This is a genomic window from Sporosarcina sp. P18a, from assembly GCF_002743135.1.
Lineage (GTDB): Bacteria > Bacillota > Bacilli > Bacillales_A > Planococcaceae > Sporosarcina.
Genome location: NZ_PDYQ01000004.1, coordinates 114640 through 171702 on the forward strand (window position 1 = coordinate 114640; position 57063 = coordinate 171702).

The 57063-nt window shown below is 43.0% G+C and carries 60 protein-coding genes, 2 pseudogenes and 1 riboswitch (2 of these 63 cut by a window edge); of the genes and pseudogenes, 31 read left to right on the top strand and 31 right to left on the bottom strand.

The window, feature by feature from the left end:
• A pseudogene (locus tag CSV75_RS12150) lies at positions 1 to 799 on the top strand (ABC transporter permease); it begins 273 nt to the left of the window's first position.
• A 3-nt stretch (positions 800 to 802) separates the two neighbouring features.
• Positions 803 to 1501: an ABC transporter ATP-binding protein gene (locus CSV75_RS12155; protein WP_099676038.1), complete on the top strand. Its 699-nt coding sequence runs from the start codon at positions 803 to 805 to the stop codon at positions 1499 to 1501.
• A gap of 127 nt (positions 1502 to 1628) precedes the next feature.
• On the opposite strand, the gene CSV75_RS12160 is transcribed toward CSV75_RS12155, so the two are convergent.
• The 7 genes from CSV75_RS12160 to CSV75_RS12190 form a co-directional block, all read right to left on the bottom strand.
• The gene (locus tag CSV75_RS12160) at positions 1629 to 2645 is read right to left on the bottom strand and encodes a ThiF family adenylyltransferase (protein ID WP_099676039.1); all 1017 of its coding nucleotides are present in this window, start codon (positions 2643 to 2645) and stop codon (positions 1629 to 1631) included.
• Positions 2642 to 3415 carry a thiazole synthase gene (locus tag CSV75_RS12165; RefSeq protein ID WP_099676040.1) on the bottom strand — a complete coding sequence of 258 codons (774 nt, stop codon included), beginning with the start codon at positions 3413 to 3415 and terminating at the stop codon, positions 2642 to 2644. The genes CSV75_RS12160 and CSV75_RS12165 overlap by 4 nt, the downstream gene beginning before the upstream one ends.
• Positions 3412 to 3609 (bottom strand): sulfur carrier protein ThiS, encoded by a 198-nt coding sequence (gene thiS / locus CSV75_RS12170; protein ID WP_199171360.1) that lies wholly within the window; start codon positions 3607 to 3609, stop codon positions 3412 to 3414. Before thiS ends, CSV75_RS12165 begins: the two co-directional genes overlap by 4 nt.
• Positions 3602 to 4201, bottom strand: coding sequence for a thiamine phosphate synthase (locus tag CSV75_RS12175; RefSeq protein WP_099676042.1), 600 nt, complete (start codon positions 4199 to 4201; stop codon positions 3602 to 3604). The genes thiS and CSV75_RS12175 overlap by 8 nt, the downstream gene beginning before the upstream one ends.
• 70 nt (positions 4202 to 4271) lie before the next feature.
• A riboswitch (TPP riboswitch) is annotated at positions 4272 to 4380 on the bottom strand.
• A 57-nt stretch (positions 4381 to 4437) separates the two neighbouring features.
• Positions 4438 to 5127 (bottom strand): Crp/Fnr family transcriptional regulator, encoded by a 690-nt coding sequence (locus CSV75_RS12180; RefSeq protein WP_099676043.1) that lies wholly within the window; start codon positions 5125 to 5127, stop codon positions 4438 to 4440.
• On the bottom strand, positions 5105 to 7006 hold the full coding sequence (locus tag CSV75_RS12185; protein ID WP_099676044.1) for a heavy metal translocating P-type ATPase: 1902 nt from the start codon (positions 7004 to 7006) through the stop codon (positions 5105 to 5107). Before CSV75_RS12185 ends, CSV75_RS12180 begins: the two co-directional genes overlap by 23 nt.
• A 15-nt stretch (positions 7007 to 7021) precedes the next feature.
• Complete coding sequence (locus CSV75_RS12190; RefSeq protein ID WP_099676045.1) at positions 7022 to 7243, bottom strand: heavy-metal-associated domain-containing protein; 222 nt, start codon at positions 7241 to 7243, stop codon at positions 7022 to 7024.
• A 165-nt stretch (positions 7244 to 7408) separates the two neighbouring features.
• Here CSV75_RS12190 and CSV75_RS12195 point away from each other — a divergent pair, with 165 nt between their 5' ends.
• From CSV75_RS12195 to CSV75_RS12215, 5 genes are all read left to right on the top strand, one after another.
• On the top strand, positions 7409 to 8089 hold the full coding sequence (locus tag CSV75_RS12195; RefSeq protein WP_099631950.1) for a phosphoribosylaminoimidazolesuccinocarboxamide synthase: 681 nt from the start codon (positions 7409 to 7411) through the stop codon (positions 8087 to 8089).
• Positions 8090 to 8704: 615 nt separating this feature from the next.
• Positions 8705 to 9229: a diaminobutyrate acetyltransferase gene (ectA, locus tag CSV75_RS12200; protein ID WP_233191662.1), complete on the top strand. Its 525-nt coding sequence runs from the start codon at positions 8705 to 8707 to the stop codon at positions 9227 to 9229.
• A gap of 61 nt (positions 9230 to 9290) precedes the next feature.
• Positions 9291 to 10577, top strand: coding sequence for a diaminobutyrate--2-oxoglutarate transaminase (gene ectB, locus CSV75_RS12205; protein ID WP_099676047.1), 1287 nt, complete (start codon positions 9291 to 9293; stop codon positions 10575 to 10577).
• A gap of 15 nt (positions 10578 to 10592) precedes the next feature.
• The gene (locus CSV75_RS12210; protein ID WP_099676048.1) at positions 10593 to 10982 is read left to right on the top strand and encodes an ectoine synthase; all 390 of its coding nucleotides are present in this window, start codon (positions 10593 to 10595) and stop codon (positions 10980 to 10982) included.
• A gap of 317 nt (positions 10983 to 11299) precedes the next feature.
• Complete coding sequence (locus CSV75_RS12215) at positions 11300 to 11902, top strand: superoxide dismutase family protein (protein ID WP_099676049.1); 603 nt, start codon at positions 11300 to 11302, stop codon at positions 11900 to 11902.
• Between the two features lie 208 nt (positions 11903 to 12110).
• Here CSV75_RS12215 and CSV75_RS12220 read toward each other — a convergent pair whose 3' ends face one another.
• The 3 genes from CSV75_RS12220 to CSV75_RS12230 form a co-directional block, all read right to left on the bottom strand.
• Positions 12111 to 12401: a DUF2653 family protein gene (locus CSV75_RS12220; RefSeq protein ID WP_099636146.1), complete on the bottom strand. Its 291-nt coding sequence runs from the start codon at positions 12399 to 12401 to the stop codon at positions 12111 to 12113.
• Positions 12386 to 12835: a hypothetical protein gene (locus CSV75_RS12225; protein ID WP_099631947.1), complete on the bottom strand. Its 450-nt coding sequence runs from the start codon at positions 12833 to 12835 to the stop codon at positions 12386 to 12388. The genes CSV75_RS12220 and CSV75_RS12225 overlap by 16 nt, the downstream gene beginning before the upstream one ends.
• Before the next feature lie 98 nt (positions 12836 to 12933).
• Entirely contained in the window at positions 12934 to 14061 is a 1128-nt protein-coding gene (locus CSV75_RS12230; protein ID WP_099676050.1) for a CAP domain-containing protein, read from the bottom strand.
• A 278-nt stretch (positions 14062 to 14339) separates the two neighbouring features.
• Between CSV75_RS12230 and CSV75_RS12235 the strand changes: the two genes are divergently transcribed.
• Positions 14340 to 14801, top strand: coding sequence for a hypothetical protein (locus CSV75_RS12235; protein ID WP_099676051.1), 462 nt, complete (start codon positions 14340 to 14342; stop codon positions 14799 to 14801).
• Between the two features lie 21 nt (positions 14802 to 14822).
• Entirely contained in the window at positions 14823 to 14990 is a 168-nt protein-coding gene (locus CSV75_RS16330; protein ID WP_158231657.1) for a hypothetical protein, read from the top strand.
• A 282-nt stretch (positions 14991 to 15272) separates the two neighbouring features.
• Here the strand turns inward: CSV75_RS16330 and CSV75_RS12240 are convergent, their stop codons facing one another.
• From CSV75_RS12240 to CSV75_RS12250, 3 genes are all read right to left on the bottom strand, one after another.
• Positions 15273 to 15473 carry a cold-shock protein gene (locus CSV75_RS12240; protein WP_009766462.1) on the bottom strand — a complete coding sequence of 67 codons (201 nt, stop codon included), beginning with the start codon at positions 15471 to 15473 and terminating at the stop codon, positions 15273 to 15275.
• 191 nt (positions 15474 to 15664) lie between these two features.
• Complete coding sequence (locus CSV75_RS12245; protein ID WP_099676052.1) at positions 15665 to 16663, bottom strand: inorganic phosphate transporter; 999 nt, start codon at positions 16661 to 16663, stop codon at positions 15665 to 15667.
• A 13-nt stretch (positions 16664 to 16676) separates the two neighbouring features.
• Entirely contained in the window at positions 16677 to 17297 is a 621-nt protein-coding gene (locus tag CSV75_RS12250) for a DUF47 domain-containing protein (protein WP_099676053.1), read from the bottom strand.
• Between the two features lie 256 nt (positions 17298 to 17553).
• On the opposite strand from CSV75_RS12250, the gene CSV75_RS12255 reads away from it, so the two are divergent.
• From CSV75_RS12255 to CSV75_RS12285, 7 genes are all read left to right on the top strand, one after another.
• Entirely contained in the window at positions 17554 to 18744 is a 1191-nt protein-coding gene (locus tag CSV75_RS12255) for a chromate transporter (protein WP_099676054.1), read from the top strand.
• Between the two features lie 71 nt (positions 18745 to 18815).
• Complete coding sequence (locus tag CSV75_RS12260; protein WP_099676055.1) at positions 18816 to 20033, top strand: multidrug effflux MFS transporter; 1218 nt, start codon at positions 18816 to 18818, stop codon at positions 20031 to 20033.
• Between the two features lie 616 nt (positions 20034 to 20649).
• Positions 20650 to 22035: a class II fumarate hydratase gene (fumC, locus tag CSV75_RS12265; RefSeq protein WP_099676056.1), complete on the top strand. Its 1386-nt coding sequence runs from the start codon at positions 20650 to 20652 to the stop codon at positions 22033 to 22035.
• A gap of 84 nt (positions 22036 to 22119) precedes the next feature.
• A complete protein-coding gene (locus CSV75_RS12270) occupies positions 22120 to 22644 on the top strand; it encodes a PCYCGC motif-containing (lipo)protein (protein WP_099676057.1) in 525 nt (174 codons plus the stop codon).
• Positions 22645 to 22811: 167 nt separating this feature from the next.
• Positions 22812 to 23804, top strand: a complete 993-nt coding sequence (locus tag CSV75_RS12275; RefSeq protein WP_233191663.1) for a GNAT family N-acetyltransferase — start codon at positions 22812 to 22814, stop codon at positions 23802 to 23804.
• Positions 23801 to 24475 (top strand): Dph6-related ATP pyrophosphatase, encoded by a 675-nt coding sequence (locus CSV75_RS12280; RefSeq protein WP_099676058.1) that lies wholly within the window; start codon positions 23801 to 23803, stop codon positions 24473 to 24475. The genes CSV75_RS12275 and CSV75_RS12280 overlap by 4 nt, the downstream gene beginning before the upstream one ends.
• 72 nt (positions 24476 to 24547) lie before the next feature.
• On the top strand, positions 24548 to 24985 hold the full coding sequence (locus CSV75_RS12285; RefSeq protein WP_099676059.1) for a GNAT family N-acetyltransferase: 438 nt from the start codon (positions 24548 to 24550) through the stop codon (positions 24983 to 24985).
• A gap of 106 nt (positions 24986 to 25091) precedes the next feature.
• Here CSV75_RS12285 and CSV75_RS12290 read toward each other — a convergent pair whose 3' ends face one another.
• The 5 genes from CSV75_RS12290 to CSV75_RS12310 all read right to left on the bottom strand — a co-directional run bounded on the left by CSV75_RS12290 (position 25092) and on the right by CSV75_RS12310 (position 29069).
• Positions 25092 to 25622, bottom strand: coding sequence for a YceI family protein (locus CSV75_RS12290; RefSeq protein WP_099676060.1), 531 nt, complete (start codon positions 25620 to 25622; stop codon positions 25092 to 25094).
• Positions 25623 to 25998: 376 nt separating this feature from the next.
• Positions 25999 to 26604, bottom strand: coding sequence for an alpha/beta hydrolase (locus tag CSV75_RS12295; protein ID WP_099676061.1), 606 nt, complete (start codon positions 26602 to 26604; stop codon positions 25999 to 26001).
• 58 nt (positions 26605 to 26662) lie between these two features.
• The gene (locus CSV75_RS12300) at positions 26663 to 27556 is read right to left on the bottom strand and encodes a VOC family protein (RefSeq protein WP_099676062.1); all 894 of its coding nucleotides are present in this window, start codon (positions 27554 to 27556) and stop codon (positions 26663 to 26665) included.
• Between the two features lie 23 nt (positions 27557 to 27579).
• Positions 27580 to 28533, bottom strand: a complete 954-nt coding sequence (locus CSV75_RS12305) for a ring-cleaving dioxygenase (RefSeq protein WP_099676063.1) — start codon at positions 28531 to 28533, stop codon at positions 27580 to 27582.
• A gap of 80 nt (positions 28534 to 28613) precedes the next feature.
• Positions 28614 to 29069: a MarR family winged helix-turn-helix transcriptional regulator gene (locus CSV75_RS12310; RefSeq protein WP_099632180.1), complete on the bottom strand. Its 456-nt coding sequence runs from the start codon at positions 29067 to 29069 to the stop codon at positions 28614 to 28616.
• A gap of 212 nt (positions 29070 to 29281) precedes the next feature.
• On the opposite strand from CSV75_RS12310, the gene CSV75_RS12315 reads away from it, so the two are divergent.
• Positions 29282 to 30535: an amidohydrolase family protein gene (locus tag CSV75_RS12315; RefSeq protein WP_099676064.1), complete on the top strand. Its 1254-nt coding sequence runs from the start codon at positions 29282 to 29284 to the stop codon at positions 30533 to 30535.
• 265 nt (positions 30536 to 30800) lie between these two features.
• Here the strand turns inward: CSV75_RS12315 and CSV75_RS12320 are convergent, their stop codons facing one another.
• Together CSV75_RS12320 and CSV75_RS12325 are read right to left on the bottom strand one after the other, a co-directional pair.
• On the bottom strand, positions 30801 to 31076 hold the full coding sequence (locus CSV75_RS12320) for a Fic family protein (RefSeq protein WP_099676065.1): 276 nt from the start codon (positions 31074 to 31076) through the stop codon (positions 30801 to 30803).
• Positions 31077 to 31132: 56 nt separating this feature from the next.
• Positions 31133 to 31330, bottom strand: a complete 198-nt coding sequence (locus CSV75_RS12325) for a DUF6440 family protein (protein WP_099676066.1) — start codon at positions 31328 to 31330, stop codon at positions 31133 to 31135.
• Positions 31331 to 31512: 182 nt separating this feature from the next.
• Between CSV75_RS12325 and CSV75_RS12330 the strand changes: the two genes are divergently transcribed.
• The 3 genes from CSV75_RS12330 to CSV75_RS12340 all read left to right on the top strand — a co-directional run bounded on the left by CSV75_RS12330 (position 31513) and on the right by CSV75_RS12340 (position 35613).
• Positions 31513 to 32994, top strand: coding sequence for an S-layer homology domain-containing protein (locus CSV75_RS12330; RefSeq protein ID WP_099676067.1), 1482 nt, complete (start codon positions 31513 to 31515; stop codon positions 32992 to 32994).
• 139 nt (positions 32995 to 33133) lie between these two features.
• Complete coding sequence (locus CSV75_RS12335) at positions 33134 to 34033, top strand: ABC transporter ATP-binding protein (RefSeq protein ID WP_099676068.1); 900 nt, start codon at positions 33134 to 33136, stop codon at positions 34031 to 34033.
• The gene (locus tag CSV75_RS12340; RefSeq protein ID WP_099676069.1) at positions 34033 to 35613 is read left to right on the top strand and encodes an ABC transporter permease; all 1581 of its coding nucleotides are present in this window, start codon (positions 34033 to 34035) and stop codon (positions 35611 to 35613) included. Before CSV75_RS12335 ends, CSV75_RS12340 begins: the two co-directional genes overlap by 1 nt.
• Positions 35614 to 35782: 169 nt before the next feature.
• On the opposite strand, the gene CSV75_RS12345 is transcribed toward CSV75_RS12340, so the two are convergent.
• From CSV75_RS12345 to tatA, 5 genes are all read right to left on the bottom strand, one after another.
• The gene (locus CSV75_RS12345) at positions 35783 to 37033 is read right to left on the bottom strand and encodes an Nramp family divalent metal transporter (protein ID WP_099676070.1); all 1251 of its coding nucleotides are present in this window, start codon (positions 37031 to 37033) and stop codon (positions 35783 to 35785) included.
• A gap of 51 nt (positions 37034 to 37084) precedes the next feature.
• Entirely contained in the window at positions 37085 to 37720 is a 636-nt protein-coding gene (locus CSV75_RS12350) for a helix-turn-helix transcriptional regulator (RefSeq protein ID WP_099676071.1), read from the bottom strand.
• Between the two features lie 107 nt (positions 37721 to 37827).
• Entirely contained in the window at positions 37828 to 38781 is a 954-nt protein-coding gene (locus tag CSV75_RS12355; RefSeq protein WP_099672443.1) for an agmatinase family protein, read from the bottom strand.
• A 344-nt stretch (positions 38782 to 39125) separates the two neighbouring features.
• Positions 39126 to 40034 (bottom strand): twin-arginine translocase subunit TatC, encoded by a 909-nt coding sequence (gene tatC, locus CSV75_RS12360; RefSeq protein ID WP_099676072.1) that lies wholly within the window; start codon positions 40032 to 40034, stop codon positions 39126 to 39128.
• Between the two features lie 8 nt (positions 40035 to 40042).
• Positions 40043 to 40264, bottom strand: coding sequence for a twin-arginine translocase TatA/TatE family subunit (gene tatA / locus CSV75_RS12365; RefSeq protein WP_199171356.1), 222 nt, complete (start codon positions 40262 to 40264; stop codon positions 40043 to 40045).
• A gap of 479 nt (positions 40265 to 40743) precedes the next feature.
• On the opposite strand from tatA, the gene CSV75_RS12370 reads away from it, so the two are divergent.
• The gene (locus tag CSV75_RS12370) at positions 40744 to 41997 is read left to right on the top strand and encodes an S-layer homology domain-containing protein (protein WP_099676073.1); all 1254 of its coding nucleotides are present in this window, start codon (positions 40744 to 40746) and stop codon (positions 41995 to 41997) included.
• Positions 41998 to 42263: 266 nt separating this feature from the next.
• Here the strand turns inward: CSV75_RS12370 and rpoN are convergent, their stop codons facing one another.
• Both rpoN and CSV75_RS12380 read right to left on the bottom strand, forming a co-directional pair.
• Complete coding sequence (rpoN, locus tag CSV75_RS12375; RefSeq protein ID WP_099676074.1) at positions 42264 to 43544, bottom strand: RNA polymerase factor sigma-54; 1281 nt, start codon at positions 43542 to 43544, stop codon at positions 42264 to 42266.
• A 101-nt stretch (positions 43545 to 43645) separates the two neighbouring features.
• Positions 43646 to 44071 carry a DUF1284 domain-containing protein gene (locus CSV75_RS12380; RefSeq protein WP_099676075.1) on the bottom strand — a complete coding sequence of 142 codons (426 nt, stop codon included), beginning with the start codon at positions 44069 to 44071 and terminating at the stop codon, positions 43646 to 43648.
• Between the two features lie 167 nt (positions 44072 to 44238).
• On the opposite strand from CSV75_RS12380, the gene CSV75_RS12385 reads away from it, so the two are divergent.
• Both CSV75_RS12385 and CSV75_RS12390 read left to right on the top strand, forming a co-directional pair.
• Positions 44239 to 45159 (top strand): DMT family transporter, encoded by a 921-nt coding sequence (locus CSV75_RS12385; RefSeq protein ID WP_099676076.1) that lies wholly within the window; start codon positions 44239 to 44241, stop codon positions 45157 to 45159.
• A gap of 156 nt (positions 45160 to 45315) precedes the next feature.
• On the top strand, positions 45316 to 46689 hold the full coding sequence (locus tag CSV75_RS12390) for an alkaline phosphatase (RefSeq protein WP_369825383.1): 1374 nt from the start codon (positions 45316 to 45318) through the stop codon (positions 46687 to 46689).
• 72 nt (positions 46690 to 46761) lie between these two features.
• Here the strand turns inward: CSV75_RS12390 and CSV75_RS12395 are convergent, their stop codons facing one another.
• Positions 46762 to 47871 (bottom strand): class II histone deacetylase, encoded by a 1110-nt coding sequence (locus CSV75_RS12395; RefSeq protein ID WP_099676077.1) that lies wholly within the window; start codon positions 47869 to 47871, stop codon positions 46762 to 46764.
• 161 nt (positions 47872 to 48032) lie between these two features.
• Between CSV75_RS12395 and CSV75_RS12400 the strand changes: the two genes are divergently transcribed.
• From CSV75_RS12400 to CSV75_RS12420, 6 genes are all read left to right on the top strand, one after another.
• Complete coding sequence (locus CSV75_RS12400) at positions 48033 to 48785, top strand: helix-turn-helix transcriptional regulator (protein ID WP_099676078.1); 753 nt, start codon at positions 48033 to 48035, stop codon at positions 48783 to 48785.
• 216 nt (positions 48786 to 49001) lie between these two features.
• Complete coding sequence (locus CSV75_RS12405; protein WP_158231658.1) at positions 49002 to 49808, top strand: conserved phage C-terminal domain-containing protein; 807 nt, start codon at positions 49002 to 49004, stop codon at positions 49806 to 49808.
• Complete coding sequence (locus tag CSV75_RS12410; RefSeq protein ID WP_158231659.1) at positions 49789 to 51069, top strand: replicative DNA helicase; 1281 nt, start codon at positions 49789 to 49791, stop codon at positions 51067 to 51069. Before CSV75_RS12405 ends, CSV75_RS12410 begins: the two co-directional genes overlap by 20 nt.
• Positions 51066 to 51536: a hypothetical protein gene (locus tag CSV75_RS12415; RefSeq protein WP_099676081.1), complete on the top strand. Its 471-nt coding sequence runs from the start codon at positions 51066 to 51068 to the stop codon at positions 51534 to 51536. Before CSV75_RS12410 ends, CSV75_RS12415 begins: the two co-directional genes overlap by 4 nt.
• Complete coding sequence (locus tag CSV75_RS16660) at positions 51533 to 51667, top strand: hypothetical protein (RefSeq protein ID WP_255406647.1); 135 nt, start codon at positions 51533 to 51535, stop codon at positions 51665 to 51667. Before CSV75_RS12415 ends, CSV75_RS16660 begins: the two co-directional genes overlap by 4 nt.
• A gap of 308 nt (positions 51668 to 51975) precedes the next feature.
• Positions 51976 to 52872, top strand: a complete 897-nt coding sequence (locus tag CSV75_RS12420) for an AEC family transporter (RefSeq protein ID WP_099676082.1) — start codon at positions 51976 to 51978, stop codon at positions 52870 to 52872.
• A gap of 92 nt (positions 52873 to 52964) precedes the next feature.
• Here CSV75_RS12420 and CSV75_RS12425 read toward each other — a convergent pair whose 3' ends face one another.
• Positions 52965 to 54248: an ATP-binding protein gene (locus CSV75_RS12425; protein WP_099676083.1), complete on the bottom strand. Its 1284-nt coding sequence runs from the start codon at positions 54246 to 54248 to the stop codon at positions 52965 to 52967.
• A 348-nt stretch (positions 54249 to 54596) separates the two neighbouring features.
• Between CSV75_RS12425 and sda the strand changes: the two genes are divergently transcribed.
• Complete coding sequence (sda, locus tag CSV75_RS12430) at positions 54597 to 54713, top strand: sporulation histidine kinase inhibitor Sda (protein WP_099632158.1); 117 nt, start codon at positions 54597 to 54599, stop codon at positions 54711 to 54713.
• A gap of 193 nt (positions 54714 to 54906) precedes the next feature.
• Here the strand turns inward: sda and CSV75_RS12435 are convergent, their stop codons facing one another.
• Both CSV75_RS12435 and CSV75_RS12440 read right to left on the bottom strand, forming a co-directional pair.
• A complete protein-coding gene (locus CSV75_RS12435) occupies positions 54907 to 55290 on the bottom strand; it encodes a VOC family protein (RefSeq protein ID WP_099636189.1) in 384 nt (127 codons plus the stop codon).
• Positions 55291 to 55456: 166 nt separating this feature from the next.
• A pseudogene (locus tag CSV75_RS12440) lies at positions 55457 to 56217 on the bottom strand (isocitrate/isopropylmalate family dehydrogenase).
• A gap of 173 nt (positions 56218 to 56390) precedes the next feature.
• Between CSV75_RS12440 and tnpB the strand changes: the two are divergent.
• A protein-coding gene (gene tnpB / locus CSV75_RS12445) for an IS200/IS605 family element RNA-guided endonuclease TnpB (protein WP_099676084.1) crosses the window boundary here: on the top strand, positions 56391 to 57063 show its 5' portion. Its footprint extends 485 nt past the window's final position; the window shows 673 of its 1158 coding nt (coding positions 1–673); the start codon lies at positions 56391 to 56393; its stop codon lies beyond the right edge, outside the window.

The following is a 57063-nucleotide window of genomic DNA, read 5'->3' on the forward strand; positions in this document are numbered from 1 at the left end:
ATCGCAAACAATGGTGACACCAAGCAAAATGTCATGCTCTTCGGTATAGATAGAGAAGAGTTCATCAAGCCTGAAGTTAGTGAAGGGGACCCGACATTTTACGTTCAAAACGGTGTCGTGGCATCGGATGTGCTGAAAGATGAAGGCTTTAAAATAGGGGATACGCTCGAGTTATCTTCATCTGACACGAAACTGACGATTGTCGGCTTCACGGAAAAAGCTCGTTTTAATGCATCGCCTATTCTCTATATGAAGTTAAATGATATGCAGAAAATTAAATATGGTGACGCCTATACAATGAATAAAGACTTGGTTAATGCAATTGTCATCAAAGACAAAGACTGGGATACACTTTCATTGCCAGACAATACGGAAATCATTGAAACGGAAACATTTATCGAGAGTCTGCCGGGTTATACGGAGCAGAATTTAACGTTAACGTATATGATTTACTTCCTGTTTGTCATTTCAGCGGCAATCGTTGCCATTTTCTTATACGTATTGACTGTACAGAAAATCAGCATGTTCGGTCTGATGAAAGCGCAGGGAATTTCCAGCGCCTATTTGGCAAGATCCGTTATCGCACAGACATTCATTCTCGCGTTGATCGGGGTAGTCCTAGCAATTTGGACTGACGTTGCTTGCGGGAAGCTTCCTGCCAAATGCAGTTCCTATCATGTTTGATATACCTACCATGATAATTTATGGGTTGGTCTTAATAGTAGTGGCAATTCTCGGAGCAGTCATTTCAGTTTGGACGATTATCCGAATTGACCCGCTCGAAGCGATAGGAGGGTAAACGATGGTACTGGAACTACGAAATGCGAAAAAGACGTTCGGTGAAGGCAATACGCTCGTTGAAGCGATGAAGGAAACCAATTTCTTAGTTGAACGTGGAGAATTGGTCGCGGTTATCGGTCCGTCAGGTTCAGGTAAAAGTACGTTCCTGACGGTGGCTGGCGCTCTGCAAACACCAAGCGAAGGCGAAGTCATCATTAACGGTAAAGAATTATCGCAGCTAAATGAAAAGCAACGTTCAAAAATCCGTTTGCAGGAAATCGGGTTTATATTGCAAGCTTCCAACCTTGTGCCGTTCCTAACTGTTGATCAGCAGCTTGAATTGCTAAATAAAGTGAAGAAAGACAATATGACCAAAGATGAGCAACGTAAGTTATATGAAGATTTAGGTATTACCAAGTTGCATAAGAATTATCCATCTGATTTATCGGGCGGTGAGCGACAACGTGTGGCGATTGCGAAAGCATTGTTCAGCAAGCCAGCGATTCTTTTGGCGGATGAGCCTACCGCTTCACTCGATTCGGATCGGGCATTTGAGGTGATGGAGTTGTTGCGTAATGAAACGAAGTCGAATCAAACGGCGACCATCGTTGTAACACATGATATACGGTTGATTCAATACGTGGATAAGGTGTACAAGATGACGGATGGTGTGTTGAAGTTGGAGAGTTCGGCTGAGATGGCATTGGATTCGACGGAATGAGCGAGGGTTGAATAAATAATGAAATAAACGCTTCGGAAAGCTGTTTTACGGCTTTCTGAAGCGTTTTTTATTGGAGGATTTATTGGTTATGCTCATAAAATTGCGCTAAGCGCTCTAAGCACAAGCATCATCCCAATAAACCGGCGACAATCTTCCGGGCTACCATGATATCCTTCGTTCCATGAACCAACATCCGCCCATCACGGAATAACACGAGTCGATGAGCGTTGTATTCACAGGAAACCAAATATGGGTTTTGTTTTAAATTAGAAACAATACCGCGAATGGATTCGGCAAATGGTAGTAGTTCCACTTGTCGGTGCTTCGGCCAGGTCAGTTGCACGGTGTCGCGCCCGCACAGTACGGCAGTCCGAATGACTTCATTGGCAGATAGGTAAGGATAGGTTGGAGTGTCTGAGCAACTCGGACAACTAGATTTCTTCATACTGTGCACGTCCATTGCAGCACGTTCGCCTGTCCATAGATCGACGGATTCCAGGCGCGGTTCCATCTGCGCACCCGTTATACACTTCAGCAATTCGGCGGTTTGACGGGCAGCCGTTGTAACGACGATTGGTGAGATGACGCCGACTGTATCGCATGTCAATGATTGTGGCGGTAACGCTTCGAGGAGACAATGCAGACAGGGGGACCCTTCTTTTACGCCAATAGGAAACGTCAGCCCGTAGCTACCGACGCAAGCACCCATGAAGAAAGGGATGCCGAGTTGTAACGCTGCGTCATTTGCTAGTAATCGTGTTTCGATATTATCTGTGCCGTCGAGAATGAATTGATGTCCCTCGAATAGGTCGAGAACATTTTCAGTTGTCACATCCGCTACTATTCCACGGATTTTCACATCGCTATTGATCGCGCGCAATCGGCTTTCCGCAGCGATCGCTTTCGGCAATTGATCGATGACATCTTGCTCTGTATATAATTGCTGTCTATGAAGATTGGTCCACTCCAAAATATCACGATCAACAATCGTTAGTTCGCCGACCCCTGCACGGACAAGCATTTCCGCTCCGGAAGAACCGAGTGCACCCGCTCCTAAGACGAAAACTTTTGCCTCGCGGATACGGTGTTGTCCAACTGGTCCGATAGGTGCAAATAGCTCTTGCCGAGAATATTTTCCGGTCAATTCGTCACAAGCCCTTCAGTTGGACTGCTTGCTACGCCGTAATCGCGGACTGGCATACGTCCTGCCTTATAACCGAGACGTCCTGCTTCAATCGCGAGTTTCATTGCTTCTGCCATCATGACAGGATTTGCTGCTTCCGATACTGCCGTATTGAGCAATACACCGTCTGCTCCGAGTTCCATCGCGAATGCCGCGTCTTTTGGAGAGCCGACGCCGGCGTCAATGATGACGGGGACATTAGATTGCTCAATGATCAATGACAGATTCAGCGGGTTCAGAATGCCTCTGCCTGAACCGATTGGCGAAGCGCCCGGCATGATGGCATGAACGCCTAATTCGCATAGTCTTCTTGCGAGCACTACATCGTCTGACGTATAAGGCAATACAATAAAGCCTTCCTCTAGCAGCATTTCAGTAGCGCGTAATGTCTCTACAGGATCTGGAAGCAATGAACGGCTGCATCCGATAATTTCCACTTTCACCATGTCACAAAGTCCTGATGCCTTTGCAAGACGTGCGATATGTACGGCTTCTTCTGCTGTACTTGCACCTGCAGTATTTGGAAGTAATGTATAGCGAGTTAAATCCAATTGCTCTAGAAAATTGGGCTGCGACGCTTCGAAAATATCCATGCGTCGTACTGCGAACGTGAGGATTTCTGCTTCTGATACTGCAACTGCCTGCTTTTGTATTTCAAATGAAGGATATTTCCCTGTGCCTAGTAATAACCGTGAAGAGAATTCTTTATCTGCAATTTTTAACATCTTCATCCGCCTCCTACAAAATGTATGATTTCAATTTGGTCTCGATCCATAATCGGTGCGTCATAGTGATCTTTTTGCAAAATCTCTTTATTTTTCTCCACAATCAAAATCCGATTACCCAGTCCCAAATGCTCAAGTAACTGTTGGATTGTTCCTACTTCCGGAACGACCGAATAGGTTTTTCCGTTCAAATCAATCATTTTCTTCATTAGATGCGCCTCCTATTCTATAACTTTGTAAGACTTTTAGTGAACGCATAGGGGATAATACAGCCACGCCTGCTACGCCGTTTCGTTGTAAATCAGGCAAGTGTTGCGGCTGAATTCCGCCGATTGCATACACGGGAATCGAACTACACGTTGCAATAGAAAACAATTCTTCCGTGCCGCGCGCTGGTAGGCCAGGCTTTGATTTCGTCTCGAAAACATGCCCGTACAAGAGCCAATCCGCGCCTTCCGTCGTAGCTTCCTTTGCTTCTTCCATTGAATGAATCGAGCAACCAAATTGTAGCTCGGGAAATTTCCGATGTGCATCCCGTAAAGACATGCCATAGCCAGTCAGCTGCACTTTCGTAAGGTTCAGCTCGATCGCTATGTTAGGTCTGGCATGTACAATGAGCTTGTCGAGTGGGAATCCACTATTCGCAAGACGCGTAATCAAGTCTGTCAGTTGTTCGTCTGTCTTGGACTTTTCACGCAAAATAATAGCATCTAGAAACGGCGCTGTCTGCTGCAAGTGTAGAGTCAGTTCATCAACCGAAAGACAGTCATCGGTCACGCCAAGTAACTTCATTCATTCCCCTCCAATAGAAAAAACCACTTCCCGAATCGGAAAGTGGTGGATGTGTCGACAGAAATATATACGGAACGACTCGCCACTTCCCTCCGCAGATACTAATCTGTTCAGGTAATAAGGGTTTCAGAGCCACACTCTTTTCTCAGTCCTTGTGAAGGATTCCCCTAATGGTCAAAATATTTGGTTTTCAGAACTAGCGTATCATGTACGTAGTGGAATGAAAAGAGTTTCTTTCATAATAGTAATAAAGCATCCAAATCGAGAATATCCACCGTTTTCATGCTGGACTGGCGAATCCAGCCCGACTCCTCGAATGCGCTAAGTTTTCGACTAATCGTTTCAGGTGTCGTCCCGAGGTGGGAGGCGAGATCTTTGCGACTCATCGGTAATTCGACTGTCAATTGTTGTTGTTCTTCTGATAAGTCGGCTAGATACAGTGCGATGCGCGTTTCTGCTGCTTCCATACCGATCCGCGCTGCCCGTTGTTCTGTTCGGGCGAGGCGAGAGGAGAACTCCTCTAACATCTTTAATGAGATCGCAGGATGTTTTTGTAGAAGTTGTTGCATTTGATCCCGTTGAATAATACATAATTCCACGGGTTCAAGTGTTTCTGCGTAGGCGTCATGAGGTTTGGCATTGAATAATGACAACTCACCTGTGAAATCTCCCGGTTCTAAAATTCGTACGAGTTGCTCTTTGCCGTTTTCTGAAAGGCGATATACTTTGATTCGTCCTTTATGCAAAATATATAAACCTTCGGAGCAGTCGCCTTCATTGTAAATAATTTTTCCACGTGGATGCGAAGTGTTTCGCGCGAGTCCTACTACGTGTTTCATCTGTTCAGTTTCCAAATGATTGAACAGCGGTACGAGCGATACACACATATTTTGATTCGTCGTATTATTGTGGGGCTGTTGACTCATTCACTTTCACCTCGCTTATAGTTCGATTGGCTGGTTTGTCACTAGTATAGCGTATTAATCGAATGGCGTTCAATATAACCAAAAGTACACTTACTTCATGAATGAGCATGCCGGATGCTAGGAACACTTTGCCTAACAGTACACCGGCCAACAGGAGGAAGACTGTGCCTACCGCAAAGAATGTGTTTTGTTTCATGTTATGGACAGTTGCTTTCGATAATGCATAGGCATGGGCGAATTGATCAAGCCGGTCCGCCATCAAGACGATATCAGCTGTTTCCATGGAAATGTCTGTTCCGCCTTTGCCCATGGCAAGTCCAATGTCCGCCGTGGCGATCGCAGGCGCATCGTTGATCCCGTCACCTGCCATGGCTACACGATGTCCTTGCTTTTTCAACTTTTGAACGGCGGCTACTTTGTCTTCAGGTAAAAGCTCCGCGTGGACACTGTCAAGACCGAGTTGTTCACCGACGAGTCGGGCAGTGTGGACATTGTCGCCAGTTAGCATAATCATTTGTTTGATCCCGCTTCTTCGTAATTTGACCAAAGCAGCCTGTGCTTCCGGACGGATCTGATCCGCTATGGAAATAATACCTGCGATGTTTCCGTGAATGCTGACGAACACAGCCGTATTACCTGCCTTTTCCCGCTTGGATGCATAAGCTTCCACGTCACTAGAAATAGGTATACCTTGCGATGCCATCAGTTTTCGGTTGCCGGCTACGAGTTGCTTGCCGTCTACTTTAGCAAGCATGCCGTTGCCTTTCATAACGTTTGCGTCACGCGCTTGATGTGTCAAGTCAATCAAGCGCTTCTTTGCTTCGCGGACGATCGTTTGACCGAGATGGTGTTCGGACAATAGTTCAACTTCTGCAGTTAGGCGCAGTAGCTCTTCTTTTTCGATACCCCAACTATGGATATCAGTTACCTCTGGACGTCCTTTGGTCAATGTGCCTGTTTTGTCAAAGACGACCGTGTCGATTTTCGCCAACTGTTCCATCACGTCGCCACCTTTAATTAGCACACCATGTCGAGCTCCGTTACCGATTCCCGCTACGATAGAGACGGGAGCGGAAATGACAAGAGCGCCAGGGCAAGCGATGACGAGGAAGGTTAATGTCATTTCGATGTTGCGTGTGAACAGATAGACGATCATCGATAAGACGACAATGGAAGGTGTATAGATGTTGGCGAATCGTTCAAGGAATTTTTGCGTTTTTGATTTGGCTTCCTGTGCTTCTTCGACTAGTTCGATAATACGAGCAAATGCTGTATCGTCACCAACGCGTTCTGCCATTATTTCGATATATCCGTTGTCTACTAATGTACCACTGAACACTTGGTCGTCTAGCGATTTGGCTGCCGGTACAGATTCTCCCGTGATGGCTGCTTCATTTATAGAAGCATTCCCTGTAACAATCGGTCCGTCAACTGGAACTTGTTCTCCCGAGCGAACGATTACCCGGTCACCGACTACTACCTCGTCAACAGCGATTGTCATTATTTTACCATCTCGAAGGATACTTGCTTCCAGTGGAGCCAGATCAATAAGTGCCTGGAGGGACGAGCGAGTTTTCTCCATTGTACGAATTTCAAGCAATGCTCCGAATACAAATAAGAAGGTAACTGCGGCGGATTCTACATACTCACCAATAAATAGCGCACCGATTACCGCGATGGTCACGAGAAGTTCAATACTAAAAGCTTTCATGCGGATAGCTTTCCAAGCTTTGATTGCAATCGGAGTACCTGCGATTAAAGTGGCAGCGATTAATGTAATCTGACGCGCATCATGAAAGCTTGCGAAATGCAAGATGATTGCTACCCCAAGCAAAATGGCAGATATAGAGGTGATGCGTACGGTTTGCTTTGCGTTCATTTGAATGCCTCCTCTCTATGAGACTTTTTTATTGAGAACTGGATAGCCGAGTTTACTAATCAATTCCTGTAATTCATCGGCTTCTACGATAGATTCATCGAACTCGACTCGAACTTTACTTGAATGGAATAATACTTTTACTTGCTGTACGCCTTTGGCTCGGGAAAGTGCCCCTTCGATTTTCTTAACACATGACGGGCAACTGAATGGTTCCATTAAAAATACGACTTTTTTCATTGATCTCATCCTCTTCTTGTGTATTTGTTAACTAAAGTATAAGAGTATTTTGTGAAAATGACCTTGACGTCCATCAACTTTTGTCAAACAATACTTTTTCTTCTCGTCAAAGTGCTTTATACTGAATAAGCAGTATACATTTATGAATAGAGGAGAATCGTACGGATGAAATTAACCTATTCTGGTAAAACGAAAGACGTCTACCGCTTGGAAGATGGCCACGTGCTATTGAAATTCAAGGATGATGTAACAGGGGAAGATGGTGTATTTGATCCAGGTGCCAACACAGTAGGCCTGACGATTGATGGTGCCGGGAAGTCTGGACTTCGCATGACGAAATACTTTTTCGAGAAATTGGAGGAGCAAAACGTACCGACGCATTACATCGATGCCGATCTGGATGAAGTGACGATGACGGTGAAGCCTGCTACGGTCTTTGGTAAAGGATTAGAAGTGATTTGTCGATACCGTGCGGTCGGAAGTTTCTTGCGCAGATTCGGTGCATATGCAGAAGAAGGACAAGTATTGGATGCATTCGTGGAAGTGACGCTAAAAGATGATGAACGTCAAGATCCACCCATTTCAGAAGATGCTTTGGCACAACTTCACATTTTGACGCATGAAGAATATGCGGTACTTAAAGAATTGACCCAGCAAATTTCTGAAGTAGTGCGATCAGAGATGGCGGAAAAAGGTTTAGAACTTTATGACATCAAATTGGAGTTCGGTCGCGATCCTGAACGAAACATCATGTTGATCGATGAAATTTCAGGAGGCAATATGCGCGTTTATCGAGGCGATACATATATTGAACCAATGGAATTAGAAAAGATATTATTTTCATAAAAGTCAACCGGAAACGAAAAATGTTTCCGGTTTTTTATATGTTCTCTCAAGCCATACGCTGACTGACTTAGCGGCACTTTACTTTTTAATCAAATAAATAAAATAATATATTTACTGTTGACAACGTTTTCATGGTTCCCTATAATAGCAACCAGTGTCAGAGGTGACACCTAGTTTGCTTCTTCACCAGTGTGTGAACGTTGGTTGGATGAATGCGTATGATAGTGAATTCTAGATAATGAAAGTGTCTTTCATATCAGCGAATCTTTAATATATCTGCTGTTTCCATGAACAAAAGCTCCCCGCTTTTGTAAAGGCGCTCTTTTTTGCTCTTCATACCGCAAGGCAGAAAGATAGCACCCAAAGTAGCCAGCACGAATCTCCATTTTGGCCTTTCTACGTAAGTACCCTTGCTAAGTCCGCTAGATTCATAAGTAGAATCTACCGAGTGTATTTGCTCGGTTCTCAAAAACTTCACATGGATGATTATTCGACGAACGTATTTTAAGTAGATCGTGTTCTCGGGTAAAGAAGTAACGAATTACACATCTTAGAAAATTTCAGATCCCAAATATGTATGCAACTACATGTAAAAGAACTTGGAGGAGAAATGGTTTGGATAGTAAACACAAAGTTTCGATTGCAGGGTTGGATCCGAACGACCCGTATGTATTTCGTATTCCGACTGTAGAAGATGGAAAGTTCATCTGGCAGCTTATTAAGGATACGAAAGTACTTGATTTGAATTCTTCTTACAGCTATTTGCTGTGGGCAGACCAATTCGATGATACGAGTATCATTGTGGAAGACCATGGAAAACTTGTAGGCTTCATTTCAGGCTTTATTAAACCAAAAGCGCAAGATACGTTGTTTGTCTGGCAAGTCGCAGTCGATGAATCGGTACGAGGAAAGCGTATAGCATCGCGTATGCTGCATACGATCTTACAAAGTGAGGCATGTCGGAATATTCGGTATGTGGAATCAACGGTCACACCGTCTAATATTCCATCCGCTAAGCTATTTAAAGGCTTGGCACGTGACTTGAAGACTGAATGCACGATTACGGACGGCTATACGGAAAAGCAATTCCCCGGCGGCGGGCACGAGTCAGAAGAACTGTTCCGCATTGGACCATTCTGAGAAATTGGCCGATTGCCGCAATTTGACACTGGAAAAATACAGAATCTAACGGAGGAATTAAATACACATGGTACTGACAAAAAGTCAGCAGGTAATGGAAGTATTCGACAATCGCGAGTCGCAAGTGAGAAGTTACAGCAGAAGTTTCCCAACAGTATTCAATAAAGCAAAAGGCTATAAGATGTGGGATACGGATGGTAAGGAGTATATCGATTTCTTTGCCGGTGCAGGTGCTTTAAACTACGGCCACAACAATGAGAAAATGAAAGAAAAACTGATTGAATATATCCAAGACGATGGAATTTCACATAGTTTAGATATGGGTACGACGGTCCGGAAAGAATTTCTTGAACGATTTAACGAAGTGATCTTGCAGCCAAGAAATATGGAGTACAAAGTCATGTTTCCCGGACCTACTGGGACGAATACAGTTGAAAGTGCACTGAAAATCGCCCGCAAAGTAACCGGACGTCAAAATATTGTCAGCTTTACGAATGGTTTTCACGGGATGACGCTTGGTGCGTTGTCTGTAACAGGCAATTCATACAACCGTGGTGGAGCCGGAGTCCCGCTAAATCATACGACATCTATGCCGTTTGATACGTTTTTAGAAGAAGGTCAATCATTGAACTTCCTAAAAAAGTATTTGGCTGATGCAAGCAGTGGCTTGGATTTGCCGGCAGCCATGATTCTCGAAACGGTACAAGGGGAAGGCGGTATTAATCCCGCAAGCTTTAAGTGGTTGCGGGAAGTGGAACGTCTCTGCAGAAATTACGATATCTTATTAATTGTGGATGATGTACAAGCAGGTTGCGGACGGACTGGTACATTCTTCAGTTTTGAACCTGCCGGCATTCAGCCTGATATTGTTTGCTTGTCAAAATCCATTGGTGGCTACGGTTTGCCATTAGCACTCACGCTGATCAAACCAGAATACGATACATTCGGGCCAGCTGAGCATAACGGAACATTTCGCGGTAACAACATGGCAATCTTGACAGCGACTGAAGCATTATCGTATTGGGAAACAGATGAATTCGCTAAATCGGTACAAGAAAAATCCAAACTCATTACGAAGCGCATGAAAACAATCGTCGAAGACTATCCACAGTTGAAAGCTACAACACGTGGTCGCGGCTTCATGCAAGGAATCGTCTGTGGTGAAGGCAAGGAAGACTATGCAGAAAAAATCTGTGCCAAAGCATTCGAAAAAGGCTTGATTATCGAAACATCTGGACCTGAAGGCGAAGTAGTTAAATTCCTCGGTTCATTGATCATGGATGAAAAAGGTATCGACCGAGGATTCGATATTTTAGAAGACGCGATCGAAGAAATTGTAAAAAACTAAGGGAGAGACAATTCATTGATAGTACGTACAGTAGATGAAATTATCGGTAGCGAAAATGAAACCAAAGCAGAAACATGGGCAAGTCGACGTTTCTTGCTGAAGAAAGATCATATGGGCTTCTCGTTCCACGAAACGATTATTTATGCTGGAACGGAAACGCATATCCATTACCAAAACCATCTAGAAGCTGTCTACTGCGTGGCAGGTGATGGGGAAATCGAAACAATCGCAGACGGCAAAGTCTACCCAATCAAGGATGGGACGATGTATGCGTTAAATGAACATGACGAACACTACTTACGCGGTGGAAAAGAAGACATGCGCTTAATCTGTGTCTTTAACCCGCCAGTCGTCGGGACGGAAACGCATGATGAGAATGGTGTGTACCCGCTGGTTGAAGATTGAGTAAAAGAGAGCGCTTTGAGGGTAATTCCTTGAAGTGTTTTTTATTGTGGAAAGTGGGGGGAGTGGTAGGCGTTCATTAAAGTGGCCGGAGCGCTCTATCGTGCGTATTCGCTCTTAAATGGTTGATAAGCGCTCTATAAGTCCTTGCAACCGCTCAATGTCACGAGTTAACCGATCTATCTAGCCTGCTAACCGCTCTTAGAACCTTAGCAGGATGTTAGAAAACTATAAAAGTGGGTACACTACATATTGTGGGGTCATTATCCAAGTGGTAATGAACATCAAAGTACATAACTTACACGAGGAGGAATGCATTTATGTGGAAATTACCTAGTATTGTATTGGGATCAGCGTTAATGATGGCGGCTTGTGGTGGCGCAGCGGATGAGGAAAAAGAAAAAGAACCGGTTAACGGCAGCAGTGATCCCGTCGTGGAAGAAGAGGCGACAGCGGAGCTTGAAGTGATGGCGCCAGTGATAAATGTGGATGGAGAAGAAATCGGTTCCGTAACGTTAACGCAAGGGCCGTCTGGCGTAGCAATGGATGTTGACGTATCGGGCCTTGAGCCAGGGGAACACGGCATGCACTTCCATGAAACCGGAGTCTGTACAGCACCGGACTTTAAAGCATCTGCTGGCGGTCATTTCAACCCAACAAATAAAAAGCACGGATTGGATAATCCAGAAGGACACCACGCAGGTGACTTGGAGAATCTTGTGGCGGATGAAGATGGAAACGCAAAAGTTACTGTGACGACAGATGAAGTTACACTTGAGTCTGGAAAAGACAATTCATTACTCGATGAAGACGGAACGGCGTTGGTGATTCACGAGGGTCCGGATGATAACATCACAGATCCAGCAGGTAATTCAGGCGCGCCATTTGCTTGTGCAGAGATTACATCTGAGAATATGAAGTAATAAGTAGAACAGGATGTCCCGAGGTGTGGGGCATCTTTTTTGTGTGTTGAAGTTTTAAGTCAAAGTATATTAGAAATGGATAGTTAGTTAATATCTACGAAAAAATTAAAGCAGAAGGACGCAAATCTCCTTACGTATCTCACTGCCAGCCTCTTCATTCCTATAGACGAAAAAAAGAACGCCCTCCCGGAAAGGGGCGTCCTGTTGATTACCGAACTATCGCGATAATCCCTTCTTCATCATCCAGCTTTAGCTGAATGCCTGCTGCCATCGGATCTTGATCGAGATACTGCTCAATCCAAAGGCGAAGTGCTTCAACAAGACGGGAGGTATCCAAATGATGCATCTTGCCATTAAGCTCGGCATCTGCTGAAAACCCAGTGTCCTCATCGTAAGCAAGTTCGACTTCCACGTCGTCTGGCATAGCACGTGACTCTTTTGCAATCAATACACAAACTGCATTTACTACGTCCTGTTCGTAGATTATCTGTTGTTCCATTGATTCATATCCTCATTGCGTTTACGCTCTTTCTCTTTGAAGATCGCGAAAATCTTCCGAACCATGTAAATGATGAAGACAATCGCTAACACGTTAATCAACAAGCCCATAATGGACCCAAGCATACCCATATTCGCAAACAAGCTGCCGAATAATAGACCCGCAAGTCCACCAACTAATAGACCTTTCATCAAGCCGCCGCCCATACCGCCTGGCTTCTTCGCTGTGTTACCTGCTGTTGCTCTATCATTACTTTGATTGGTATCTTGTTTCTTTTCGGCTTTATTCGGTTGCACACGATTAGGTGTACTGAAACTCTTCTTACCAGACTTATAACCACGTGCTTCAGCAGTAATTTCATCTTGGAAGATGATGTTCCCGATTGGCGACAAAATCAATGTCGCAGCGAGGAAAAATGCAGCAAATTTTTTCAATTGATAATCTCCTTTAATGCTGTAATGAAGGTCTTGGATTTACCAAAGCCCTTGTCTTTATTTTACTGGATATCTTACCGTAATGAAAGGAAATTCCCTTACTTGGCGAAGAAGTTTTCAGTATAAAATGGCTGTTCTTTGTCATTGAAGTCTACACCGATCCCAATGAACTGGTAGTCACGGATTAATATGTTTTCTCTGTGGCCTTTTGAATTCATTAGACCTTCATGTGCAAAAATACTGCTTGACTGACCGTAGGCTAGGTTTTCACCCGCACTGACGAACGCCACCCCTTGCTTTTTCATCCGGTCGAAAGGGGACTCGCCTTGCAAGTTTTTATGACTGAAGTAATCTTGTACTGCCATATCCGTACTGTGCAGACGTGCTGTTTCAGCCGCCACTTCATCCCATGTTAAAATGGAGCGACCGTGTCGAACTCTTGCTGCGTTCGTCAAGTCAAATAGTTGCATCTCAAAGCCTTTACGCATCGCATCGTTTTTGGGGGCATAGAGGGCGGACTTTTTTTGCTCTAGTGAATCCGAGATTAATTGGACTGCGGTTACGGTATTGTCAGTATGCAGATCATAAAAGACATAGATATACAGACCATCCGAATGAAAGATGTCCATGCCTTCATCGTTTTGCAGCTTATAAATGTTTGTCCCTTTACGTATTTCAGAAATCGGTTCGCCAAGACCTTCACGTATTTCCGCTTTCGGCACACCGTACTCGATGCCGATCGATGAAGCGATGAGGCGATCATTTGTATAGAGCGCATTGACGCGACGTTTGATATCGTATGACAACATGACGAAGTTCTGATAATTGTCATGGAATGTCAGCCATTCCGTTCCATATTCATTGACGGATTTCCGCATAGGTTCACCGAGCTTTTCCTTCACTTGCGCTTCGGTTGTACCAATTTCGATATTGTGGATAGAAATAATGCCTGTTGCCGGTGCATCGAGCACGGGTTGGGCGACTTCCTCAGGGGGACTGCTTCCGGCAGCTTTATCGGAAACGAATGTAATTAAATCGATGATCGATTCTTTTGTATAGTCAAGCGCAGATCCAACGACTTCCTCGTTCAGCACGGTTTCTACTTTGGCATCAAGCGGGTCGAGAAACGATAAGTCCATGTATTTTGATACTGGACCTTCCCAGAAGGGCTTGAAAGCGTAGATGAGTACTGCGAGAAAGAGTAACTGAAACAGGCGTTTTATCATAAGAAACCCACTCCTCATTCACATTATACTCTGATTCACCCTCAGCAATACAGTGGGAACTATGAATTGTTGAAAATATTCCTCCAGAGTAGTGGGAAAAAGGGTATACTAAAAAAAGAATGGAAGTTTGGAAGGAGTGGATGGCATGTTCGGTGGCGTGAGCAGTGTACCTTCCTGGTTTTATATCATCGCATTTATAGTCGTCATATTGCTTGTCCTGATTACGGAATGGCGAACAAGATGAAGTCTGAATTTCATTAGAAAGAAGGAAAAAAAACATGTTAACATTTGAAGAAAAACAACAGATTATAGAAGAGTTCCCAGAGTTAGTGAAGAAAGAAGTGTCTATGAAGCGCTTGAACTATCATTATGAAGAGTCTTTGTATGATAAAACGGTTGTCGTGCAACATTTGCACCCGAACGGCAATGCATTTGTCTACGTGGCAGATGTTAAAGGCTATGAAGCAGACGAACGCGGTCTAGTCAATGTACGCGAATACTCTGCAGATGAACTCCGTACAGTCATCCGCGCGGCAATTGAAGGATTGGCGACAGAGGTCCAAGAACCTGAAACTATTGCGGAAACTTGGCAGAATTCTAATGGTCAGATGCTGACACTTCTTGAAGAAGATGGCTTCTTTAATATTTATCATGAAGTCAACTTGGAAGAGGGCTTCGGAGATTACCAAGAGGCGGCAAGTTATTTGAAAGAAGAAGGCTTTTCCGTCAAAACGAAATAACAGCTACAGAGGTGATATCAAATGAAGGGCAAAACAGTTGCGATTTGGCTTATCGTGGTGTTGATTGTGGCGGTAGTGGGCGTCGTGTTAATGGTTCAGACTACTTTCAAAAATAATCCTACACAAAAAAATCATCAATCAATGGACAACCAGTCGTACACCGAAATCGGTACGTTTGGCTGGCAATAATCGTAAGAATAACTGTCGGGTATTTACTATTCCCGGCAGTTTTTTATAGTTTGGCGTTGGTGGTTGTGTAGGGTAGCATCGCAACCGCGCCAAAGTTGACTACGACCGCGCTATTGTTGACCATTACCGCGCTATACCTATCATTCATCGCGCTAAACTCTTAGTAGATCGCGCTATACTACGTTATAACCGCGCCAAAGCTACCTCACACCGCGCCATAGCAAGGGAAAGAATTGCACAAAAAAACCACTTCCTAAAAAGGAAGTGGTTTGTATAGGTTAATTAGTTTTTAGTAACGTTAGTTGCTTGAAGTCCGCGTTGTCCTTGTTCGATTTCGAAAGACACGTCTTGACCTTCTTCAAGAGTTTTGAAGCCATCACCTTGGATAGCTGAGAAGTGTACGAATACATCGTCGCCATCTTCACGTTCGATGAAGCCATAACCTTTTTCTGCGTTAAACCATTTTACTTTACCTTGTTCCATGTTTGTTTCCTCCTCGTGCACACTCGTGTACACATTGTATTACTATCCTTGCTCAATTTCTAAAAAACGGTCGAGATAAATCGTAGACCAACGTCGAACAAAAATAATTCTTCTTTATCATAACAAGAAAAGCCAGAAATGGCAAGTGGAAAGATTGGTTCAAAGGATTGAACGACTAGATTCCTGCGTCATTATAGGAAAAGTGTGAATATTTTATAGATGACTGCAGCCATTAATGCAGAGATTGGCATCGTGATAATCCACGTCAAAACAATCTTCTGTGCGACTCCCCATTTCACGCCTTTCAAGCGCTGCGCTGAACCGACTCCCATAATGGAAGAAGAGATTACGTGTGTCGTACTGACAGGTAAATGAAGAAGGGTAGCACCGAAAATAATGACTGCGGAGTTCAAGTCTGACGCAATCCCGTGAATCGGCCGGATTTTCATAATCTTGCCGCCGACGGTCTTGATGATCTTAAAGCCGCCAATCGACGTTCCGATTCCCATTGCAGTAGCCGCTGCAACCCGTACCCATAATTGGATATCATCGGTTGTCTGTAATTCTGCTGCTATCAAAGCCATCGTAATAATCCCCATCGCTTTTTGCGCGTCATTCGTACCGTGCGTGAATGATTGAATCGCAGCCGTACCAATTTGCATGTACCGAATACGACGGTTCGCTTTGAATAAATTACGGTTCTTTAAGACCACGCGTAATATGGTCATGACAAGAAAACCACCAACTAGTGCAATGATAGGAGATAACAATAGTGCTTGAAGTATTTTGATGAAGCCGCTGTAATTCAGAATGCCGAAACCTGCTGCTGCAATCGCTGCGCCGGCAATGGAGCCGATCAGTGTATGGGAAGAGCTAGAGGGGATTCCGAAATACCACGTGACCAAGTTCCAAGTAATCGCAGAAACAAGTGCTGCCAAAATGACGAGAGATCCGTTTTCCAATACGAACGGATCGACGATGTCTTTCGTAATGGTTTTCGCTACGCCTGTGAATGTCAGCGCACCGACGAAGTTCATCGTGGCGGCAAGCATGATCGCCGTCCGAGGTTTCAATGCGCGTGTCGATACTGACGTAGCGATCGCGTTGGCTGTATCATGGAAACCATTGATGAAGTCGAAAGCTAAAGCAAATATCACGACGAGAATGGTTAGTATGAGAATGGTATCCATCGGTCAGGACTCCTTATGCGTTGCGCATGATGATGGTTTCAATATTATTTGCTACGTCTTTACAAAAGTCTGCCGTATCCTCAAGTAGTTCATACAGATCTTTCAGTTGAATGATGCGGATGGGATCTTTTTCGCGAAGGAACATTTGCTTGATGGAAGTTCGCAAAACTTCATCGCAAATACGTTCGTACTCTTTGATTTGCACAGCATGCGGGCGCATTTCGACCAACTTTTTCTTCGTCAGCAATTCCATCGCAAGAACGATTTCATCGGTACTTTTCATAATGTTGCTGACGAACTTCTGCATGTATTCATCGATTTCAATGAGAGAGAACATCTCAAGGTTCGCAAGAAAATGTTCCATGCCATCCAAGATATCATCCATAGCAATCGCGATGTTCAGAATATCTTCCCGTTCAATAGGTGTCATGAACGACGTATTTAGTTTTGTAATCAATTCATGAATCAGCGTGTCGCCTGCTGTTTCATATTCTTTCATTCGAATGCTGATTTCTTTCAAATCTGAAACGGAATTGACTTTAGAATCGTTCGCATAGTGCATAGATGCCTGCACATGTTTCGCGATGTCTAATAATGCTGTGAAAAATGGATCGGGTTTACGTGGACCTAGCATTTGAATTCCTCCATTTATTGATGACATCGATAGTTATTACATCATACAAAAAACATGTGTAAAAAGATAGCGAATAGTGTAGAAATTACGCGGAACTTAGGTGAGTTTCCGTTAATAAAAGTTGGTAAACATAATCAGGGCTTTATTTGGTGGAATATTGTTAAGTTATTGTAAAGAAGTATAAGAATCATTGAAAATAACTGTGGACATGAGATGATCGTCTGTAAAGGATCACATAAACGGAAAGGAGATACAAATGGAACATACTATGGCTTCTTCTATAAAAAGACTTGTAGAACTATTTATCGTATCACTAAAACTAGGGCTGACCTCATTTGGCGGCCCTACTGCACATTTAGGTTATTTCCATGAAGAGTATGTACGAAAACGTAAGTGGATGGACGAAAAAAGTTATGCGGATTTAGTGGCGTTGGCACAATTTCTTCCGGGTCCGGCAAGCAGTCAGGTAGGGATTGGCATCGGCGTGGCACGGGCAGGTGTATTAGGCGGCCTGGTTTCCTTTCTAGGCTTCACCATGCCATCCGTAGTAGCGTTGATCTTGTTTGCTACGCTTCTAGCAGGCACGGATATGAGTGAGGCTGGTTGGCTACACGGATTGAAAATCGTAGCTGTAGCAATAGTTGCGCATGCGATACTAGGTATGGCGAAGAATTTAACACCGGATGTCAAGCGAAAGGCCATTGCATTACTTGCGCTCGTCGTCACACTGTTATGGCAAGCCGCTTTTACGCAAGTCAGTGTGATTGTCATAGCTGGACTTGTGGGATTATGGCTATTCAACGTGCATGATACGTCTGACGCTGTTTCAATGAAATTTCTTGTATCAAAGAAAATGGGAGTTATTTGCTTAACACTGTTTTTCAGTTTGCTCGGTATATTACCGTTACTTCGCGAACTAACTGGTTCTTACTGGGTTGCATTATTCGATAGTTTTTATCGATCAGGTGCGCTCGTATTCGGGGGAGGGCACGTCGTCCTACCTTTATTAGAACAGGAATTGGTGCCGGTGGGATGGATTGGAAATGAATCATTTCTAGCCGGTTACGGTGCGACGCAAGCGGTTCCGGGACCGTTGTTTACGTTTGCTGCCTATCTCGGTGCAGTGATGAACGGTTGGCAAGGTGGATTATTCGCAACCGTTGCGATTTTCTTGCCCGCATTTCTTTTGATCGTCGGTGCTCTGCCTTTTTGGGATGCCTTACGCAATCATCCGAAAATCAAAGGAGCCGTTATGGGTGTCAATGCTGCGGTCATCGGAATTTTACTCTCGGCGTTATACAATCCAATTTGGATAAGCTCCGTTTTACGGGCGGAGGATTTCGCATTGGCAGCGATTTTATTCAGTATGCTGACCTTTTGGAAGATGCCTCCGTGGCTCGTCGTGCTAGCCGGGGCGCTAGGCGGAACTTTACTCTCCATATGGTAGAAAGGCAACCAAATGCGGTTGCTTTTTTGTTATACTGAATGAATTCTATAGAAGAAAAGGGTTTTGTACATATGAATACTTCATTACAAAAAAGACTTCCATTGCCAACTGTTTGGCTTGTGCTATTGCTCGGTTCGTTGTCAGCATTCGGCCCGCTGTCGATGGATATGTATTTGCCGGGATTGCCCATTGTGGCGGATGATCTAAACGCTTCGACGTCGCTTGTCCAATTAAGTCTGACAGCCTGTTTAATCGGTTTAGGCGCAGGCCAGCTCATTTTCGGTCCGTTAAGTGATATTTACGGCAGACGGAAACCGCTCGTCATTACGCTCATAGTGTATGCAATCGCTTCTATACTATGTGCGTTTAGTCCGAACATCTGGATTTTTGTTGCATTGCGTTTCATTCAAGGTATGACGGGCGCTGCGGGAATTGTGATCGCGAGAGCCTGCGCACGTGACTTATATGTAGGAAATGAATTAACAAAATTCATGGCGATGTTGTCGATTGTCAGTGGAGCAGCACCGATTCTTGCGCCCATTGTAGGAGGTGTCGTGCTGAACTATGCTTCGTGGCAAGCGGTGTTCTTTTTACTCGGAGTCATTGGTTTATTGATGTTTGTATCAACAGCCTGTTTCTTGCCGGATACGTTGCCGGTTGAAGAACGTGCAGAGAGTGGGATGCTTGCGGTCGTCAAGACGTTTAGTGGGCTATTGAAGGATAAGTGGTTTTTAGGCATCGCGTTGACGCAAGGCTTGATCATGTCGAGCATGTTCGCGTACATTGCGGGATCTCCGTTCGTTTTACAGAATATTTATGGTGTGACAGCGCAACAGTTTTCCTTGTTCTTCGCGCTGAATGGTGTCGGGATTATTACAGCGGCACAATTGACGGGTCGACTTTCGGGTAGGATTCACGAGGTGAAGTTCTTGCGCGCGGGCGTGTTGATGTCGTTCGCCGCAAGTATTTTACTAATGTTGACTGTCTGGAATGAATGGCCACTTATAGTAATTGCAACGGCGTTATTCTTTATGGTGTCGAGCGTTGGTTTGGTATCACCAGCTTCATTTTCGCTTGCCATGCAGAGTCAAGGGAAGTCAGCAGGAAGCGCAGCGGCGTTCCTTGGACTGATGCCTTTCATCGGCGGTGCAACGGTTTCGCCGTTAGTAGGACTAGCGGGAGACAGTTCAGCTTGGCCGCTTAGTATTGTGGTGTTGACATGCAGTACTGGTGCTTTGGTGATGTTCTTTACAGTGGTTCGGAAAGCGTTTCGATTGCAAGAGGTTTGAGTAAGGGAGGCTATTGGGGTTGTGATTGGTGCTTCGGAGGGGGCGCTTTCCAGAGGGCGGGCGGTGAACCACACCGCTCGCTTCGCTCACAGGGTGTTTCACCTGTCATAGCAAAGATGTGCTCCTTCTCGCTACGCTTCACTCGCAAAAGCCGTTCTTCGTTACGGCTCTCGCTGATCCCCCGGAGCCCCTCCTACGCGCCAATCCCTTGCAATGCGAGTGGGTGATACTTGTTGTGCATTGAAGTAAGCGTTGTAATCTTTACAATACTTGAACTTGATTAGTCTTTGAACTTAACTAGGTTCAAGGGCTTTACTAATTTACATACTATCGACAGAAAGTGATCTACGTCCTTCTACTTACCACGTAGGATTGAAGCGGAAGCTGGCGGCGACTCCCGATGGATCAGCCCGATCAGGTGAGACAACCAAAGAGAGCCTGCGAACTGGTTGGCTCACCGCGGGCCCATGGGAAAGCGTCCGCCGGCTGGAGCTTCAATCCCTTCACACTCACCAAGTAACTCACACTCCCAACCCTTATTAATTCAAATCTGCTCGAAAATAAGGCATGATAGAGATAGAGAGTCTGATTATTACTTTGAGAGGTGGATGTAAAGATGGAATATCGTATTGAGCATGACACGTTCGGAGAAATACAAGTACCAGCAGATAAGTTATGGGGAGCGCAGACGCAGCGCAGTAAGCACAACTTTAAAATCGGCGGGGAACGCATTCCGCTTGGTGTAATCCAAGCCTTTGCCCATTTGAAAAAATCAGCAGCGATCGCAAGCCATTCATTCGGCAATCTGTCCGAAGTTAAAATGAAAGCCATTAAAGCAGCAGCAGAAGAGGTCATCGAAGGCAAATGGGACGAGCACTTCCCATTGGTTGTGTGGCAAACAGGAAGCGGTACGCAGTCGAATATGAATATGAACGAAGTACTCGCTAACCGTGGTAACCAGTTGCTTGAGGAGTGGGGCGAGGAAGAACGCCTGCATCCGAATGATGATGTCAATAAATCACAAAGCTCCAACGATACATTCCCGACAGCTTTACACGTAGCGGGAGTTATTGCGGTAGAGCGCGAAGTATTGCCGGCAATCGATAAATTAGCTGCAACACTTCAGAAAAAATCCGAAGACTTCGCAGATATTATTAAAATTGGACGTACGCACTTGCAGGACGCGACGCCATTGACATTGGGACAAGAAATCAGCGGCTGGCACAGAATGCTAGAGAAAACGCACAGCATGCTAGAAACAAGTGTCCAGACAATGAAAGAACTCGCAATCGGCGGTACAGCAGTTGGAACGGGACTTAACGCGCCAGCTGGATTCGGTGAAAAAGTAGCGGAAGAAATTTCGAAGTCCGTGGGCATCGAGTTTACATCTGCGGAGAATAAGTTCCATGCCTTGACGAGCTATGATGAAGTCGTCTACACACACGGCGCACTGAAAGCATTGGCTGCAGACTTGATGAAAGTAGCGAATGACGTACGTTGGTTGGCAAGCGGTCCACGTTCGGGTATCGGTGAAATTACGATTCCGGAAAACGAACCAGGCAGCTCGATTATGCCAGGTAAAGTGAACCCGACACAAAGTGAAGCGTTGACAATGGTTGTAGCGCAAGTAATGGGGAATGACGCAACTATCGGTTTTTCAGCGAGTCAGGGGAACTTTGAATTGAACGTCTTCAAACCGGTTATTATTTACAACTTCCTACAATCAGCGAAATTACTTGCTGACGGTATGATTAGCTTTAACGATAACTGTGCGGTAGGGATTGAACCGAACCGTGAAGAAATCGATAATAAAGTTAAAAACTCCTTGATGTTAGTCACAGCATTGAATCCACATATCGGCTATGAAAACGCGGCGAAAATTGCGAAGAAAGCTCATACAGAAGGTACAACGCTGAAAGAAGCAGCACTTTCTACTGGTTTATTGACGGAAGCGCAATTTGACGAATATGTAGACCCAAGCAAAATGACGGGCAACTCTTAATTGTCACGAATTTGTACGCTTGTTGTTCCCGCAACTCTTGTATACTAAAGACATAACCTCTATACAAAGGAGTCGGGAATATACATGAAAAAGAAGTTACTTGCAGGACTAGCGGCACTGACATTGGCGCTTGCAGCATGCGGAAACGGCGCTACAGAAAAGCCTGCTGAAGTAAATCCACAAGATTCACAGGCAGAAGCAGGACATGATCACGCAAAGCAACTACCGAACGGCGACTTGCAGGAAGTAACTGCTTCAGCGGATATCTTGCCTTCGTTCTTAGACGATAAACCTGAAGATATGCGCAAGGTCTATCAAGTGGCGGCCAACGCGACGGATATCTTGGAATATATGCCTTGCTATTGTGGTTGCGGAGATAGTGCTGGACACAAGAGTAATATGAATTGTTTCTTGGATGAAGTGCGCGAAGATGGCTCCGTTGTCTGGGATGATCACGGCACTCGCTGCCTAGTTTGCCTAGAGATCGCAGTGAAATCCGTACAAATGAAGCAAGACGGAAAGTCTATGAAAGAAATCCGTGACGCGATTGATGCGGAATACGGTAACGGAGATTATGCGAAACCGACAGATACTCCAATGCCTGCTTAATTGATGAATTAATTTTAAGCTGCAGACTCACTCTTTTAATGAGAGTGGGTCTGCAGTTTTTTGTATTTTGCTCAATGCGGGCGTGTATCCGCTCTATTCCATTCATTTCATTGGCAAGCTAAATGGATGTGGTATAATTTAGTTAAATTAGGCAGGAGGGGATTCTGATGATTCATTTTGTACAATTTGAAGAGCAGTATATACCGAAGATGGCCTCGTTATTAGCGGCGAGACATGCAGATGAACGACAACGCTTTCCATTTTTGCAGGAACGCTTTGAAGATGTCGAACAAGCAGAAGAACGTTTGCGTGAAGAATTGGAGAAACCATATACAGGGGGCCTCGTGACGTTGCGTGACGAAGAGGTTATCGGCTATTTACTATACGAATATCGCCAAGACGCTACCCGCGGGCGCACAGTGTATGTTGGATATCCGTCATTTGTCATACATGAGGACGAGCATCCAAGATTAGCACGTTTGATGTACACGGAAGTCGGTGCGGAATGGGTTCGTAATGGCTACTTTGAGCATGTTCTAGATATACCCGTTGGGAATGATGAATTAATTCTTGAAATGCTGGAGCAGTCGTTTCATTTTGAACAGCGCTTTGCGGCGTTGTCACTTGAACAGTATCGTGCACAGCCGGGAGAGAATAGTCTCGTGAAGATGAAGGAGCTAGTAGGTGACGAGCAAAAAATATTGCATAAGATGGCGCCGTGGAACAGTTTGCATCAAGCGAAAGCTCCTGCGTGGAAACCGATTACGCAAGAAGCTTTGGATGCGGAGCGTGATGTATTTGCAGCGTATGAAGGCAAAGAAGGTACGCGCAGCTGGGTCGCTGAGCAAGATCATGTACCTGTAGCCTTTCATCTATTCACGCCGGCGGACGCTCGACATGCGATGACGACGCCGAATGAGTCGACCGTGCTTGTGCAGGGGACGACGAATATCGATATGCGTGGACAAGGCATCGGTAAGTCGATTGCGAACCATAGCTTTACTCAAATGAAAAATGCAGGCTTTAAATATGTCATGACAGATTGGCTGACGGCGAATCATTTAGCGTCGTATTTCTGGCCGAAGCTTGGATTCCGTTCGTATATGATTCGCATGGCGAGAACAGTGGACGCACGAATCTCATGGGCGGACGGACAATGACCGGCATGAAGTTCGTCACGTCGTGGAGTGGCGGAAAAGACTCTGCGCTCGCAGCATATCGCGCGATTCAAGAGGGAAATACGCCAGCGATGTTGTGGACGATGTTTGAGAAAGATCAGCCACATTCCAAATCACATGCATTACCACTTGAGGTTGTTCAAGCGCAAGCCAAGCAGATGGATATACCACTGATGATCCGAAAAGCAGACTGGGCTGGCTATGAAATACAATTTTTAGATGCGATGCGCGCTGCTAAAGCACAAGGTATTCATAAAGCAGTATTTGGTGACATCGATTTGGAAGATCATTTGCTATGGGTACAGTCTATGTGTGCCAAAGTCGGCATGGAAACGTATCATCCCCTTTGGGAAGAACCCAGACGGATGCTACTCGAAGAATTTATAGCGGCAGGTTTTGAAGCCTATGTGGTCGTCGTCAATACCAAGATGATGCCTGCTAAATTTCTAGGCAGACGCTTCACGATTGAATTAATGGATGAATTGGAAGCGCTCGGCATCGATAGCTGTGGTGAGTCAGGAGAATTCCATACTGTCGTTGTCGATGGACCGATTTTCAAGGAACGTATTCCTGTGAAAATGAGTGAAGCTATCGAAAAAGAGGGCTATGTTTTTTTGAAATGCGAGCTAGAACAAGTGACTTCCACAGAATGATAGATGATCTGTGGAAGTTTTTTATTTTTTACTTGATGAATAAATAAAAGTAGAAAAAGGAGCAGATGTCTAATGAATAGTAAGAGAATAGTGACGGAAGAGGATCTTCAAAAGTCTTTTGACATACGAAAAGCTGTATTCGTAGAAGAACAACATGTTCCGGAAGAGGACGAGTTTGATGAATTTGATGTGCTGGGTGAATTATGTGAACATATTTTAGTGGAACATAATGGACAAGCGATCGCATCAGGTAGATTAAGAATAGTAGATGGAGTGGGGAAGTTAGAACGCATTTGTGTGTTAGCTTCTCATCGGAGTTTAGGCGTTGGAAAGGTCATTGTTTCAGGGCTGGAAGATATCGCAAAGGAGAAGGGGATAGTGTCGTTGAAATTGCATGGACAGACACATGCAGAAGAGTTTTATCGAAAACTTGAGTACGCAACTACATCTGATATATTCATGGAAGACGGCATTCCACATATTGTGATGGAGAAAGAGTTGGCTCTGTAGTTTGAAATAGCACTTGTTCTGTAAAGAAATAGCCCTAAAGTTAGAATGAAATCTAACTTTAGGGCTTGGTATATACTCTACGTAATCAACTTTTCATCCTATAAGCTTACTTACGTAATTGAATTTCGATATGGATTTTTACTTCATCGCTTACGACCACGCCACCGGTTTCAAGTGCCGCATTCCATGTTAATCCGAAGTCTTTACGGTTAATCTTCGTTTCACCTGAGAATCCAGCAGCTTCATCTCCGCTCATCGGATCTTTAGCTATGCCTTCAAACGTTACATTGAATGTGACAGGCTTTGTTGTATCTTTAATGGTAAAGTCGCCAGTTACGTCGTACGTATCGTTTGATGTCTTCTTGATAGTTGTCGCCTTAAACGAGAGGTTTGGATAATTTTCTACATCGAAAAAGTCTGCTGAACGTAAATGATTGTCTCTATCAGACTTACGCGTATCAATACTGTTTGCATCAATTGTAAAATCGACCGATGCGTCTGTTAAATCTTGTGGATCCGCCTCGATAGTTCCTTGAAATTCGTTGAACGTACCTTTTACGTTTGAAATCATCATATGTCTTACCGAAAACTCTATTGTACTGTGTGCTGTGTCAACATTCCATTTTGCTTTTGTCATATAAATCTCCTCCGATAATGGTTGGTTTTTATGTTGCGTTCAGTAACTTACATGCAGCCTATTCAAGATGAACAATCCGAAGAATCTGAGAAACGAGCAGTAAGGTGATGGCTTCGTTTTTATTCGTTTTGGAAAAAAATACTACTACCAACACTTACGAACTATTTACCCTCTTTTGGGAAATATATGCGTATAGTAGGGGATTCGATGGAAGTCGTTCTAGTCGTATCTTTCTACGGACGGCTGTTTCAAACATTACGTGGTTGCAAAGAAGTCGCAGTCAGTCCGTTAGTTTGCTTGTAACACATCTACGTATTGTCCTCTTAATTCATCATTTTTTTGAACTTCACCATGTTCATTTTAGTTACGTTTTTTATCACGTACGTCGTGTTGAATTCAACCAGTTTTTCGCTTGTTGCGCGACTTCCTGTGTCAGGCTATGTCCCTTAACCCAAGCTGTTGTAACCTGTGCGCCTCTTTCTTCAAAAATACGAATGACTCGTTTGCTTTCAGATTCTGGTACAACCGGGTCGCCTTCGCCCAGTGAAAGGAATATGTCCACGTCGCTGAAATCGTGTGTTTCCGCTACATCTGCTGGATACAGTGGTGCGAATAAAGCCGCTTTTTTGAAAGTCCCTGGCTGCATAAGCATCATGTGTATGGCAATGTTTGAACCGTTTGAGAATCCTACAAGAACCGTATCCTCTAGTTTAAAATGGAATTCCTTTGATTTTTCCACGATAAACTCATACAGTTCATTGCCGCGAAACTCAAGATCTTCCCAGTCGTACTGACCTTCACCATGACGTTTAAAGAATCTATTCATTCCATTTTCCTGCACATTTCCTCTGATGCCTAAAACGTTGTATTCAGGATGTAGTAGTTCGGCAAGAGATATCAAGTCTGTTTCTGTACCACCTGTGCCGTGGAGTAATACAAATACTGGTGCACCTTTTTTCTTTTCATTGTAAATATATTTCACTGCTTCAACGCCTCCAATTAATTAACAGCAAGTCCGCTCACATTATTTTATTGATATACTATATCTCCAATTTCGGAAGTAGAATATCATATTCCTGCCTTTTATGTTCGTATTGTTCCGGTAACTTCAGCGTGGAGCCAAGTGATAGTATATCTTCGTCTATGTCAAATCCGGGACCGTCTGTTGCGAACTCGAATACGATTTTTCCTTTTTCTTTTGTATAGATTGAGTTGAAGTAATTTCTGTCCTTTACTTCAGTGACCCCGAATTCTTCAACTTGTAGGGCAGACTGCCATTCTTTTAATGCATCTATATGTGGAACAGACCAAGCGATATGGTGAACCGTTCCAATGCCGAATCTACCAGCAGGTTGCGGTGGGATGGATGTTATGATGTGATGCTTTTCCAAGCCCACTGTTTCAAAGTGGTGGTTCTGATCCTCAACATCTAGTTCGTTTAATCCCATAATGCCTGTAAGTAAATCCTTTGTGCCTTGCGGGTTTCCCGACAATAGCACAGCTCCGTGGAAATCAACTATGTCGGAATGATTTGCGGATATTTCGCCTTCGACAATGGCAAGCTCCAGCCCATGCACATCATCGAACTCGAGAGTTTCTTTACCGAAAAGCTGAGTCATTTCTATGTGAATGTTTTGAGCGGTTAAATGTTCTTTCCAATAGTCCATACTTCCTTTAGGTACTCTAAAAGCAATTCTTCCGACTTGACCGCTGCCTTTTCGTCCATGATTCTCGTTTGTCCAAGGGAAGAATGTAATGACCGTACCAGGAGTCATACGTTGATCTCCGAAGTACAAGTGATAGACACTCGGATCGTCAAAGTTTACCGTTTGCTTAATCAAACGGAGCCCTAAAACATCTCTGTAAAATTTCAAGTTTTCATTGGGATCTCCTACAATGGCTGAAATATGATGGATTCTTTTAATTGCTTCCATTTACAAAACTCCTTTTAAAACGGTTATGCACGTGTTGTATCGAACGGGCGAATCTGAGATTCAATATATTTACGTTTTGGTTCCAGGAATGGGGGAAGTGCAAGGTTTTCACCCAATGTTTCGTACGGTTCATCTGTCATGAAACCTGGGCCGTCTGTTGATAGCTCGATGAGAATATGACCGATGCGTGTATAAAGTGCTTCAAAGTAGAAACGGTCTACATGACCGGAATGCTGCATCCCCATTTTATCGTATGTTGCTTCCCAATTTTTGATCGCTTCATGGTCTTTCACTCTGAACGATACATGGTGAACCTGTCCATAGCCTTGACGTCCTGGTGTGGTATCATCATATCGTAAAATGACCTGTCCTCCGTTGCCTCCTTCACCTATATCAAACAGTGTGACGTTATCTTCTTCAAGAATCGGTTTCATACCATACACATCAGTAAGCATTTTTTTAAAGTCTTCGAAATAACTAACTGTGATTTCAATCGGTCCTAAGCCGTAAATTGCGTGTTCTTCAGGTACGGGTCCGTTTTTCCAAGGTGTGCCTGGTGCTACGCCTTCATTATTCTCATCGGAGAACAGTTGATATTTCTGCTCATCCGCTTCTTGGAAAGGTAGCACCTTTTTTCCGAAAAGCTCTTGAATGCCGTCGTTTTCTATGCCGAACTCTTTGAAACGCTCTAGGTAATATTCAAGTGCTGCGTCGCTAGGCACTCGTAGTCCTGTTCTGGAAATCGAGTTTGTCCCGGGTGTCCCTTTCGGATTGTTCGGGAAGTCAAAGAACGTCATGTCTGTCCCGGGTGAACCGATATCATCTGCGAAAAATGTGTGATACGTTTGGATGTCATCTTGGTTTACTGTTTTCTTAACTAATCTCATTCCCAGTACGTTTGTAAAGAACTCGTAGTTTCTCATTGCGTTGTCTGTCATTGCGGTAACGTGGTGAATGCCTAGTAATTCGTTTGTCATATACTAAAACCCCTTTATAATTGTAATTAATTGATATGTTACTAATTCGAGATATTAGATTAAAAAAACTAGATTTACTATTACATATTTTGTGCATGTAAACCTAATTTTTTTAATTGTGTAATGAGTTGTTCTTTTTCTGATATATTTAGCCCACTAAAAATTTCTTTTATTGCTTTCTTGTGTGGGGGGAAGATCTCATTCATCAGTTCCGTGCCTTCAGTTGTTATAGACGCATATGTGACACGTCGATCTTTCGGACACGGTTTTCTTTTTAGTAAGTTTTTCTTTTCTAGTTTATCTACAACGTACGTGATGCTACTACTAGCAATTAATACTTGCTCACCGATTTTCTGTATCGGTTGATCGCCTTTACTATAAATTAACTCTAAAACGCCAAATTCTGTTGGATTTAAATTCGAGCGTTTTATATCTTCTTCCACGCGTACTTTAATGGATTGCAATGCTCGAGTTAAAACTATAAATGCCTTTAGAGACAAATCTTCTTCATAACGTTCTACATTTTGATTGTCCATGACGTTCTCCTTTTATCTCGAATTCAAGGTAATCATATAATAGGGACGTTACGATGTCAATCGATACGTTTGAAGAGAAATCTACACTTGAATACGAGGTGGATGTTTGGAGAATAGGTCGATCATGTCGTGTGGAGAGCAAGAATTTTTTTTAGTCTTTCGTAAATGCTATACTCAGTACTAGTACAACGGATAAAGGAGTAATGTATTTTATGAAAAAATTTATCAATGCGAATATATATGGTGACCCACATTCCCATGAATTTTTAGTGGAAAATGGTCAGTTTAAAACAATAGGGAATGATGTAGGTAACGCAGATGAAGTGATTGATTTAAAAGGTCGTTTAGTGTTGCCTCCTTATGTGGATCCTCATTTACATTTGGATTATATCTTTTCAGGGTTAGGCGAGGGAAATGCGAATGTATCCGGGACATTATTTGAAGGGATTCAGCGTTGGAGTGATAATAAGAAATCATTGACTGAAGAAATGGTGCGTGAACGGGCAATTAAGGGAATTCAAAAAGAATTAAGCAAAGGGGTTCAATTCATTCGTACGCATGTAGACATTACGGATCCCAATTTGACCGGGATGAAAGCGTTAATTACACTACGCGAAGAATTGAAAGATCTCGTTACATTACAACTCGTAGCCTTTCCTCAAGAAGGATTCTTTAGATACGAAGGTGCAGAGCGTTTAATGGAAGAAGCGCTTGAAATGGGTGCGGACGTAGTAGGGGGAATTCCTCACTTTGAAATTTCTTACGAACATGGCGTGGAATCCTTGCGACGTATTGTCGACATGGCCATAAAGCACAATGTGATGATTGATATTCATTGTGATGAAAATGATGATCCAAATAGTCGATTCTTGGAAGTGTTAAATGCGCTGGTTATGGAAAAAGACTATGGTAAGTATACAACGGCCAGTCATACATGTAGCTTCGGTTCAGTAGACAATAGCTATGCCAATAAAATGTTGGGGTTATTTAAAGAATCACAAATCAATTTTATCTCTTGTCCGACTGAAAACGCCCATCTACAAGGACGTGGCGACAGTTACCCTAAACGTCGTGGCCTAACTCGAGTAAAAGAACTATTAAATAATGGAAACAATGTGGCATTTGCTCAAGACTCCATAGCGGATTACTGGTATCCACTAGGCAATGGAAACATGATGAATATCCTAGACAATGGAATTCACTTAGCGCATTACACACATATTGACGAGATCAATAAGGCGCTCGACTTGATCACATACCACGGGGCCAATCTTATGAGAGTGAACGATGAGTATGGTATTGAAGTAGGGAAACCCGCGAACTTTATCGTGTTGGATGCACAAGATCCGTATGAAGCTATTCGTGAGCGTGCAGAAGTGCTGATGTCCGTTAGGAACGGTGAATATCTCTTTAAGCGTGAACCACGAAAGAATGAAGTAGAAGTGGATTTCTTAAAGCTATCGTGAGGTTTCTGGACCATTCTAAAAAATCCTTCTCAACATGTGTTGGGGAGGATTTTTTATAGTGTTATAAGTGATTGGAAATTCTGATACGGAGGATGTATGTGTAAACTGAATCAAACGATAACGGGATAGTGGTTGCAACCCGTTGATCTGCGCTGCAGCCGGACGCGTGTCCTATGGGCGGGCGGTGAACCACGCCGCTTCGCTTGGCTCGCTGGGTGTTTCACCTGTCAAAGCAAAGAAGTGTTCCTTCCCAGTGCCCGTTATATTATCCAACGTATAGAAACGTTTCCAAGAATACTTCTCTTAGTGACTTTAAATCAGTGACAGACTGAATCATAGCATGCAGAAACTTTTCACTCTCCAGCGTTTCATACGACCACTCAATTCCACTACTCATTACGTAAGCATGTAGAAAAATCCGGATAGTTCTACCATTCCCTTCACGAATAGGATGCAACATATTTAATTCTGCTTTAAAGTAAGCTAAACGATCCGCAGCTTCATTTAATGAATTCCAAAGAGGCTCCTCATTTAACTCCATAAACACGTTACTTGCATAGCTATTCAAGAATTGCGAGAGAGATAGAGTGTGGATTTCTACATAGTGTGCTTACCTGATCTTACATACTCTTGATCCACGAGTGGTTTTCCTTCCGCATCAACGAGGACTGTCATGCCTAGGCCGTAGCCTTGTGCTTGTGACATATAAAGTACTCCGGTTTCATTGTCGCGGATCACTTGAAATTGCTGCAGTTTGCCTTGTTTTTCGATGATTTCAAAACGTTTCTTATCCATTCTAGACCCTCCTTTGTATTAGTATTACTATACAACGTGTTATTTGATTATTCAAAAATCCATTGATTTCTATTAAGTAGTGCATTAATCTAAAGAGAAATTAATTCAAAAAACTTTGAAACTATTTCTGTAATTCTACGTCTGTACGGCATACTACTAGATTAGAGAGAGGATGAAGTCGAATGAAGAATAAAATCATAGCGGTATTCGGTGCAATTTTGCTACTATGTGGGTTACCTGTATCAAGCGCAGCGGCAGGCAATTCGGGTTTTCCGGATGTTCCAGATTCGAAGCATTTCGCGGAAGCGGTGAATGAGTTGGCGTCACGTAATATAATTGGAGGCTATCCAGACGGTACATTCCGTCCGAACGACTCTATCACAAGAGGGCAGGCAGCTGCCATTATCGTGAAGATGACGAAGCTTTCTACTACGAATATAAAAGATCCAAAATTCAAAGACGTGTCGACTGCAAATGGCTACTATAAAGCGATTGCGGTACTGGCGGAAAAAGGAGTCATCAACGGTTATGGAGACGGGCGATTCGGACCAAACGATTCGATTACGCGCGCGCAAATGGCTTCGATCATCATCAAAGCGTTTGAATTACCGCTATATCGTGATCCCGATTATGGATTTAAAGACGTTGTGCATAAAAATGGCCACAGAGATGGAATTTATAGTTTGTATCAACTCGGGCTGACAACTGGTACGTCTCCTACGACATTTAGTCCAAACGCTACTATCACAAGAGGGCAAGCAGCGAAATTACTAAAAGCGGCGGAAGATGTGAAGCCTGGAATTCTAACGATGCATGCGAAAGATTTTAAATGGAAGAGATTCAATAATGTCAGCAAAACGAACTCGAATGTATTGGACGTCGTGGCAGACAGTGAAATCCCAAGTCAAGTCAATTTGCAAACGAAGATTCATATTGTTCCAAAGGAAGAAGGAACAGCTACACTGACTTTTTCAGGGGTAGCTTCATCTGATACATCCGATAAAAGTTATAGAAAATACTATGTGCATGTCAAAAAAGTGAATGGTGCATGGGATATTTCATTGGAAGAGACTGAAGATATTTATTCCACACCTGTCGTGCTGTGGAAACATTATGAAAGAAGAGAAAATAACGAACCGTTCATAGATGCTACATCGATTTCCCTTTCGACAGCAGCGGGAAAACTGGTGAATGATCGGGTAGAGTTTAAGCGATGTGAAAATCAGTTGCAACAATATTGTCATGTCATCGAACTGGATCAGCCGGGCGAATTTATTGCGACGGTTACGTATGCGGATGGCAAGATCGTACGTTATTATGTCTCATCAACTGAAATTAAAGAACAATTTTATTATTACATCCATGTCACGCCGATCAAATCGGAAGAGGTGCTGAGCATTTGGGAAGATGCTAAACTGGGCAAGCATGTGCTGCCTAAAGGAAGTGAACAGATTGCGACAGTGACAAGAGATCCGGGGACGAATGTGTTCCGTATCACACCGAAGAAACCAGGAGAATTCTTTGTCGACTTCCCGGAAGCTAAGGGTGTGTCGCAGGGAAATCACAGAGTTTACTACGGCATCACAGTGAAAGTCCGTCAACTGGGCGCTTATCTGCATGTAGACGCAATGGTTAGTGACGAAGACGATATGATTTTTAATTAATTGAATAGGATGGAGCAAAGCAGACATGCATTACGTGTCTGCTTTTTTCAATTTTGCAAAAAATATCTCGAACAGTATTGTCCTATGCTACACTGAAATTATTAACAAACGCTGGCACAAACTAAAGGAGGGCATGTAGATGAATGTGATTGAGATGAACCAAGTGACGAAAGTTTTCGGCAAGCATCAGGCGTTGGATGGACTGGATCTAGCAGTGAAGAGCGGTGAAGTGTTCGGTTTCATCGGACCAAATGGGGCAGGGAAGTCGACAGCCATTCGGGTGCTGCTAGGCATGCTTCGTACGACAAACGGAACCGCGAAGATTTTCGGCAAAGACGTGTGGCGAGATGCAGTGGACATTCATCGACGTGTAGCGTATGTGCCAGGGGACGTACATTTGTGGCCGCAGTTGACGGGCGGTGAAGTCATTGATTTATTCGCGAGCTTACAAGGGAAGATCAATGAACAAAAACGTCAACAATTACTTGAGCGCTTTCAGCTAGATCCGACGAAGAAGTGCCGAACGTATTCGAAAGGAAATCGACAGAAAGTTGCTTTGGTGGCGGCATTTGCCTCCGATGCAGAATTGTTTTTGCTAGATGAACCGACATCTGGACTCGACCCGTTAATGGAAAAAGTGTTTCAGCAATGTGTGGAGGAAGTGAAGGCTGAAGGGAAGACGGTGTTGCTGTCGAGCCATATTTTATCGGAAGTCGAGAAGCTATGTGACCGCGTAGGTATCATCCGACAAGGGCGTCTGATCGAGTGCGGTACGTTGAATGAACTACGGCATTTGACGCGGATGCAGCTGACGGTTGCTACGCGAACTCCGATTGAGTCGCTTGTTTCGTGGCGAGGTGTCTACGATGTCGTGCCAACGGAATCCGGCTGGACATTTCATGCGGATGCAGAGGAGATGGAAGCGATTATGCAAAAACTAAGCGCGCACGGTATACGAAAAATTGAAAGTGCGCCACCCACGCTGGAAGATTTATTCATGCGGCATTATGAAGAAACTACGGAAAGTAGGGAAGTGTGATGAAGGGGGTCCCGTTTTCAGGTGTTCTCCGTCTATCCCGATTCATTATCCGGCAAGATCGCATGCGTTATTTGTGGTGGCTCATTGGTATTATCGGCATGACGCTGATCGTACCGCCCGCTCTCAATGAATTATATCCAACCGAGCAAGATCGCAATATTATGGCAGAAACGATGAAAAATCCCGCGATGGAGGCGATGGTAGGTCCTGGAGATTTGGCGAATTATACACTGGGCGCCATGGTCTCGCATCAGATGCTGTTGATGACCGCCATCGCAGTCGCTATCATGAATGTTTTATTAATGGTACGTCATACGCGGGCAGAGGAAGAAGATGGGCAGGCGGAATTACTACGTTCGTTGCCGATTGCGCGGCATTCGCAACTGTTGGCTTCGATGTTTACGCTGTTCGGCGTCAATTTGCTACTAGCGTCGCTAATTGGTGTAGGCCTGTATAGTCTCTCATTTGATAGTATGGGGTTGTCTGGATCGCTTATTTACGGTGCGTCGCTTGGTGCAATCGGCTTATTTTTTGCAGGTGTTACAGCGGTTTGCGCGCAACTCTCGGAAAGTTCGCGGGGGGCAGTGGGGCTCTCATTTACTATCATGATCGGCTGTTACGTATTGCGGTCGGTTACGGAGTGGATTCCACCGTTTGGCTGGCTTACGCAAGTTCAGCCGTACAGCGATAATAACTGGGTGCCTGTGGCGGGATTCATAGGCACAAGTATTTTATGGTTCGTGCTGGCAGTCGTTCTTCAAGGCAAACGCGATATCGGCTCAGGCTTTCTTCCTTCGAGAAGCGGCCGTGCGCATGCTTCGATTTTATTGCGTCATTCGATTGGGCTCGCTTGGCGACTGCAAAGAACTGCGTTCATTTCCTGGTCAATTGGCATGTTCGTGCTCGGGTTGTCTTATGGTTCGGTCCTTGGAGATTTAGATTCATTTTTTCAAGACAATGACCTGCTCGCTTCGATGATTGTAGCAGATGAAAATAGTTCATTGACTGCGCAATTCCTGCCGACGCTGATGGCGGTACTTGCATTTATTAGCACGATTCCCGCATTGCTTTCTATCCATAAAGTAGTAGGAGAGGAGCGGAAGTCACGCGTAGAACATTTGCTGGGGCGGGCTGTTTCGCGAAAGAAATTACTCGTTTCCTATTTGGTGTTGGCGTTGTTCACTGGATTTCTGATGTTGAGCTTCTCGGCACTCGGTTTATGGTTAGCGGGCACTACGTCAATGGAAGATCCATTCACGTTCCCGATGGTATGGCAAGCTAGCATCGTTCATTTTCCGGCGCTGGTTGTGATGATTGCGATCAGCATATGTTTGATTGGCGTCGCACAAAAAGCGACAGGCTTCGTTTGGCTCTATTTATTTTACGGATTCCTTACGCTATATTTAGGTGGCTTATTTCAGTTTCCAAATTGGATGGAAAAGCTTTCACCGTTCGGCTTTGTTTCCAAGTTGCCGATAGAGGACATGAACTGGCTGTCTGCTGGTGGGTTACTAGCGGTGGCGGTTATTTTGCTTATTTTCGGTATGAATCGGTATAATAATCGAGACATAGAAGGATAGAGGTGGGTCTACTCATCATGAAATGTACGTTCATGTATGCCTGCACCTGTTTCATTTAGCGAGGGCTCTAGTTCTATACTAGAATCATTGCAAACTAGTCCGTTCATAAAACCAATTAAAAAAAGCGTCCCACTTTTATAGTGGAACGCTTTTTCCTATACAATCATTCTTACAAATACATTTGAACTGCATCAACTACACTATACCCACCAAGGAAAATTGCAATCAAGATAACGATCGCTCCAATGATATTGAGTAAAGCGGAGTTGCGCTGATCACCGAGTAATTGTTTATTATTCATGATGATAAACAAGTATACCGCAACAATCGGAAGCAAAATACCATTCAACGCTTGTGCCGCAAGCAATACATCGAGTGGGCTGAAGCCAATTGCGGATGTGATAATACCGATGATGATTACACCGGAGAATACTATTTTGAACTTTTTATTCTTCATTCCGCCTTCCCACTTCAGTACACTGCTGATCGCGACTGCTGCACCAAGTGGACTTGCGATAGCGGATGAGAAACCTGCTGCGAAAATTCCGATCGCGATAAATACTTTCGCCCATGAACCGAATAAAGGCTCTAATTGGACAGAAAGGTCGGCTACACTCGTTACTTCCATGCCCATCATCGTAGAAGCGGCTGTAATTAAAACGGCAGCAGTGATTAACCCACCGACACAAATCGAAATGATCGTATCCCATCTTGCTTCCTTCAAATCACTTACTTGCGTCCAACGTTCTTGCACCATGGAAGAGTGGATGAAGAAGTTGTACGGAACGACTGTGGTTCCGACCAAAGCGATAATCATAATGATCGAACCGGCTGGCATACTTGGGATAAACGCTCCCGCAAATACCGCACCGATATCAGGTTTTACGACAATCATAGTCGTAATGAATGTCACGCTCATGACGATGACTAGGAAAATCATTAATTTTTCGATTAATTTATAACTACCTGACAATCCGAGAAACAGAATCGCTATACCAATGAAAGGGCTTACAATATGTGCTGGAATATTCGTCAATGTAGAGACACCAAGGGACGTTCCCATCAAATCTCCTGAAATATACGCAGCACAGCCAACGCCAATCGATATAATGACGAGCCAGATAGAGGCAAATTTCAGTAAAGGTTGTTTAAATTGGTCGTGTATCGCCTCGCCCAATCCCTTTTTTGACACGACACCAAGTCGTGCAGACATTTCCTGAAGAACGATGGTTGCGATAATAGAGAAGACTACTGCCCATAGAATGGCGTAACCAAATCCAGCACCTGCGCGAGTGGCGGTAGTGACAGTACCTGGACCTATGAATGAAGCAGTAATAATGGCTCCCGGTCCCATCGATTTTATCTTTGAAAATACCCCTTTTTTCTTAGCTTGCTGTGTAGCGGGTACGTTAGCGACCATCTTCTTTTCCTCCCTTACGTGTCCTCACTGAATAGGCGAGGAAAAGAAAAGTCACTTTTCCTCGAGTGAGTTATAAATGGTTTGTTTGGATACACCTAATAATTCCGCAATTCGATCAGCTGATCCTTGAATCAGAAAGATTCCTTTACTTTCCAACTGCCGCACAAAAGTAATTCGGTCTTTACGTTTCAAGTTTTCCACGTCGATTCCAAGCTCCACTATTGTGCTTTTGGTGATGTTGTCGAACACTTCATCGACATGCGTCGCATATGTTTCATCGAAATGCTGCCCGTCGTAGCTCGTATCGGGCCGAATCATTTCTTCTAGCACATGGTGTAAACGATTGATTTCCGTGATATCCAAATTGATACCAAGGAAACCAATCACTTTGCCATCCATATCTCGAATGAACACAATGGAAGTCTTGATCATCTTTCCACGCGTCGTATTCGTGATGATGCCATTCAGATCTTTAATATCCTCGTGCTTCTTCTTCAATTCTCTCAAAATGACTTCCGTAGTAGGGGCACCAACCGATCTGCCCGTGACATCGCCTTTTAAATAGATTAAAGAAGATTCTACTTTCGTCACGTCATGGATGACCACTTCGCAACTCACATTGAACACACTATATATGGCATCAGCCATTCGTATATAGGAATCGAAAATCAATTGGTTTGGATTCATAACTTCTAACACTCCTCAGTTTTAATACTTTTCCTTATTTTCCTATATAAACTTGGAAAAATCGACTATTTTTAATCGAAAGGTTTAGTAGTCTGAGAAGTAGTAGCTCATTTTCCTTCTTTTTGTTGATTATGAAGAATGTTTCCTGCTAGTGCATATAGAATCAAAGTAGAAGCAAAATGAGCAGAAAATTGATTAGGATCTTGCTGCGGATAAATTTCCACGAAATCCATACCGATGACGCCTAGTTTACAAATTTCATGTACCAATGTTAGTAATTCATAAGAAGTTAAGCCATTTCCGTCTACTGGACCGCCTGGATTGAATGCGAAGTCCAACACATCACTACAGATCGTCAAGTACACACAATCTACATCTTTTGAAGCTTGTGCATAGATTTCTTTAGCCATCTCTTTTAAATCTTTATGGCCACGGATTTCATTGACTGTAATAGTCACTGCACCAGCAGCTTTCGCATTGCGTCCGCTTTCGGGTTTATTGCGAGGTCCGTGAATTCCTGTATGGATAATACTTTCATTGCGTACGCCTTCTTGTTCATACAAACGAGCAAATGGGCTACAACGAGCGAACTGGTCACCGTTATGTGATGGAAGGTTGTCATAGTGTGCATCCATATGAATGATTCCAACCTTTTTATCTTGCTCTGCAATCGCTTTCACGATAGGGTACGTAATACCGTGATCGCCGCCAAGACCGATGACGAACTTGCCTGATTTCCATAATTCCGAAGTGAAGTTGGTGATGCGCTTCATTGTTTCATCTACATCAGAAGGCACGACGTCGACATCTCCCATATCACCTAGTGTGACGTTTTCGAAAACATCCATGTCGTTGATTTCAGGAAGGTAACCCGAGTAGCGTGCAGAACATAAGCGCATTACTTTTGGACCGAGTTCGCAACCTGTGTAATCTCCCCATGTAACCGCGCCTTCCCAAGGAACACCGTATACAATCGCGTCTACATCCGAAAAGTCTTTTGTTGCTGATATATTTTTAGCCCCCAACATACATGGAGTATTGCCGTAGATCATCTCTGTCATATGAATAACCACCTTTAATTTTTTTAAAGAACTTGTACTAATAATAAAACCGATTTGACTAATTGTCAAATAGTTTTAAATAAATTAAATTGCGAGGGGGAATAATTGTAGTTTTTTGATGGGGGAGAAGGTGGGTATTGAGCGGATAGCGTTGGGTGATAGAGCGGTAGGCGTGGTGGATAGGGCGTTTAACGTTGGACATAGATCGGATAGCGCTTGGCATAGAGCGTTTAACGCCCGGCATAGAGCAGCTTGCTCGAATTAGTAAGCGACCGCATCATTAAATACATTCCCCACGCAAAAAAAGCGTCCCACTTTAAAAGTGGACCGCTTTTTTCTAGTCTTTACGACGCTTCTGCTTCAGGCACCAGTCGTTTTTCAGTTTTCATGACAATGAAAATACTCGCTTCATACAAAGCGATCATTGGAATGAGAATAATTAACTGACTTAAAAAATCAGGAGGCGTGATCAATGCGGACACTACAGCGAGCGTTACGTACGACCATTTTCTTACTTTTTTCATAGTTTCGGATGTAAGAATACCGATAGCAGACAGGAATAGTGCGACGATTGGGAGCTCAAACAGCAAGCCAATCGGCATGGTAGTCATTAATAGGAAACGTGCGTATTCCTTTGCTGTAATCATGACATCGAAATTTATTTTACCGAGCTTTACTAAAAAGTTATAGCTCAGTGGATTGACTACGTAGTACCCGAATGCCAGACCACCGACGAACAGGATCAGAATTGCAGGGGAGTAGAGGCTCAGGAAACGTCCTTCTTTCTGCGTCAGACCCGGTTTGACGAACTGCCAGAGGAAATGACAGACGAACGGGACGGATAATCCAAACGCCATCGCAGCGGAAATCGTCGTATAGAATGAAATGACTTCAAGCGGACTCAAAACGATCAGCTTATAGCCCCGTGTAACGTATGGGAACCATAGATTGATGGTGCTGAATACGGCAATGAAGAAAACCAGGAATACGACGACACTTTTGATGAGCTGCTTCCGCAGATCCGTGAGATGTTCGATTAGCGCAGGATCTGTCTCCTTCTTTTCATCTTCAGATGGCTCTGGAGGCGGCATTCTTGGTTCTTCCGGTTGTGGTTCTGGTTTTAATTCTTCTGGCACAGCCCGTTCAGTGGAAGAAGTCTCCGCAGAGTGAACGGGTAGCGCGGTTTCTTCATCTTTTGCTTTTTTGTCTGACGGGCTTTGGTTTTTTGAGTTTTGATCACTATACGGATCCATCTTGTCACCTACTTATTTATATCTTTTTTGTCTGTTTCTATTGTCTTTTGTGTAGTACTAGTTGTTTTCTCTTCATCATCGCCCATAATATCTTTTGTAGCTTTTTTGAACTCTGCCAAAGTTTTACCGACTGCTGAGCCGACTTCAGGCAATTTACGAGGTCCGAAAAGAATCAAAATAATTACAAGGATAATAATGAGCCCTGGCACACCGATAGCTGCTAAATTCATAATCCATCCATCCTTCCTACTAAATTTATACGATAGGCAAGTACACCGACTGTTGCAGTATTATTGTATCCACTATTATGAGTGAAATTGCTAACACTCACAACAAATAAGTTTTGTACGTTAATGAAGTCTAGACCGCTATAGTCGAAATTATCCCCATTGACATGATAAATTGTTCTACCAATAGACTTAGAACTATGAACGTATTCATTGTAGTCTTACACATCCTACGACGTTTCATTACACATCATCGAAGTTTGTCGAAAGGATAACAATCTTTTCATGCTAACAGACTTCATATGATAGGTCAAATGTCATTTTCACTATGACAAAAGCTTGAAATAAGGCAGAATTAATGAAGGTGTTAAATTATTCGCAATATTGTGAAATTAAATATATACGAATCATTTGAAACTTGGTAGAATACTAATAACAAGTAACCTACAGCCGACAAAATAATTCACTGAGGAGGAAAGACTATGAACAAGATGAGTCGGATTTTCGTTTGGACGGTATTGCTCGTTATGCTTTCATTTGTATCATTTGGTTCCACGCAAGCAGCAACTAAAGAATTCAAGGATGTGTCGAAAAATCACCCGAACTATGAAGCGATCCACTATTTACAGGATAAAGGCTTCATAGCCGGCTATACAGACGGCACATTCCGACCACAAGAGATGATTTCACGTAAACACGTGGCAAAGTTACTAGATCAAGCGCTGAAGCTACCGCAAGCAAACAGCACCGTCACGTACCATGATGTACCGAAAAGTCACCCGTACTATGGCCCAATCATGAAGTTGACCGCAGCTGGCATTTTCAGTGGCGGAACAGATGGCTACTTCAATCCGGACGCACCGATTACACGGATTCAAATGGCGAAAGTTCTCGATATCGCGTTTGATTTGTATATGACGAAACAAAATTCATTTTATGATGTGTATATTGACCACTGGGGCTACACACATGCCAATGCGCTAAAAGCTAGTGGAGTTGCGAACGGTTATCCTGAAGGTGAATTTAAACCGAATGAACCCGTTACGCGCGCGCACTATGCACAGTTCTTATACGCAGCCATCAAGGTGAAGGAAGCTCGTCCGGCGACAGATAAAGTGACAAAAGGTAAAGCATGGGATCTCGTCAATCGCAGAACATTTGAACTTGAGAAGACTATGCGTGATGCGCGGATGTATCAATGGAGATATTTGGATATAGAGTCTACGCTACGTATGAATGCAACAAAAGCGTTTGTAGACGGGGATCTGAAAGGTTACTACAATCCTAAATGCCTGGACTGCTATACTAACGTCTTGCCATACATTAATAATGAGCCATTGGTACGGTTCGAGTTTACACAGCCCGATTCTCATACACTGAATGTAAACACGGTGGAATTCCAAAATGGCTATTCTGTTGGCGGATTTGTGGCCTATCAATTTAAAAAACAAGATAATAAATGGAAGATGAATTCGTTAAAGTATACGAAGGTTGGTACGAAGAACTTCCAGCTGACAATTAATGAAGCCAAAAAAGTTTTGGAAGCCGAGTTTACATCCTATGGACATAAAAATATGGTGGCTAAATATGTTACAACGACCCAGCAAATTGAATTGGATCCGGTAACAGATGCGAAGTACACATTTGACCAATATACATTCAATCTGGATTCAGATTATGGACGCTTCAAAGTAAAATTCAATTCTTCCGATGGCTTCACATCGTTTGTGAATTGAATAAAGGAACGTGCGATTAAGATTTTGGAGCGGGTATCGTAGAAATACGTACAGACAAAGCAAAAAACAGCATACCCCCTGTCTAGTTTCGACTGGGGATATGCTGTTTTTAATTGGAGACTGATACACAAGAATGTTATAACGTCTTTTCATAATGTTGGATGTATTGTTTGTCTAGCTAAGGCACATTGAATTACTGCAACAATACAAGTGAAGAGGGAACATTCGAAAAATATAGAACATGACTGAAGATGAAGAAATACGGCTTATAAAATCGACTTCCGTTTACTAGACGACGGAATGTGAAGTTCTTCCCGGTACTTGCTGACCGTCCGGCGTGAAATAGTGATCCCTTGTTGTTCCAAGAGCAAATCCACAATCTTTTGATCAGATAACGGCTTCCGTTTATCCTCATGTGTAATCAGTGACTGAATCGATGTTTTGACAGCGGACGGTGACACACTGTCACCATCCTGTGCGGCCAGTTTGGAAGTGAATAATGAACGCATTTCGAACGTGCCGGCAGGTGTTTGGATCACTTTATTGGAAACAGCACGACTAATGGTCGACTCGTGCATCTCGATACTATCCGCTATATCTTTCATCGTCATGGGCTGCAAGGCTTTCCTTCCATGGCGAAAAAACGCGTCCTGTTTTTCGAGAAGATCCGTGACAATGCGAATGATCGTATTGCGTCGCTGTTCGATGCTCGTTAGCAGCCATTGCGCTTGTTTATGATAATCGCGCAAATAGGAAGACAGATCGGATGTACCTTTAAGAGAAGATACATACTCCTTGCGCAGACCAATTTTCGGGAGATCCCGATCGTTCAAATGAAACGACAATTTCCCGTCTTTTTCCTCTATGATCACGTCAGGCATCATAAACTCTGTTTCACTGTGACCAAGCTCTGGACAAGGTCTTGGATGCAGCGTCAGCAGAAATTCATGCAATTCGTTTACCTGAGCCAGCGTAATATTCATACCTTTTGCGATATCTGCCCATTTACGTTCGGCCACATAGGGCAAATACTTCGATATGAACGTTTCCATTAAAGCGGGATACTCATCGCAACTTTTCACTTGTAGCAACAAACATTCCTGCAGTGTCCGAGAACCTATGCCAGGCGGACCGATTTGTTGCAGTAATTCAATACCTGTCTCTACATTTTCTATAGACTGCATCTCTGCACATAGATAGCCATTATCATCCAAGCTATGAATCAACGTCTTAAGTAATTGCTTCGTCTCGACATCTTCGAAATCGATTTCGACTTGGCGAAGCATTTGGTCACGCTTACTGACTTCTTGCTGCTTCACCCATTCTGTTGAATGGGTTTCCTGACTGGAATAATTTGTGGACTGTCGTTCTTCGAATGAATCCGTTCTTTCAGCTTCCTGTATCTCGATCACGGGGTTTTCCAACTCTTTTTCCCGTATATATAGTTCTAGATCATAAGTTGATAACTGCAATAGCTCGATCGCTTGCCGAAGTTCAGTAGTCATGCGCAAGCCGAGTTCTTGTTTTTGCTGGAGAGACATATTCATTGAAATCTCCTCCTCGTATAATGAAAGTGTATGAATACGCTTTCATATCTATGTACTTATCATATCATGCTATTTCGACTTGGACTATTGCTCTAAGGAAATTATTTATCGTGAAGAACTTCCCGCAATCCTCTTAACTCTAGCATGTCCTCGACACCTTCCTGGCAATACCCGTACGAACGCCAAGAACACGTCTCACATACGACGACGATATCATCCGGCACGACATGTAGCCGAATCCTTCTTTCGACCTCACGCCAAGGCAGTACATCGCTGACTTTCAATCCAAGCGTATGTAAAATCGCCGAATCGCGTTCATAAATCCCGTCATCTTCACAATGATACGGTTGCCCTTTGGGAAACTTAGCGCATAAAGAATCGGGTCCTTTTATGATCTGAATCAACGTATCGGGCCGCTCTCGTAACACGTCGTGTATTTTCGTCATATTTGCGGTGTACTCTGCTGAATAGCCCATTCCCCGGTACCCAAGCAAACAAAAGATATGGTGTCCGCGTAATTTAATCATCGAAACCCGCCTTTTCTGAGATGTAAGTTAGTTAACTACTTTTATTATTCAGTATATACATAATCATGTGCGGGAGGGAAGTATAAGTTTGACGGCATTGACATTATGGATGTAGCTTCTATAATTAGCCCAATACGAAAATAATCTGCAGAGAGGGCTAGTGAACTATGAAAGATCTAAAAGTCATTATCACATTGGTACTCGTCATGTTCACATGGGGAATGAACGTTTCCGCTCTCAAGTATCTTGTGACCTATTTCGATCCGATTACTATGACGTCTATGCGTATTATGTCCGCAGCCGTTTTAGTATTTATCATCTTATTTTTTCTTAAGAAAATTCGCTTGCCTAGAAATAGGGAATGGCTATATATCGTTTTGGGTGCCGCTACGAATGTTGTGATGCATCATTATTTTCTAGCGGAAGGGCTCTCTAGAACGAGTGCTGCTAACGGAGGACTGATTTTAGGACTTGGACCACTATTGACCGCGACGTTGGCTGTTTTCATTTTGAAAGAAAAAATTACAGGCGTACGTGCCATGGGCTTTCTGTTCGGAGGAATAGGCGTAAGTATCGTCGTGCTTGGAGGGAGTGGAACAGTAGGCAAAACGTCATTCGGAGATGTAGAAATCTTCTTATCAATTTTGTCTCAAGCCATTAGCTTTATGCTGATTAAAAAAGCTTCTAGAACTATGGATGCAAGACTACTGACAGGATACATGTTGTTGGTCGGCTCCATCCTTTTAGTTATCATCGCCCTTATAAAAGAACCAGGTGGCTTTGCGGAATTGAGTAAAGGAACCTCCACAGTATGGGCCGTATTCATATTCTCAGCCCTCATCGCGACGGCTGTTGGTCACATGGCGTATAATTCAGCCATTCAAACCATCGGTGCAGCACGAGCTTCAATCTTTTTAAATTTCAATACGTTTTTCGCACTAGTAGGCGCAAGTATATTTTTAGGGGAATCCATTTACCTCGCTCACTTTATCGGTTTGGTATTTATTGTGGCAGGGGTTCTCTTGGGTTCAGGAACGTTGGAGATGCTTATACGGAATCGAAATAAATCTATTCCTCCTGTGGGGTAGATAGTAGATGGTGGCGTGATAAATATAATCCGCTAGTTTAACGATGAAACACTATATAAAAAAACTTTTCCTTACCAAACATTTACACAGCCTTCTTCGTATATTAATAATCTTCTAGTAGAGTAAAAGTTGATTACACATACAGGAGGTTGTTAATTGTTGAAGAAGATGAGTAAGACCATCGTGCCCGTCGTCATGCTATCCGCTGCTTTAATAGGTGGGGCCATCTGGACGGGGAATTATTCAGCGAGTTCGGCTGACGAAGTGAAAAAAGACGACGCACCGGAAATTAAGAACATCATATTCTTGATTGGCGATGGCATGGGGAGTTCCTATACATCGGCTTATCGTTACTTCAAAGATGACCCGAAAACCCCTGAGATTGAGTTAACCGAGTTCGATCAACACCTAGTGGGTCAACAAATGACATATCCTGACGATGACGAGGAGTCGATTACAGATTCAGCGTCTGCAGCAACGGCTATGTCGTCAGGTGTCAAAACATACAATAATGCTATTGCGGTGGATAAAGAGAAAGAGCGCGTGCAAACTGTCCTCGAAGCTGCAAAAGAAGCAGGGAAATCGACAGGCCTTGTCGCCACTTCGGAAATTACACATGCCACTCCAGCCGCATACGGTGCCCATAATGAAAGTAGAAAGAATATGGACGAGATCGCCGATGATTATTACAATGAACGCATCAACGGTGAGCATACGATCGATGTTCTTCTAGGTGGCGGAAAAAAACACTTTGTCAGAGAAGATTTGAGCCATGCGCATTCATTCGAATTGGATGGATATGGATATGTCACGACAAGAGAAGAATTATTGAACAATAAGAATGATAAAATACTGGGATTGTTCGCAGATGGCGGCATGCCAAAAATGATTGATCGTTCGGCAGAAACTCCTTCACTGGAAGAAATGACGGTAGCGGCGATTGAGCGATTGAAGAAAAACGAGGATGGATTTTTCCTCATGGTGGAAGGAAGCCAAATCGACTGGGCAGGACATGACAATGATATTGTCGGTGCGATGAGTGAAATGGAAGACTTCGAGAATGCATTTAAGGCAGCTATCGAGTTTGCGGAACAAGATGAGCATACACTGGTTATTGCTACTGCGGATCATTCAACCGGAGGATTTTCCATAGGAGCAGATGGCGTATATGATTGGTCAGTGGATGCGATCAAAGCAGTGAAACGAACACCTGCTTTCATTGCACAAGAAATTGCGAACGGTAACGATGTAGAACAGACAGTGAAACGCTATATCGATCAAGAAAGTTTGCCAATAGAGAAGAATGAAATCGAAGCCATCCAAGCAGCAGGTACAGAGGCAAGTGATATTGAAACAGCTATCAAACAGATCATCGACAAACGCTCTTATACGGGTTGGACAACTGGTGGACATACGGGTGAAGACGTACCGGTTTATGCATATGGTCCATCTAAAGAGCGTTTTGCAGGTTTGTTAGATAATACGGATCATGCGGATAGTATATTTGATATTATTGCGGGTGAGAAGTAAGTCTATATCTTACAAGATGCATGAAAGAAAAACGCCTTCCTATTGTAAAAATAGGAAGGCGTTTACTTGCTTTTAATCGAAATTCCAATACTTTGATTGTTCGTGGATAACAGCTTGAACAGCCTCTTCTTCATGAGGGAACAATGTATCTACCGGCACACCGAAACCTTCCATGAACGGATCTTCTACATCGGTTTTTATTGCGCTTAAAGCTTCTACAATGGCTAATGAACAGAAAGGGACGTAAGCTGCACTATATCCACCTTCATGACATAATACTAAACGACCGTCACAATGCTTTTCGGCTAGGTCTTTCATGAACTGAGCAAATCGTCTGAAACCATCCGATGTCACCATCATGCGTGCCAACGGATCAAAGAAGTTTGGATCTTGTCCGGCAGACACGATAATCAATTCCGGCTTAAATTGATCAACAATTGGTCCTACAATCTTTTCGAACGCGTTCATATAACCAGCATTTCCTGTACCTGCTGGTAACGGGATATTCACGTTATATCCCTCGCCTTTCCCTTCACCGGTATGCTCTACAAAACCGCGTTCAGCGGGGAATAAACGATCTTGATGGAGCGAAATGAACAATGTACTGTCATCTTCATAGAATGCTTGCTCAGTACCATTACCATGGTGCACATCCCAATCGAGGACGAGTATACGTTCTAAATTATACTTTCGTTTAGCATGTTTTGCAGCGATTGCCACGTTATTAAATAAGCAGAATCCCATACCTTCTTGTGCTTCCGCATGGTGGCCAGGTGGTCTAGTCAATGCATAAATGTTTCGAACGTCGCCATCCATAACAGAATCTACAGCTGTCATTGCTCCACCAGCAGATAAGAGAGCAATTTCATAAGAGCCTCTACCTACAATAGCGATCTGGCCAGCATCGCCACCATTTGCATCGCTTAGTGCTTTAACTTTATCAATATAACTTGGTAAGTGGAATAACTCGATATCTTCCCTAGATGCACGTTTTGGAGCAATTGCTTCCAGTTGGGGAGTTAAACCGCAAATGTCCATCAGATTTTTGAAGCGTCTCTTTGTTTCTGGATCTTCACCGTACGTGTGGCTTTGTACATATCCACCAGATGCTAAATGTAACGCACCCGATCCATTATCATGCCAGAAATAGCTTTCATCGTAAATAAATCCTGTTTTCTTCATTTGACTTCCTCCTCGTAACCTCTGTAATATTGGTGTTGTACTTATTATGCTGAATTATTAGATAAGTGTAAATTACACAAAAGGATAACTTTTCTACTCATTTTCAAAAAACTTCGTAATGTAGTGGATGTTCGATTTATACTAGTACTGGAGGAAACTAGATGAATTTAACGAAGAAAGATTATCAAAATATTATTAATTTCATTAATCAAACTCACTGTGATTCCAATGTAATACAATCATTACTTTCCAAGTCGTTTGCGTTACATCACTCATTATTGTGGCATGCGGATACACAAGGGAATATGCATAATCTAAAGTTCTATAACTTTGACGAACAAATGATGTTTGACTATACAGAAATCCACTACACGAATGATATAATGCATCCCCAAAAGCACCTATCTAAACTAGCGGATACGCAAGAAACAGTGTATAGAATAAAAGAAGTAACTACTCCTGGGGAACTGAACAAGTCATTGTACAATCAGTTTTTCGAACGTCATCAAATCATCGATCAAATGGTCATGTACTTTGCGACATCCACTAGCATATATGGTGGTATTGGCTTTTTGAGATTTAAAGGGGATGAGCCTTTCACAAGGAAGGATAAAGCCATACTACAAACACTTTCCGTACACCTGCAGCACGTAGTAATGAATACGTTGACACAGAAAGCTGAAACGAAGAGTATTTTGATCGATACAGTCGCTCCACATAAAGCGAATCTCTCTAAAAGAGAGTTAGAAATCTTCGAGTTAGTCACCAAAGGGTATAGTAACCAAGAGATTGCGGATCAATTATGGATTACGATCAACACTGTAAAGAAACATCTACGGAATATGTATGAGAAGTACGAAGTCACCAGCCGAACAAGTTTGATTTATAAGTTGGAAGGATTGGCAAGTATATGATGGTGTAAATGAAAGCGCTGTCTTCAATCTACTGGAATGAATCATCATTACAAAAAAGAAGTTGAAGCTCAAAACACGAGCTGCAACTTCTTTTTTGTGTGCATATTTTTAACAAAATAAAAAATAAATTAAAAACCAGTATCCTTTTTGAATAATTCGTCTATATGACGTATGAAAGAACAAATAATCAAACGACTGAACAGGAGGCGCAGAGAAATGAAACAAAAAAATCAAGACGTACGAATCCCGTTTTCACCGGAGTTTGCGGCAATGGTTGGCGTAAATGAAGCGTTGTTTCTACAGCAATTGCATTATCGGTTACAAATATCTAAAAACTACAACGAAGGCCATAGATGGGTGTATAACACGTATGAAGAGTGGACGCATGAATTCCCGTGTTGGAAGATGCATGTGGTCAAGAGGCTAGTGAAAAAATTGGAAACTGAACAACTGATCATTACTTCTGCGTACAATAAAATGCCCATGGATCGAACAAAATGGTATCGGATTGATTACGAAAAGCTGTCACAGACGTGCGGTGAATTTGTACCCTTTGAGCAGACAGAAACGGTCGATAGAGTCGAACGAAAAAGTCTGTCTGAGGAGAACGTTTTGCACCCAGCAATAACCAAAGAACTTAAACAGACTACAAAGAAAAAAAGATATAGCGAGAAAGATCTCGCCACTATTTCTTCTGTCATTGATTATTTAAACGAAAAAGCTTTCAAGCGATTTAAGCATAATACGAAGACGACAATGGACCTTCTCCATGAGCGCATCGAAGAAGGCTACACAGTGGACGATTTCAAACTAGTGATCGATACCAAGGCGGCGCAATGGCTACATCATCCGCAATTTCGCAATTACTTGCAACCGTCCACATTATTCAAAGCAGAGAAATTCGAAAATTATTTAAATGAAGCGCCAGCCGAAATGGCTCGATCGATCGTATTGGAAGCCTATACATCACCAACATTAGATTTTGAAAAGGGAGAGAATGCATATGAGTTACGAATTTGCTGAAAAAAGCATACTAGGTGCGATGTTTGAAGAAAATTACTTAATTCTCGATAGTCACATGCAAGCGAGATTTTTCCAGGGGCATGTCCATCAAACTATTTATACTGTTATGCGGGAATTGGCGCAGGAAGGGAAACCGGTAGACTATATCACGGTTCTGACAAGGAGAGAGCCAAGCGAACTTGGAGGAGTCAATTACGTATATGGACTCAAACGATTTGCGAATGTCATACGTTTTGATGAATACGAAGAGATGATCATCGACCAATGGAAAAAGCAAGAAACGGCACGGATATTACATCAAGCGATTGAGCAGGATTGGAGCGGGGATGACGTAGTGCATGTCCTAGAAGAACTGGATGAACTGAATAACGGTAGAGAGGTGACGATATTATCGGAATATCTAGTCACTCAATTTGAAAGACCGTTCTTGCCGGATCAAACAAAGCCTGGCATATCGACAGGACTAGTCGATTTGGATAAAATCCTGAACGGCTTCCAAGACTGTGAGTACATCGTCGTCGCGGGTCGACCATCTATGGGAAAAACGGACGTGCTCAATCACTTGGCACTGCAAGCCAGCAAAGATGGACATATGCCAATCGTCTTCTCGCTTGAAATGAATCGTAAAACCATGATTGACCGAATGATCGCTTCGACAGGTGAATACAATCGTTTACGAATGCGCGACCCGTATAAATATTTCACCGAACCACAAAAAGATCGATGGACACCCACGCTGAATCACTTGAACGGTGGGGGGATTCACATCAACGACAAAAGCGGTATGACCGTCAGAGAAATCAAAGCAAAAGCTCGGTATATCATCAAAACCAATCCGACAAAACGATCGATTATATTCATCGATTACTTACAAATCATTCGTCCTGAAGGCAATGTACACAATCAAACGGTAGCAATCGGACAGATCAGCAATGAATTAAAAGCGATGGCGAAAGAGTTCGACTGTCCCGTCGTCGTCTTATCGCAGCTATCAAGAGCGTCTGAAATGCGGCATGACAAACATCCCGTCATGAGTGACTTGCGTGACTCAGGAAATATTGAACAAGACGCCGACGTGATCGCGCTTCTCCACCGTGAGGACTATTACGAAAGAGGCAAAGCGCCAACGAATCTACTAGAAATCGATATTGCCAAACACCGTAATGGACCAACCGGCACGATCAAGACCATTTACAGCAAAGAAACCGGCAAGCTATATAACTTTGATGAAAACTACTATAAAAGGGGAGAAAACAAATGATCACCGTTCAAGACATGTTCGACTACGCACTAGAAATGGACTTATCACACTTAGCCAACAGCATCTACTGGGCCTTACAGAAAGATAAAGTCACATTCCAAGATGACAGTAAAAAACTACAAGCAATCGAATTCGACGAAGTGGAAATTAAGCGATTGATGGAGAAAAACGACTTGAATATCGGCAAAGTGAAACTATTTGTCATGGACGGCCCCGATGAGTGGTACGCTTTTTATCTGGCAGAGCATTCACTAGACGCATACCGACTACATGAAGAATTATTTCGCGAACAACAATCAAAAATCACACGTGCTGATCGACTGATGATCAACCGCATGACCTTTATGGAAACGGGCGCCGAACAATGCCTGTATGAGCATAAGAAAGAGATCATTACGTACCCAGCATATGTAGGTCACGCGAAAGCGGGAGAGCGTGTGCTGTATCGGGTGGAGGTGGGTGCATGACAGTGGAAGAACGCGGAGTGCTAGTTTTGATAATTTGCTTGCGCTCGAATTATTCGATGAGTTATGTAGAAAGGATGGGGAACGACGAGTTGGAGGCGTTATATGAAAGATGTATAGCTGGTGGTGAATGAAATCTACTACATCATAGGAAATACAGAAACCTTCGAAACATAGCTTTACTATCAGAAAACGTCACAAAACTCTTCTGTTGAAAAGTTATATGAATATAACTGAATCAAATAGACTATATATTTAGATAATGGAAGATGGTACCGTATACAGTAGAGTATTCCATGACCTTGCTAGGCCTCTCGCCATAGAAGGAGACAATTTACAAGATGACTAGTAGTATGGAATCAGTAAGGTGTCTTTGAAGTTTATCAAAGGCACCTACGTCCAATCAAGATTCTGAGATGATAGGATCGTTAGAGGTGTTTAAATGGGATTATTTTTTACAGTTATTTTACCAATCATTTCAGTATTCGCAGTCGGATTCATTTTACAACGGGTCAAAGACTTACATATCAAATCGATTTCTTCTCTTTCAATTTACATACTTACGCCAGCCCTTGTCTTTACTTCCTTATATAAGGCAGATTTTAATGCGAGCTATATGACGATCCTGATTTATATGATTTCTCTTTTTTACGCCATGGTTCTACTAAACAAAATCATTGCGAAAATCTTTAAGTGGGAGAAGAAAGTAGAAAGTGCCTCCATACTGGCCACAGGTTTCATGAATTCGGGAAACTATGGTTTGCCAGTCGTGTTATTTAGCTTAGGAGAAAAAGCGCTGCCGTATGCCATCTTCATCATGGTGATTCAATCGCTACAAAATAATTTCTTCGGTGTGTATTACGCGTCACGCAGTACGAGTGGCATAGGTCGATCCATTAAAATGGTCTTTAAAATGCCGACAACGTATGCTGCAATTTTTGCTTTCCTATTCCAGTACTTCAAGATTTCCGTACCGGAATCGATTATGTCTACGACGTCTATGGTCGGGGATGCCGCGATTCCTGTGATGATGATCATGCTAGGGATGCAACTAGGATCAGTGATTAGTAAGAAGCCAAATTGGCAAGTTGTCATTTCAGGCGTCGTATTGAAAATGGTCATAGCACCAATACTGGCTTTTGTTTTCGTACTGTTCGTAGGGTTGGATCCTCTAGTAGGGACAGTCCTCATCATCATTTCCGCAATGCCTACAGCGGCCACCACGACGATGTATGCGATTGAATTTGATACCGAGCCGGAACTAGTTTCGATAATCACGTTGATTTCTACGCTACTTAGTATTATTACGTTAAGTATTTTGTTGAATGTACTGATTTGAACGAACTAGCCATAAACCATTCGAGAAAATCAAAAAAGAAGTAGGAGCCCTAAATGGCTTCTGCTTCTTTTCGTAAGGAGACTCATTCAATGTTATAAGCCTAGTGATGATTTTGGCAAACTAACTGTAAAGGTCGTCCCTTTTCCCATCTCCGTTTGAAGTACTAAGTTCCCATTATGATCTCTAATGATTTTTTCGCAGATCAACAATCCCAATCCCGTACCATCTACTTTTGATGACATGAATGGTTCACCTATTTGACGTAGAATAACATCAGGGATACCTGGACCACTATCAGCAACGTCGATAGTCACTTGGTCCACATCGTCTTTCACATCAATCGTAATAGTTCCGGTTTCCATAGCCTCAACCGCATTCTTGATTAAATTAATAAATACTTGTCTTATTTTTAATTCATCACCAAAAATGGTCATTTGGGGATTATCCGATAGTACATGTATAGCAATGGCTTTCATGTCGATATCTGATTCCATCCGGACCTTAACACTTTCGATTAATTCCGTAATATTGATCACTTTTTTATTTACTACATGTGTTTCAGCTAAAGATACGAATTTAGAAGCGATTTGTTCGATTTCCTGTAATTCCTTTTTGATCCCGTCAAGTTGTAGTTGACCGGCTTCACTACGATTGCCGTCAGTCAAATCCAATAATTGTAAACGACCTTGCACGACAGTAAGGGAAGTGCGAAGTTCATGGGCAATAATGGTAGCCAATTTTCCCGTGATGTGTAATTTATCTCTACGCGTATCATGATTTCGTAGTTCATTTTCAAACTGCAGTTGTTTAGATATTTCCGTAAAACGAAGGGATTCTTTTTTATATAAATGCGAAGGTAAGAAATGCGTATCCGTCATATGGTATTCATGGGTTTGCAAAAGTTCAATTAAGAGTGAACTGGATAAAGATACACTATCATACGCGCACACATTGATATAATTACGTGTGATATTTGCTACTCTAGAGAAAAATTCGTCAACGTTTTGTTCATGTAATGCGACCGAAGGAACTAACGTTTTTATACTTTGAGGACGCCAAGTCACCAACCCCCACCCGCGAAGCACGTTACCTTCTTTCACATGAGGTTCAAAGAAGTCATGTAAATCCTTTAAAACAGCTTCAGGATTAAAATCTTCATGCTTTTTATATGCTATGTGGGTATCAACAAAATAAATGGTATCCATTTGTTCTTCCGAATAACCGGTATTTCTAAGGTTTTCTTGAACAGAAGCAAAACTCTGTGGCTGATCTACATACAAAATGACGTGATTTTTATCCAATCCTTCAGCTATATATGATGTAGCGTGTTCTATATACTTGTTACTGTCTGTATACGTATATACCACATGGCCCACTAGTAACGATTCTATGCCTTTAGCCAGTTCCGTCTTTCTACCTTCATCGATAAAGTGTGTGATATCTAAAACTCCTTTATAATATATTAAAATATTTATTAAAATTATAACAGATAATGTATTAAAAAGTGTATTAAATATTCAGTCTTTTGGCGTAATTAGTGCATTTTCACTAGTGCTTGTAAAAGAAATGGTGTTTGGAACTCTTTGTTCTGCTCTGTAGCTGGACGTGCGCCGAGCAACAAAATGAGTGAAAAAACTGATACGATTATGTACGTAAAGGTTTAAATGCTTGATTTAGGGGTATCGTAAACAAACAAAGTTCATATACAAGAAAGTAGGGGTCTTATGCTAAACTTATCAAACGCAGCATTGCTTGAGGTCTATGAGCGCACAGGGGAAGTACAGGTAGAACCAGAATTTATTGAACTGCTTGAAGAAGAAATGAAACGCCGTGGTATATAGATGCCATGGCGTTATTTTTGTCTAATGAAATTTCCAGTTTGTTGAATCAGAATGAATTCTAACTGCATTCGGACGTGTTCCAACCAACTATATTTTAGCTTCTGAACTGATCCGACAATCGCAAGCGGTTCCCATGTAAACGAATTGAAGCGAATGTAACATATAGTATGTTAACCTAACGCACTTCTATTGGTTATTTACTCTTCTCCATAACCGCAAAATAATTTTGTTCGCTATCGGCAAAGTTAAATACCCTCCCCGAAGGCATATCGACTATTTCTCCCACCGTAATATCTTCATTTGACAAGGTACTATGTAACGTTTCAAGATCTTCTGAGAAAAACAGTAAAGAAGGGGTGCCAAGATTCAATTCTGGCTGCATTTCGGCAATCATTTCCTTGTTGTGAAGAACTATACTGGTTTCCGCTTCTTTAGTTGGAGCTATTTCAATCCATCTCATTCCTTGACCGTTATCCTCATCTGAAATGACAGTAAATCCAACCTTTTTCGTCCAAAAATCCACTGCCTCGTCTTGATTGTGTACATATAACATAATTTGACCTATTTTATTAATCATGGGTTTCGCTCCTTTTTACTTTTGTATGTAGTATATACGAGTGGAAACGAATACAAGCTAAGTGCTCGTTTGTTGAATATCATATACCACAACATGTTTCCATGCCTAGTATGTCCACTTTTGTAGCACTTAACTAAATATAGGTTTTTCGAGAAGTATTTCAGCGTTACACATATTTTGATTCAATTAATTCCACAATGGCATCCTCGACTTCAATAGTAGAAGAAGTACCACCTAAATCAGGAGTGCATGCAGCTTGTGTGACTAATAACTCTTCGATTGAATCCAACAACAGCTTTCCAAGGTCTTCGAATCCGAAGAAGTCAAACATTTGACTAGCTGACCAAATCGCAGCTAAAGGATTGGCAATATGTTGACCTGCTATATCAGGTGCTGATCCGTGAATCGGTTCGAACATAGATGGGTAAGTCTTTTCGGGATTAATATTCGTCCCCGCTGCCAGTCCCATTCCACCAGCTAGTGCTGCGCCGAGATCCGTCAAAATATCGCCAAATAGATTAGACGTAACAATGACTTCGAATCTTGCGGGATCTTTAATCATCAACATCGCAGCCGCATCGACCAAATAGCTAGCGGTTTCCACATGTGGAGACTCTTGACTCACTTCTTCAAACACTTGATCCCAGAAGACCATCGAATAATTTAACGCATTGGCTTTATTAATACTAGTCAACGACTTCCCAAGATCTGAAGCCGTTCCCAATGCATAGCGAATGATCCGCTCCGTTCCTTGGTATCATCTTTCCATGCAGGGGAATAGTACTCACAACCCCATGGGAAGTAGGGGAATTCAAAGGAAAGCCGTCCACCTAGTTCAGCGACGCGTTTTATTACTTTGATACCTTCATCAATTACTTCTGGTCCGATGCCGTTCCCGGCTATTACGGCTATTTTGTATGGGTGCATTTGGTCACTCTTTTCTATTTATCTTATTTCCGACAGAAGACTCCCGCTTCAAGGAATGAATCGGGCACGGCCCAATGAGTAAGCGGGAGATGCATGTCGGTTGGCGCTAGCCAAAAAGTGTATCAGTCTGCTATAATGGGAACATACGTTCCCTAGTGATGGAGGTGCACTTCATGTTGATTCACAAAGCGTTTCGGTTCCGAATCTATCCAACGAAAGAACAGCAGGTGTTGATCGCCAAAACCATTGGCTGCAGCCGGTTTGTCTTTAATCACTTCTTGTCCAAGTGGCAACACACCTTTAAGGAAACCGGCAAAGGGCTTTCTTATGGCATCTGTTCTGTTGAATTAACGCAATTAAAAAAGAAAGAAGATACGATTTGGCTGAAAGAAGTCGATAGTATTTCTCTTCAGTCTTCCTTGAAAAATCTAGCGGTCGCTTTTGAAAGATTTTTCAACAAACAAAATGCTAAACCACGCTTAAAATCGAAAATTCATCCTGTTCAATCGTATATAACCAGACAAACGAACGGCAATATTGCCATTGTCGGCCATGCCATTAAACTCCCAAAGATCGGTTGGGTAAAGCTCGCCAAAAGTCGAGAAGTAGATGGACGAATTATGAATGCGACCATCCGACGTACTGCCACAGGCAAGTATTTTGTATCCGTCCTAGTGGAAACGACAGTGTCCGAACTGCCTAAGACCAACTTTTCCATAGGGATGGATGTCGGATTGAAGGATTTCGCTGTCTTGTCAGACGGAACGGTATACGAAAACCTAAAGTTCTTTCGCTCGATGCAGAAAAAATTAGCGAAAGCAGAGCGGATTCTTTCAAGACGGAAGG

Excerpts from the sequence above, each read along its gene's own strand:
- CSV75_RS12155 (WP_099676038.1), top strand. The coding sequence starts at position 803 with ATGGTACTGGAACTACGAAATGCGAAAAAGACGTTCGGTGAAGGCAAT.
- CSV75_RS12165 (WP_099676040.1), bottom strand. The coding sequence starts at position 3,415 with ATGAAGATGTTAAAAATTGCAGATAAAGAATTCTCTTCACGGTTATTA.
- thiS (WP_199171360.1), bottom strand. The coding sequence starts at position 3,609 with ATGATTGATTTGAACGGAAAAACCTATTCGGTCGTTCCGGAAGTAGGA.
- CSV75_RS12175 (WP_099676042.1), bottom strand. The coding sequence starts at position 4,201 with ATGAAGTTACTTGGCGTGACCGATGACTGTCTTTCGGTTGATGAACTG.
- CSV75_RS12180 (WP_099676043.1), bottom strand. The coding sequence starts at position 5,127 with ATGAGTCAACAGCCCCACAATAATACGACGAATCAAAATATGTGTGTA.
- CSV75_RS12185 (WP_099676044.1), bottom strand. The coding sequence starts at position 7,006 with ATGAACGCAAAGCAAACCGTACGCATCACCTCTATATCTGCCATTTTG.
- CSV75_RS12190 (WP_099676045.1), bottom strand. The coding sequence starts at position 7,243 with ATGAAAAAAGTCGTATTTTTAATGGAACCATTCAGTTGCCCGTCATGT.
- CSV75_RS12195 (WP_099631950.1), top strand. The coding sequence starts at position 7,409 with ATGAAATTAACCTATTCTGGTAAAACGAAAGACGTCTACCGCTTGGAA.
- CSV75_RS12215 (WP_099676049.1), top strand. The coding sequence starts at position 11,300 with ATGTGGAAATTACCTAGTATTGTATTGGGATCAGCGTTAATGATGGCG.
- CSV75_RS12220 (WP_099636146.1), bottom strand. The coding sequence starts at position 12,401 with ATGGAACAACAGATAATCTACGAACAGGACGTAGTAAATGCAGTTTGT.
- CSV75_RS12230 (WP_099676050.1), bottom strand. The coding sequence starts at position 14,061 with ATGATAAAACGCCTGTTTCAGTTACTCTTTCTCGCAGTACTCATCTAC.
- CSV75_RS12235 (WP_099676051.1), top strand. The coding sequence starts at position 14,340 with ATGTTAACATTTGAAGAAAAACAACAGATTATAGAAGAGTTCCCAGAG.
- CSV75_RS16330 (WP_158231657.1), top strand. The coding sequence starts at position 14,823 with ATGAAGGGCAAAACAGTTGCGATTTGGCTTATCGTGGTGTTGATTGTG.
- CSV75_RS12240 (WP_009766462.1), bottom strand. The coding sequence starts at position 15,473 with ATGGAACAAGGTAAAGTAAAATGGTTTAACGCAGAAAAAGGTTATGGC.
- CSV75_RS12245 (WP_099676052.1), bottom strand. The coding sequence starts at position 16,663 with ATGGATACCATTCTCATACTAACCATTCTCGTCGTGATATTTGCTTTA.
- CSV75_RS12250 (WP_099676053.1), bottom strand. The coding sequence starts at position 17,297 with ATGCTAGGTCCACGTAAACCCGATCCATTTTTCACAGCATTATTAGAC.
- CSV75_RS12255 (WP_099676054.1), top strand. The coding sequence starts at position 17,554 with ATGGAACATACTATGGCTTCTTCTATAAAAAGACTTGTAGAACTATTT.
- CSV75_RS12260 (WP_099676055.1), top strand. The coding sequence starts at position 18,816 with ATGAATACTTCATTACAAAAAAGACTTCCATTGCCAACTGTTTGGCTT.
- fumC (WP_099676056.1), top strand. The coding sequence starts at position 20,650 with ATGGAATATCGTATTGAGCATGACACGTTCGGAGAAATACAAGTACCA.
- CSV75_RS12270 (WP_099676057.1), top strand. The coding sequence starts at position 22,120 with ATGAAAAAGAAGTTACTTGCAGGACTAGCGGCACTGACATTGGCGCTT.
- CSV75_RS12275 (WP_233191663.1), top strand. The coding sequence starts at position 22,812 with ATGATTCATTTTGTACAATTTGAAGAGCAGTATATACCGAAGATGGCC.
- CSV75_RS12280 (WP_099676058.1), top strand. The coding sequence starts at position 23,801 with ATGACCGGCATGAAGTTCGTCACGTCGTGGAGTGGCGGAAAAGACTCT.
- CSV75_RS12285 (WP_099676059.1), top strand. The coding sequence starts at position 24,548 with ATGAATAGTAAGAGAATAGTGACGGAAGAGGATCTTCAAAAGTCTTTT.
- CSV75_RS12290 (WP_099676060.1), bottom strand. The coding sequence starts at position 25,622 with ATGACAAAAGCAAAATGGAATGTTGACACAGCACACAGTACAATAGAG.
- CSV75_RS12300 (WP_099676062.1), bottom strand. The coding sequence starts at position 27,556 with ATGGAAGCAATTAAAAGAATCCATCATATTTCAGCCATTGTAGGAGAT.
- CSV75_RS12305 (WP_099676063.1), bottom strand. The coding sequence starts at position 28,533 with ATGACAAACGAATTACTAGGCATTCACCACGTTACCGCAATGACAGAC.
- CSV75_RS12310 (WP_099632180.1), bottom strand. The coding sequence starts at position 29,069 with ATGGACAATCAAAATGTAGAACGTTATGAAGAAGATTTGTCTCTAAAG.
- CSV75_RS12315 (WP_099676064.1), top strand. The coding sequence starts at position 29,282 with ATGAAAAAATTTATCAATGCGAATATATATGGTGACCCACATTCCCAT.
- CSV75_RS12320 (WP_099676065.1), bottom strand. The coding sequence starts at position 31,076 with ATGGAGTTAAATGAGGAGCCTCTTTGGAATTCATTAAATGAAGCTGCG.
- CSV75_RS12325 (WP_099676066.1), bottom strand. The coding sequence starts at position 31,330 with ATGGATAAGAAACGTTTTGAAATCATCGAAAAACAAGGCAAACTGCAG.
- CSV75_RS12330 (WP_099676067.1), top strand. The coding sequence starts at position 31,513 with ATGAAGAATAAAATCATAGCGGTATTCGGTGCAATTTTGCTACTATGT.
- CSV75_RS12335 (WP_099676068.1), top strand. The coding sequence starts at position 33,134 with ATGAATGTGATTGAGATGAACCAAGTGACGAAAGTTTTCGGCAAGCAT.
- CSV75_RS12340 (WP_099676069.1), top strand. The coding sequence starts at position 34,033 with ATGAAGGGGGTCCCGTTTTCAGGTGTTCTCCGTCTATCCCGATTCATT.
- CSV75_RS12345 (WP_099676070.1), bottom strand. The coding sequence starts at position 37,033 with ATGGTCGCTAACGTACCCGCTACACAGCAAGCTAAGAAAAAAGGGGTA.
- CSV75_RS12350 (WP_099676071.1), bottom strand. The coding sequence starts at position 37,720 with ATGAATCCAAACCAATTGATTTTCGATTCCTATATACGAATGGCTGAT.
- CSV75_RS12355 (WP_099672443.1), bottom strand. The coding sequence starts at position 38,781 with ATGACAGAGATGATCTACGGCAATACTCCATGTATGTTGGGGGCTAAA.
- tatC (WP_099676072.1), bottom strand. The coding sequence starts at position 40,034 with ATGGATCCGTATAGTGATCAAAACTCAAAAAACCAAAGCCCGTCAGAC.
- tatA (WP_199171356.1), bottom strand. The coding sequence starts at position 40,264 with ATGAATTTAGCAGCTATCGGTGTGCCAGGGCTCATTATTATCCTTGTA.
- CSV75_RS12370 (WP_099676073.1), top strand. The coding sequence starts at position 40,744 with ATGAACAAGATGAGTCGGATTTTCGTTTGGACGGTATTGCTCGTTATG.
- rpoN (WP_099676074.1), bottom strand. The coding sequence starts at position 43,544 with ATGAATATGTCTCTCCAGCAAAAACAAGAACTCGGCTTGCGCATGACT.
- CSV75_RS12380 (WP_099676075.1), bottom strand. The coding sequence starts at position 44,071 with ATGATTAAATTACGCGGACACCATATCTTTTGTTTGCTTGGGTACCGG.
- CSV75_RS12385 (WP_099676076.1), top strand. The coding sequence starts at position 44,239 with ATGAAAGATCTAAAAGTCATTATCACATTGGTACTCGTCATGTTCACA.
- CSV75_RS12395 (WP_099676077.1), bottom strand. The coding sequence starts at position 47,871 with ATGAAGAAAACAGGATTTATTTACGATGAAAGCTATTTCTGGCATGAT.
- CSV75_RS12400 (WP_099676078.1), top strand. The coding sequence starts at position 48,033 with ATGAATTTAACGAAGAAAGATTATCAAAATATTATTAATTTCATTAAT.
- CSV75_RS12405 (WP_158231658.1), top strand. The coding sequence starts at position 49,002 with ATGAAACAAAAAAATCAAGACGTACGAATCCCGTTTTCACCGGAGTTT.
- CSV75_RS12410 (WP_158231659.1), top strand. The coding sequence starts at position 49,789 with ATGAGTTACGAATTTGCTGAAAAAAGCATACTAGGTGCGATGTTTGAA.
- CSV75_RS12415 (WP_099676081.1), top strand. The coding sequence starts at position 51,066 with ATGATCACCGTTCAAGACATGTTCGACTACGCACTAGAAATGGACTTA.
- CSV75_RS16660 (WP_255406647.1), top strand. The coding sequence starts at position 51,533 with ATGACAGTGGAAGAACGCGGAGTGCTAGTTTTGATAATTTGCTTGCGC.
- CSV75_RS12420 (WP_099676082.1), top strand. The coding sequence starts at position 51,976 with ATGGGATTATTTTTTACAGTTATTTTACCAATCATTTCAGTATTCGCA.
- sda (WP_099632158.1), top strand. The coding sequence starts at position 54,597 with ATGCTAAACTTATCAAACGCAGCATTGCTTGAGGTCTATGAGCGCACA.
- CSV75_RS12435 (WP_099636189.1), bottom strand. The coding sequence starts at position 55,290 with ATGATTAATAAAATAGGTCAAATTATGTTATATGTACACAATCAAGAC.